We start from the raw sequence: 55,668 nt of genomic DNA, 5'->3' as shown, positions 1-55,668 counted from the left end.
GTTCGCCGGTGCCGATCACCGGGCAGACGTTCGCGGTGCTGCTCGCCGGCGCGGTGCTCGGTCCGGGCCGGGGCGCGGCCGGCATGTTCCTCTACGCGGTGGCCGGCATCCTCGGCGTTCCGTGGTTCGCCGGCGGCTCGGCCGGTTGGCCCGCCGCGACCGGCGGCTACCTGGTCGGCTTCGTGATCGCCGCGGCCCTGGTCGGCCAGCTCGCCGCGCTCGGCGCCGACCGCCGCCCGGGCTACACGATCGGCCTCATGGTGATCGGTAACCTGCTGATCTACCTGGTCGGTGTGCCCTGGCTGGCCCTGGCCACGACCATGGACCTGCCCACCGCGTTCCTCAAAGGCCTGGTTCCGTACCTGATGGGCGACATCCTGAAGATCGGCCTCGCGGGCGCCCTGCTGCCGGGCGCCTGGATGTTGCTCAATCGCAAGCATCCCGGTTGATCGGCGCCTGACGGGGTACCCGCCCACCTGCGAAAACTCACCATTTCTGCAGGGAGGCCGGACATGCGACTCGATTTGCTGCGCCCGTTGTACGAACGCCCCGGACCGTGGGCTTCGGTCTACATCGACACGTCCCGGGACGCCAGGGACACCTCTGTCGAGCCCCGCTGGGAGGCGGCCCGGGAGTCGCTGGCCAGGGCCGGCTGTGATCCGCACACGGTGCACGCCCTGCAGGACGCGGTCCTGGACCATCCGGGCCGGCCGGGGCGGCACGGGCTCGCGCTGTTCGCCACGTCCGGCGAGGTGATCATGCGGCAGCCGCTGACCGCGCCACCACGGGCCGCGATCGCGGTCTATGAGCCGCTGCCGCACGTGATGCCGATGATCAGCCAGCTCGGCGAGGAACTCGAGGAACACCGGCAGGACGTGCTCGACCAGTTCCAGTCCCAGATCGAACGCGACGACAGCGCCGGCAACGGGTTGTCCGAGGTGGTGAGCCACCTGTCGCGGGGTCAGGTGGACACGCTGCTGCTGATCGACGACCCGTCCTCGACCGAGCAGCTCTGGATCGGGCCGCAGCCGCACCAGGTGAGCGACGACCCGGAGCTGCTCCGCTCGTCCGGATTCAGCCATCCGCCACGGGTCCGCGCGGACGCCGCGATGCTCCGCGCCCTGGTCGGCACGGACGGCTCGATCGTCCTGGTCGACCCGGAGGAACACCACCTGCACGGCGGGGTGGCCGCCGTGCTGCGGCACGCGGGCGCGCGCTGATTCTTCGCCCACAGGCTGTGCGCACAGCCTGTGGATAACTCGAACGGGTGTGCGAATGGCGGCACGCGATGGCAGGATGATCGCGTGTCGCCTGACGAGTTGCGCCCGACGTATCCGATCACCACCGAGCGCCTGCTGCTGCGCCCGTTGACCGCCGCCGACACCGAGGCGCTGCTGGCCTACCGCAGCCGCCCCGACGTCTGCCGGTACGTGCCGTTCCTGCCGATGACCCCCGAGGTGATCGCCGATCGGCTCACGACGTACTGGTCCGCGACCGACCTCACCGATGAGGGCCAGTCACTGACGCTAGGCATCGAGGTCGCCGAGACCGGGCAACTGGTCGGCGACGTGATCCTGTTCTGGCACAGCCGCAAGCACCGCGGCGGCGAGATCGGGTACGTGGTGAACCCCGAGTTCACCGGCAAGGGTTACGCCACCGAGGCGGCCCTGGCCATGCTCAGACTCGGCTTCGAGGACCTGGGACTGCACCGGATCGTCGGGCGGATCGACGAGCGCAACGAGCCGTCCGCCCGGGTGCTGCGCCGGCTCGGCATGCGGCAGGAGGCCCGGCTGGTGCACAACGAGCTGTTCAAGGGCGAGTGGAGCACGGAGGTCGACTTCGCCATGCTCGCCGACGAGTTCTCCGCTAGATATCCAGACCCGTCTCGATCCGCTTGAGCTGGTGCCGGGCCAGCGCCAGGTTGGCCCGGTCCTTGTTCAACGCCAGGTAGAGGAAGAGTCCCTGCCCGGTGCGCCCGGTCAACGGCCGGATCAGGTGGTACTGCGATTCGAGCGTGATCAGCACGTCCTCGATGTTCTCCCGCAGGCCGAGCATCTCCATGGTGCGCAACTTCGCGCGGATCACCTCGGTGTTCGCGGCCGCGGCGACGGTCAGGTCGAAGTTCCGGTCACCGCCGGCGACGCCGAGGGCCATTCCGCTGCTGCGGTCGACCAGGGCGACGCCGATCGCGCCGTCGATCTGCATCGCGTCCTTCAGGGCTACGTCCATGTCCGGCATCTCGGGTCCTCCCGTGTCGCATCGCTCCGGTCGACATCGAGAGTCGCCGACATCGGCACGATCGCGTCGCACATGATGTCCGATCTGGAGGGTCGGATTCCTGGAACCCTGAGGTGACCAGCAATCGACTTGAAGATTTCTGCAAGTCCGAAACTGAACAAGAGGCGTAACCGGGCCGCCCGCACCGCGTTGGTCGGTGTGAATGACTGGAGGGGACCCGACGTGTCAGTGCCGCTGTACCAGGCGAAGGCCGAGATGTTCCGCACCCTCGGCCACCCGGTCCGGATCCGGGTCCTGGAACTGCTGCAGGACGGCCCGCGACCGGTCCGCGACCTGCTCGCCGAGATCGACGTCGAGGCGTCGAACCTGTCCCAGCAACTCGCCGTCCTGCGCCGGGCCGGCATCGTCGCGTCGTTCCGGGACGGCCCCCTGGTGATGTATGCCCTGAGCACCCCGGACGTCGCCGACCTGCTGGCTGCCGGCCGCCGCATCCTCGGCGCCGTCCTCACCGACCGGGACAGCCTGCTCGTCGAGCTCCGCCGCCAGAAATAGCCACAGGCGCCGGACCGATCAACCCCCATTTGGTACGAATACCGAGCGCCCGTCCGTAGGCTACGAGCCACGCTCACTGGTGGTCTCGCGCGAGACCGTGACCACTACCGGACCGCGGCGCGGCGCACGGCCCCGGCTGGGCCGCAGGGGTGTCTCCGCGGCGCGGAGACACCCCTGCGGCCCAGCCGGGGCCGTGGTCAGTGCGCGCTCGACCCGGCCCAGAGGTTGATCCCGGACTCGGTCGCGTACTTGTCGATCTCGGCCAGCTCGTCGGCGGTGAACGTGGTGTTGTCCAGCGCCGCCAGGTTGTTCTCCAGCTGGGACACGCTGCTCGCGCCGAGCACCACCGAGGTGACCCGCGGGTCGCGGACCGACCAGGCGATCGCCAGCTGGGCCAGGCTCTGGCCACGCCGTTCGGCGATGCCGTTCAGCGCCCGGATCTTGCCGAGGTTCTCCTCGTTCAGCCAGTCCGGGGTGAGCGACTTGTGGTCGCCGGCCCGCGACCCCTCCGGGATGCCGTTCAGGTAGCGGTCGGTGAGCATGCCCTGCGCCAACGGGGAGAAACCGATGCAGCCGGCGCCCTCCCGCTCCAGCACGTCGAGCAGATCCTCCTCGATCCAGCGGTTCAACATCGAGTACGACGGCTGGTGGATCAGCAGCGGGGTGCCCAGGTCACGCAGGATCGCGGCGGCCTCGGCAGTCTTGGCCGGCGAGTACGACGAGATGCCGGCGTACAGCGCCTTGCCGGAGCGCACCGCGGAGTCCAGCGCGCCCATCGTCTCCTCGAGCGGGGTGTCCGGGTCGAAGCGGTGCGAGTAGAAGATGTCCACATAGTCCAGCCCCATCCGCTTCAGGGACTGGTCCAGGGACGCGGTCAGGTATTTACGGGAGCCGTGGTCGCCGTACGGGCCGGGCCACATGTCGTACCCGGCCTTCGTCGAGATGATCAGCTCGTCCCGGTGCGGGGCGAAATCCTCGGCGAACAGGCGACCGAAATTGATCTCGGCCGAGCCGTACGGCGGGCCGTAGTTGTTGGCCAGGTCGAAGTGCGTCACACCGAGGTCGAAGGCGCGGCGCAGCACGGCCCGCTGCGTCTCGATCGGCTTGTCGTCGCCGAAGTTGTGCCACAACCCCAGCGAGATGGCGGGCAGTTTCAGGCCGCTGCGTCCGACACGGCGGTACGCCATGGCGTCGTACCGGCTCGGAGCGGCTGCGTAAGAGGTCACCGTTGATTCATATCCCACCCCGGGTGGTCCTACCCGCCGACCTCGGCGACTGCTCGCCTCGACGGCCCGGTCAGGGTGTAGGCGGCGAACCCGCCGAGCGCCAGCACCAGCGCCGTGACCAGTGCTGCGGTGTCCCCCGGCGCCTGGGACTGCCAGGTCAGTACCCGCCCGAGGGCACCCTCCCCCTGCGGGAACATCACGGCGAACAGCGTCCAGCCGAGTGGCAGGAACCAGGACCGGGCCGGGGTGAGCAGGGTGGCGCTCAGCGCGGTCAGGCCGAGCAGCCCGGCCGCGTCCCGGGCCACCATCCACGCCGGGCTGAACCGGGCCGGGGTGACCAGCGTGACCGCCAGCAGTCCCACCACGATCAGCAGCACGGTCAGCAGGTGCCCGGCCCGCCGAACCGGCCACCGCAGGGCGGCGGTCCGGTCCAGCGCGTAGTCCGGGCTGGTCAAGGTGGTGGTCAGCCCGGCCACCATCAGCAGGACGGTCAGCACGATCAGCTCCGGAGCCACCACGCCGTTCTGGGTGTTGCCCAGCGCCAGCAACCACATCAGCACCGCGCAGCCGGCCGCCACCGCCAGCGCCATCGGGGCCCGCCGCGAGCGCAGGTACAGCGTCAGTTCCCTCACGTCGTGCACTTCAGCGCGTCGGCGCGGATCGCGAGCACCTTGGCCGTCGCCTGCTCCGCGGGCAGGGCACGCAGCTGCGCCCAGAGTGCCCGGGCCTCGGCGGCGCGCTCGGGGTCGTCGAACTCCGAGACGGCGGTCGGCGGCTCCTGCCCGACCAACCAGTACCCGGCCGCGCGCGCCTGCGCCCAGGACGGCCCCTTCTCGCACTCGTACGGACCGGTGAACGCCGCGATCACCGTCTCCGGCAGGACCGTGGACGGCTCGTCCAGGTGGCCGCCGGCGCCGACCTCGATCCGCAGCAACGCGGTGTCGGCGGTCTGCGGCGCCGGCACGAACGGCAGGTACGTGGTGTTGTCCTCGTGGACCCGGGTCGGCCCGCCCGGCAGCTTCGCCAGGACGGTCAGCGCCTCCCGGGCCGGCCCGACCAGCTCGGGCAGCAGCCCGGCGTGCACCCGGCTGACGCACACCCGCGGTTCGTCCTTCGCGCAGACCAGCGCCTTCGCGACCGGGTCGACCGAGTCGGTGACGATCCGGTTCTGGTGCGGCATGACCAGGATGGCCAGCGCGGCGCCCACCGCGAGCGGCAGCAGCGCCGCCACCCGGGTCCGCCAGGTGCCGGACGCGAACAGCATCACCCCGGCGACCGCGAGCGCGGCCATCCAGATCGCCTGGGAGCCGCTGACCTGCCAGGGCACCGTCGCGTAGTCGTCCGGCATGTTCATCTCGTCGATCGGCGAGAAGACCATGGACAGCCAGCCCCGGGGCCGGGTGGCCCAGGGCAGGCCCAGCAGCAGGCCGAGACCCGCCACGGCCAGGACCGGCGGGGTCACCGGGTGCGGCAGCAGGCGGCCGACCGCCAGACCGAGCCAGACCCCGGCGATCAGCGTCAGGCCGCCGACCGCGGCGACACCCAGGACCGCGGACGGCAGGTAGTCGGCGGTCCTGACGATCGACACCCCGGCCGCGACGCTCACCAGCAGGTAGCCGACGATCATGGCGAGGGCCATCGCGGTGATCGTCGGCACGGCCCGCCGCACCCGGGACCGGGGCGTGCTGGCGAACAGCTCGCCGACGTTCGACTTCTTCTCCCGGCGGCCCTGCCAGGCGCCGGCGGCCAGGGCCAGCGGCCAGAGCAGCACCAGGTACAACCGCTGGGTCATGGCCAGCTGCATCCACCCGACCGACCACTCCGACCCGGTCATCGAGCCGCTCGCGAGATACATCAGCGCGGCGCCGACCACCAGCACGATCAGGGCCGATCCGAGGGCGGCCGACCGGCGCAGTTCGATACCCAGCACGCGGCTCATCGGGCGGCCTCCGCCCGGTGCCGACGTAGCAGCGCGGAGTAGCCCCGCTCGGCGGGACTGTCCCCGGCATCGCCCTCGCCACCCTGGGCGATCAGCTCGTCCGGGGTGCCCTGGAAGACCAGCCGGCCCGCGTTGATCATCACGACGTCGGAGCACGCCGCCACCACGTCCTCGACCAGGTGCGTGGAGACCAGGACGCAGCTGTCGACGCCCAGGTCACGCAGCAGCTCCCGGAAGTCGAGGCGCTGCTCCGGGTCGAGGCCGACGGTCGGTTCGTCGAGCAGCAGCACCGAGGGGTCGTTGACGATCGCCTGGGCGATGCCGGCCCGGCGCAGCATGCCGCCGGACAGCGTCTTCATCCGCGAGCCGGCCCGGTCGGCGAGACCGACCCGTTCGATCGCCCGCTGCACCGCGCCCGGCACCGACGGCTTCGGCATCTCCTTGAGCCAGGCCATGTACTCGACGAACTCCCGCACGGTGAACCGCGGGTAGAAGCCGAACTGCTGCGGCAGGTAGCCCAGCCCGCGGCGGACCCGGCGCAGGTCGGCGCGGCCGGCCACCGACTCGCCGAGCAGGGTCAGCGCCCCGCCGGCCGGTTCGATGACGGTGGCCAGCGCGCGCATCAGCGTGGTCTTGCCGGCGCCGTTCGGACCGAGCAGGCCGTGCACCCCCGTGCCCAGGGCCAGGTCGAGTCCGTCGACGGCCAGGTGCCGGCCGGCCCGCACGCGCAGGCCCTCGGCGTGTACCACCCACGGGTGGGTGGTGGGGGCCGTCTCGGCCGCGCTCACCGTACGCATAAATCGGTCTCCTTCGATTGATTGCGCCGACAGCTGTCGCCGGGAAGCGACAACCCGACGGCGCCGGGGAGGTTCAGGTGGCGCCGCCATCAGGCGGCGCGAGAGAGCTCAGTGGTGGCTGGACAGCCGCCGGAAACGGTCGGACCGGATCAGGGCGAACCCCGCGGACACCGCGATGACCAGCAGCCACAGGCCGGCGCTGCCCGCCTGGAGCACGCCCGGCAGGCGCAGATTGATCAGGGATGGCACTGCCACAGCGAGGCCCCATCCGGCCGCCAACCCGAGGGCCGCGCGGCGGACGCCGACGAAGACGCCGAGCGCGACGGTCACCGTGGTGAACGCCAGGCACGGCAGCAGTGCCAGGGCCAGCGACGCCCCGGTCCGGTCGCTGGCCAGCCCGAGCACCGGGATCACCACGGCCAGCACCGCAGCGGTACGCCGCAGCAGCAACGGCAGCCCGGCGGTCGGGGTGCCGGCGATCAGCTCCCAGGCCGGATCACTGCCCCGGCTCCACGCCACCGCCACACCGGGCAGCGGCGCGACCGGCGCCAGCAGCAGCACCAGCGACGGCAGGCTGGGCTGCAAGCCCTGGAGCAGCACCGCGCAGCCCAGTACCGCGATCGTCATGGTCAGCCACGGCACCAGCTGCCAGATCAGCCATCGGTGCCGGGCCGCCGACCAGGGCCGACGGCGGGCCGGAGCGGGTCCGGTCGTGACGCCCTCGTCCACACCGGCCGCCACCCGCTCGAGCAGCGCCCGCAGGTCGTCCGGCACGTCCGTGGTCAGCAGCGCTCGGCAGTCCGCGCAGTCCTCGAGGTGCACCTCGACCGACCAGACCGTGGCCTCGTCGAGAGCCGGGTCGCCGTCGGCGTACCGGGTGATCCAGGTGGGGTTCGGGTGTCCGGTCATGACAGCGCCTCCCGCAGAGCGAGCCGGGCCCGCCGCGCCCGGGTTTTCACGGTGCCCTCGGGCACTCCCAGCAGCAGCGACGTCTCCCGGACCGAGAGACCGTCGAGGACCATGGCGCGGAGCACCTGGCGCACGTCGTCGGGCAGCGTGAGCAGCGCCTGCTCCAGGTCGTGCCCGACCCGGCCGGCCATCACCTCGTCCTCGGCGGCCGGTGCGACAGTCGCGGCGAGTTGCACGGCCGGCAGGTCCTTCTGCCGGGCGCGCCGCCGGAACGCGTCGACGAGCCGGTTGGCCGCGATGGTCCACATCCAGCCGACCGCGCTGCCGGTGGTGGCCGACCCGGCGAAGTCGCCGGCCGCCCGCCACACCGCCAGATACGTCTCCTGCATCACGTCGGCGATCACGTCGTCGTCCGAGCAGCGCCGGCGCAGGCGGACGGCGAGCCACGGCGACGTGCGCCGATACAGCTCGTCGAACGCGTGCCGGTCACCGGCTGCGGTGCGGCGCACCAGCTCCGCCTCGTCCTGACTTGGTCTCACAACCAGCAAGACGACGGCAGATGACCTTCGGTTCTCCAGGAGGAGTGACGCGCATCACACGGTGGCTCTGCCGTACGTTGGCGGTATGGCCTTCGACGAGGGACTCGCGGAACGGATCCGGGACGCGTTCGCGGACGCGGACGGCGTGACCGACAAGCGGATGTTCGGCGGGATCACCTTCATGGTGCACGGCAACATGGCCGTCGGCGTGATGGGCGACGACCTGATCGTGCGGCTCGGCGCGGAGGCCGGCGAGGCCGCGCTCACCGAGCCGGGCACCCGGGTCTTCGACTTCACCGGCCGCCCGATGAAGAACTGGATCGTGGTCGACGGCGACCGCCTCGACGACGAGGAGCTGGCCCGGTGGCTGCGAGCCGGCGTCGACTTCGCCAGCTCGCTGCCACCAAAATAAAGACCCTTTTAAACCACTTTTCGGTACGAGGTGAGCGTCGCGTCCAGGATCTCCCGCCCGGGACGCTCCCACAGCTCGGCGTTCATCACCTCGACCTCGATCGGCCCCGTGTACCCGGCCTTCTCCACCGCGGCGTGGAACGCGGCCATGTCGATGCACCCGTCACCGGGCAGGCCACGGCCGGTCAGCACCCCCTGCGGCAGCGGGGTGACCCAGTCGGCCAGCTGGTAGATCGCGATCCGCTCGCCGGCCCGCGCGATCCGGTCCAGCACGGTGTCGTCCCACCACAGGTGGTACGTGTCGACGGTGACACCGACCTGCCCGACCGGGTGCTGCTCGGCGATCGCCATGGCCTGATCCCAGGTGCTGATCACGCAGCGGTCCGCGGCGTACATCGGGTGCAGCGGCTCGATCGCCAGGGTCACCCCGGCGGCGGCCGCGTGCGGCACCAGCTCGGCGATCGCGTCGGCGACGTGCTGCCGGGCGCCGGCCAGGTCCTTCGAGCCGGCCGGGAGCCCGCCGGAGACCAGCACCAGCACCTTGGTGTCCAGGGCGGCGGCCTCGTCGATGGCCCGGCGGTTGTCGTCGAACCAGTCCGGCGCCTGGAAGAAGCCGCTGCGGCAGAGCGTGGTCACCGACAGGCCGGCGTCCCGGACCAGGGCGGCGGAACGCTCCAGGCCGTACTCGGTGACCGGCTCACGCCAGAGCGCGACCTGGCCGACGCCGGCCTCGACACAGCCGGCGACCAGGTCCGGCAGGTCCCACAGCTTGGCGGTGATCTGATTGAAGGAGAAACGGCTCATCCGGCCATCACCTCGAAGAACCGGTTCGCCCGGTGGGCGGCCAGGTCCGGGTCAGTGAGCAGGCCGGCGGTGTCGGCGAGCTCGATCAGGGTGGCGAAGTGCGGCACCGAGCGACCCGACTGCAGGCCGCCGACCATGGTGAAGTGCCGCTGGTGACCGGCCAGCCAGGCGAGGAAGACGATGCCGGTCTTGTAGTAGAAGGTCGGCTTCTCGAAGATGTGCCGGGAGAGCGGGACGGTCGGCGCGAAGATCCGGTCGTACTCGGCCAGGTCACCGCGGTCCAGCGCGGCGAACGCGGCAGCGGCGGCCGGGGCGATCGCCGCGAAGATGCCGAGCAGCGCGTCCGAATAGCCCTGCTCGTCACCGCGGATCAGGTCGGGATAGTTGAAGTCGTCACCGGTGTAGAGCCGGACGCCGGCCGGGAGCCGGCGCCGCAGGCGGATCTCGTGGTCCGCGTCGAGCAGCGAGACCTTGACGCCGTCGACCTTGGCCGCGTTGCTGTTGATCAGCTCGAGCAGGGTCTCGGTCGCCTTGTCCACGTCGGACGAACCCCAGTAGCCCTCGAGCGCCGGGTCGAACGCGGTGCCGAGCCAGTGCAACACGACAGGTTTGTCGGACTTCTCCAGCAAGGGTCGGTAGATCGCCAGGTAGTCGTCGGCGTCGCGGGCGGTGGCGGCCAGGTGGCGGCTGCACATCAGCACCGGGACCGCACCCGCGGTGAGCACGTCGCTCAACTGCTCGGCGTAGGCCCGGCCGACCTGCTCGAGGGTGGCCGCGCCGGGCGCCAGCTGGTCGGTGGCGACCCCGGCCACGATGCGACCGCCCGCGGACCGGGCCTCGGCCGCGCTGCGCCGGATCAGTTCCCTGGTCGCGGCGTAGTCCAGGCCCATCCCGCGCTGCGCGGTGTCCATCGCCTCGGCGACACCGAGACCGTGCGACCACAGGTGATGGCGGAAGGCCAGCGTGGTCTCCCAGTCCAGGACAGCGGGCGCGCCCGGGGCGTTCTGCGCGCGCGGGTCGGCGACGACGTGCGCCGCCGCGTACGCAATCCGATTTTTGGGTGGATTTTTCGGTATTTCCCATGACTGCTGTCCGGAAAGGACCAGGTCACGGCCGTCGGGGAGGTGCACCGTGGCCATGTCAGGCGTTCCCCAGCTCGATGCGCCGGCCCTCGCGTGCCGACTGCAGACCGGCCTCGGCCAGCCGGACCCCGCGGGCACCGGACGCGAAGTCCCAGTGGAACGCCTCCCCGGCCACCACGTGCCGGAGGAACGCCTCCCACTGGACCTTGAAGCCGTTGTCGAACTCGTCGTTGTCCGGCACCTCGGCCCACTGGTCCCGGAACGACGCGCCGGTCAGCGGCAGATCCGGGTTCCAGACCGGCTTCGGCGTGGTGGCCCGGTGCTGGATCTTGCAGCCGCGCAGACCGGCCACGGCGCTGCCCAGCGTCCCGTCGACCTGGAACTCGACGAGCTCGTCCCGGTTCACCCGGACCGCCCACGACGAGTTGATCTGGGCGACGATGCCACCCTCGAGTTCGAAGATCGCGTACGCGGCGTCGTCGGCGTCCGCGGTGTACTCCTCGCCGCGCTCGTCCACCCGGCGCTCCACGTGCGTGGCGATCGTGGTCTGCACCCCGCGGACCGCGCCGAACAGCTCCTCCAGCACGTAGTTCCAGTGCGGGAACATGTCCATCACGATGCCGCCGCCGTCGGCCAGCCGGTAGTTCCAGCTCGGCCGCTGGGCGACCTGCCAGTCCCCCTCGAAGACCCAGTAGCCGAACTCGCCGCGCACCGACAGGATCCGGCCGAAGAACCCGCCGTCGATCAGCCGCTTCAGCTTGCGGAGTCCGGGCAGGAAGAGCTTGTCCTGTACGACGCCGCTGCGGATCCCGGCCGCGCCGGCCAGCTCGGCCAGCTCCTCGGCGGCCGCCGAACTCTCCGCGAGCGGCTTCTCCGTGTAGACGTGCTTGCCGGCGCCGATCGCCTGCCGGATCGCCTTCTCCCGCTGCTGGGTCACCTGCGCGTCGAAATAGATCTCCACGTCCGGCCGGGCCAGTGCGGCGTCCAGGTCGGTGGTCCACTCGGTGAGGCCGTGCCGCGCGGCGATTGCGGCGAGCTTGTCCGGGTCGCGGCCGACCAGGATCGGCTCGGGCCAGATGTGGCCGCCACCGGGCAGGGCCACGCCGCCCTGCTCACGGATGGCCAGCAGGGAACGGACCAGGTGCTGCCGATACCCCATCCGGCCGGTCACTCCGTTGAGCACAATGCCGATCGATCTGCGCGCTGCCATGTGCGGTTACCTCCGGGTGCTTTGGGAAAGCGCTTTCCTGCTGCTGGCAGCGTAGGACGCTGATCGGCCCGGAACAAGAGTCAATTCACACACCGCCGAACCACCCCCGCGAGCCGCCGCACAAACCCCCTGCGTGGAGCTTTCAACCGCAACTCCCCACGCAGGCAGCGCCCGACGACTGCGTGGGGACTTTCGGTGCGGAGCGAACCGCAACTCCCCACACAAGCAGCGCCCGACGCTTGCGTGGGGACTTTCGGCGCGGAGCGAACCGCAACTCCCCACACAAGCAGCGCCCGACGACTGCGTGGGGACTTTCGGTGCGGAGCGGACCGGAACTCCCCACGCAAGTGGCGGCTGGCGGGGTGGGAAGGGTGAATCCCGCGCTCGGTGGGAGCGCGGGATTCGTTGGGCGGTACTAAGGGGTCAGCGTTCGCAGTTGACGGCCACGTCCGGGGCGTAGGGGTGGCACTCGTCGCCGGCCACGCCGTTCGCGCCGCCGTCGAGGTGGTCCGCGGCGGCCCGGTCCTCGTAGCCGAAGAGCTGGTCGTCGCCGGCGTCGCCGTACAGGTAGTCGCGGCCCTCGCCGCCCTCCACCAGGTCGTTGCCGCCGCCGCCGCGCAGGATGTCGTCGCCGGGGCCGCCCTGGAGCTGGCCGGCGCTGTTGTTGCCGGTCAGGCGGTCGTTGCCGGTGCCACCGATCAGGGTCTCGACGTCGGTGCCCACGTTGTCGTGCTCACCGGACTGGCCGTCGTCGCCAACGCCGTCGGCGTCCGCCCAGACCGCCCGGGTCCGGCCGTAGTACGACACCGCGTCGGTACCGGCGCCGCCGAGCAGGACGTCGGCGTAGACCGCCGTGGAGGCGTCGTCGCCGTCCAGCCCGTCGTTGCCGGGGCCACCGTCGAGCCGGTCCTTGCCCCGGCCACCGGAGAGGCCGTCCTGGCCGTAACCGCCGTACAGCTTGTCGTTGCCGTCGACGCCCTCGAGCGAGTCGTTGCCGTTGCCGCCGTAGAGGGTGTCGTTGCCGGCCCAGCCGACCAGGGTGTCGTTGCCGTCACCGCCGGAAAGCGCGTCGTTGCCGGTGTCGGCGTCGAGGTGGTCGTTGCCGCCCATGCCGTAGAGCCGGTCGGCGCCGGACATCCCCCGCAGGGTGTCGCCGCGCGAGCCGCCGACGAGCTTGTCGTTGCCCGAGCCGCCCTCGGCGGTCATCGGCAGACCGGAGTTGTTCACCACCGAGTCGTTGCCGTCGTAGAGCCAGACGTTGACCCGGGTGAGGCCCTTGAGCGTGCAGCGGACCTTGGTCTTGTCACCCTTGACCGCCTTGCAGCCCTTGCCGGCCTTGACCGCGACCCGATCGTCGACGGTCACGGTGTTGCCGCTGCGGGTGATCACCACGCGGTTGGTCTGGCTGCCGCCGGCCACGTAGCGGACCTTGGTGCCGGAAATCGAGGCGACGCCGGCGGTGGCGGCCTGCGCGGGCGCGGCGAACGCGCCGATCGAAACAGTTGCGAGAAGGGCCGCGCCGAGACGGGCGGGCAGAAGAGAGTGAAGCACGTGGATCCTCCCCAAGGATCCGGGCGGCATCCATGCCGCACGGCGGCGTGATCATATCTTGGGTACGCCGTCCGTCAGCACCCTGAAAAAATCAACGCGGAGGCCAAAGGACCCCCGCGTTGAGTCAGCGTTCGCAGTTGACCACGATGTCCCCGGAGGCGCCGTTCGCGCCGCCGTCGAGGTGGTCCGCGGGCGGCAAGATCATATAGCCCGTGCCTGGCCCCCGGCGTTCCCGCGCGCCTCGACCGCGTCCAGGACCAGTTCGAGGGCCAGCTCGAACTGGTCCTCCCGGTCGACCTCGCTCAGGTGCTCGGCAACCCCGCGGATGTGCGGGTACCTGTCGGCGGGCAGCACCACGTACTCCCGGTCCCAGGCCAGGCCGTCCTGGCGCATCACGTCCAGCCCGACCGCGTGCACGTTCGCCTCGAAGGCCGTCCAGGCCAGCACGGTGTCGGCGACCACCCGGTACATGCTGGCCGCCGCCCGCCCGTTCAGCCCGGCCTGCTCCATCGCCCCGATGATCAGCTCCACGGTGCGGAACTCGGCCTCCTGGCGCAGCGTCCGGGTGGCCACCAGGGCCGCGACCCGGGGATGCGCAACGAACGCCCGGCGGGTGGCCCGGGACAGCGACATGATCCGCTCGCGCCAGCTCGGCTCGTCGTGGTCGACCTCAGCGAGGGCGTTCTCCAGCAGTTGCGCGCCGATCGCCAGCAGCAGCTCGTCCTTGTCCCGGAAGTGCCGCAGCACCGCGGTCGGCGCCACCCCGAGCGCCGGCCCGAGCCGCCGGAACGTCAGCGCGTCGGAACCCTCCGCCTCGGCCACCTCCATCGCCACCCGCACGATCTCGGCCCGGCTCAGCGTGCCCCGCTCCCTCTTCGCCATGGCCACATCCTAATGAAACAACGTTGTGAACACCGTTGACATCAGTGTTCAAATGTCGTTGCATCTGTGGCCAGGGCCACTCTGAGGAGCGCACGGATGAACACAGCCATGCCGAAGTCGCTCGGCGTCGTGGACGGCGTTGTCATCGCCGCGTCCAGCACCGCCGCCACCACCAGCATCGCGATCGGCACCGGGGTGCTGGCCGCGACCGTCGGTCACCAGGTGCCGATCCTGCTGATCCTGGCGTTCCTGCCGATGCTCGGCATCGCCGGCGCCTACGCCCGCCTGAACCGCTCCGAACCGAACTGCGGCACCGGATACACCTGGGTGGGCAGCACGCTCGGCCCGTGGCTGGGCTTCCTGGCCGGCTGGATCCCGATCGCCGGCACGGTGATCTTCCTGGCCTACACGACGGCGATCTGCGGCTCGCTGCTCATCCAGACCGCCGACAAGCTCGGCCTGCACGGCCTCGACCCGAACTCGACCGCCCAGTGCACCCTGGTCGGCCTGGTCATCCTGGTCGCGGTGACCTGGACCGCGATCCGCGGGGTCAGCCACGCCGCGAACTTCCAGAAGTACCTGCTGATCTTCGAGTACGCGGTCCTGATCGTCTTCTGCGGCTGGGGCATGATCGTCGGCGACCAGCCGTTCTCGTTCTCCTGGCTGAACCCGTTCGCCTTCGACTCGGTCACCTCGCTGGCGCAGGGCCTGGTCCTGGCGGTCTTCTTCTACTGGGGCTGGGACGCCGCGTTCAGCGTCACCGAGGAGACCCGCGACCCGGAGGACGCGGCCCGCGGCGGCTACATCGCGCTCTTCACCATGCTCGGCCTCTTCGTGCTCGGCTCGATCGCGTTCCAGCGGGTGCTGCCGGTCGGCGAGCTGGCCGAGAACGGCGCGCAGGGGCTCAGCTACTACGCCGCGAAGCTGGTCGGCGAGCCGTGGGCGTCGCTGCCGCTGCTGGCCCTGATGTTCTCGGCGATCGCGTCGGTGCAGTCCGGGGTGATCCCGACCGCCCGGCTGACCCTGGCGATGAGCCGGGACCGGACGCTCGGCCCGGCCTGGGCACGGCTCAACCCGCGCGGCGCCCCGGCCGCCGGCACCGTCGCGATCGCGGTGATCGCCGGGTTCGTCGCCCTGCTGGAGTTCGCCATTCCCACCCTCAACCAGGCGATCCTCGCCGCGGTCAACACCATCGGCCTGCTCGTGGCGATCTATTACGGACTGACCGCTGTCGCCTCCGCGGTCCGCTTCCGCGGACTCCTGCGGACAAACCCCGCCGAAGGCTTGCGGGCCGTCGTGGTCCCACTCCTTTCCGGTACGACGTTGCTCGCCCTCGGCGTCTACCTCGCCGGGTACTACGCGACACTCAGCGACGGGTTCGCCATCAGCGTCGACAACGGCTGGTTCAACCTGGCCGCGCCGGCACTCATCGTGCTGCTCGGCCTGGCCGCCGCCGCGGTCGCCAAGTGGCGCCGCCGTTCCCCCTATTTCGTCACCGCCGTCGCTGCCACTGCCGAGGAGACCGTATGACCACCGCTGACCTGCTCTTCACCGGTGGACCCGCGTTCACCGTCGACGCGGCCCGCACCCGGGCGACCGCGGTGGCCGTCAAGGACGGACGGATCCTGGCGGTCGGTCACGACCTGGACGAGCTGCGCGGCCCGGGCACCGAGGTCGTCGACCTGGCCGGCCGGCTGCTGATCCCCGGCTTCCAGGACGCGCACGTGCACGCGGTCTTCGGCGGCGTCGAGATGGGCGAGTGCGACCTGACCGGCACCACCGACCTGGACGAATACCTGTCCCGGGTGGCCGCCTACGCCGCCGCGCACCCGGACCAGGAGTGGATCACCGGCAGCGGCTGGTCGATGGAGAGCTTCCCGGGCGGCGTGCCGACCAAGGAGCTGCTCGACCGGGTCGTCCCGGACCGGCCGGTCTACCTGACCAACCGCGACCACCACGGCGCCTGGGTCAACTCGTTCGCCCTGGCGCGGGCCGGCCTCACCCGGGACACCCCGGACCCGGCCGACGGGGTGATCAACCGGGACGCCGGCGGGCACCCGGCCGGCGCCCTGCAGGAGGGCGCGGTCACCCTGGTCAACCACCTGATCCCGAAGACCACCCCGGCCGAGCTGGTGGCCGGGCTGCGCCGGTCGCAGGACCTGCTGCACTCGCTGGGCATCACCGGCTGGCAGGACGCCATGCTGCGCGGCTCGAACGGCTACCCGGACCCGGCCGACGCCTACCTGACCGCGGCCCGCGAGGGCTGGCTCACCGCGTCGGTGACCGGGGCGCTCTGGTGGGACCGGGACCGCGGCGGCGAGCAGATCCCGGAGCTGGTCGCACATCGTGCGCAGCTCACCCACGGCCGGCTGCGCTGCTCGACCGTGAAGATCATGCAGGACGGGGTGGCGGAGAACTTCACCGCCGCGATGACCGCGCCCTACCTGGACGCGTGCGGCTGCCCGACGCCGAACAGCGGGCTGAGCTTCGTCGAGCCGACCGCGCTGAACGGGTACGTCACCGAACTCGACGCGCTCGGCTTCCAGGTGCACTTCCACGCGCTCGGCGACCGGGCGGTCCGCGAGGCGCTGGACGCGATCGAGGCGGCCCGCGGCAAGAACGGGTTCCGGGACACCCGGCCGCACCTGGCCCACCTCCAGGTGGTGCACCCCGCCGACATCAACCGGTTCCGGCGGCTCGGCGCGACCGCGAACCTGCAGCCGCTGTGGGCCGCGCACGAGCCGCAGATGGACGAGCTGACCATTCCGTTCCTCGGGGTTGAGCGGGCCGGGTGGCAGTACCCGTTCGGTGACCTGCTGCGGGCCGGCGCGACCCTGGCGGCCGGCTCGGACTGGCCGGTGAGCAGCCCGAACCCGATCGAGGGCATCCACGTGGCGGTGAACCGGTCGGCGCCCGGCGAGGACGACGGGCGGGTGTTCCTGCCGGCGCAGCGACTGGACCTCGGAACGGCGCTGGCGGCCTACACGGCGGGTAGCGCGTACGTGAATCACCGGGACGACAGCGGCAGTATCCGTACCGGAAATGTCGCGGACCTGGTGGTGCTGGACCGCGACCCGTTCGACGGCCCGGCCGCGGAGATTTCCGCGACGAAGGTCGCGATGACCTTCGTCGGCGGCACGGCGGTCTATCGGTCCTGAGCGGCCACGACGGCCAGGCACTCGCGGCAGATGTCCGGACTGTTCCAGGTGGCGAAGATGTCCACCTCGGGCGGCTGGTCCGCCTCGTCCCCGTCCGCGAAGCCCATGACGGCGTAACGGCGGTACGGCAGCGGGGTGCCCGACACGGGCGCCCCGCACCGGGCCCGATCCGCCAGTTGCGATAAATGCCGCAATTCGTCGGCCACGCCACGGATCATCTCGTGGCTCTCCTGGACGCGCCACATCCAGTACGGCGAGAGCGGGCCGAGCACCATCGCCCGTCGCGGACAGTAAACGGCCGCCCAGTGACAGTCGTCCGGCGCGTGGCTGATCTCGACCGGGATCAGCTGATCGATCGGGGCACGCGGCGCCTCGGGAAATCTCGGCAGCGGGTCACCACAGATTGACTCTCGGTAGTGTTCCACGTGAAACATCGCATACAGCTCGGTCGACATCGCCCCAGAGACAGTGCTGTATGCGGCATATCTCGCGGTGCCGTCCGGGAAGCGGACAGTGGCCAACCAAGTACCCACAGCGACCCCCTCGGTCCCGTCACCCGAGACGCAGGCTAAACCGGCGAGGCAAAACCGGCAGGATCAGGGTCATGCCTCTGCTCTTCTCGTACGGCACCCTGCAGGAGTCCGCGGTTCAGCGGGCCAACTTCGGACGGGAGCTGGAGGGCCGGGCCGACACGTTGCCCGGTTACGCGGTGCGACTCCTGGAGATCACCGACCCGGAGGTCATCGCGATCAGCGGCGAGACCCGTCACCCGATCGTCGTGGAGACCGGCAGCGAGCACGACCGGATCCCCGGTGCGGTCTACGAGGTCTCCGAGGACGAGCTGCTCGCCGCGGACAAGTACGAGGTGGCCGACTACCACCGGGTACTGCTCTCGCTCAGCTCCGGCGTCCGCGCCTGGGTCTACGTGAGCGCCGCCGCCTACTGACCGCCCCGGCTGGCCCCCAGGGGTGCCTCCGGGCCGGCGAGACACCCCTGAGGACCAGCCGGGGGACCGCGACTGGACCGCGGGCGTTGCGCGGAGCGGTCAGGCGGGTCACAAGCGGTCGGCAGCCGTGGTGAGGTTCGGGTAACTCGTTGACGTAGGTGGGGGTGACCGGGCGGTAATCCCCGCTTCCTACCGTGGCCATGCGAGGACGACCCCGGACGGAAGGACTCCCCCTGTGGCCGCCGATGTCACCCAGGTGCGCACCGTCTGCGGCTACTGCGGCGTCGGCTGCGGCATCGTGCTCGACGTGGCCCGCGACCCGGACGGGCGCCGCCGCGTCCTCAAGGCGACCGGCGACAAGGCGCATCCGGCCAACCGCGGCCGGCTCTGCACCAAGGGCGCCACCAGCGCCGAGCTGTTGCAGGCCGAGGGGCGGCTGGGCTACGCCCTGGTCCGGCCGGAGCGCGGCGCCGAGCCGCAGAAGCAGAACCTGGACGAGGCGATCGCGGAGACCGGGCGCCGGCTGCGGGCGATCGTCGACGAGCACGGGCCGGACGCGTTCGCCATGTACGTCTCCGGCCAGATGACCCTGGAAGCCCAGTACCTGGCGAACAAGCTGGTCAAGGGCTACATCGGCACCAACAACATCGAGTCGAACTCGCGGCTCTGCATGGCCAGCGCGGGCACCGGCTACAAGCTGTCGCTGGGCGCCGACGGGCCGCCCGGGTCGTACGACGACCTGGACCACGCGGACGTCTTCTTCGTGATCGGCGCGAACATGGCGGACTGCCACCCGATCCTGTTCCTGCGGATGATGGAGCGGGTCAAGGCCGGCGCCAAGCTGATCGTGGTGGATCCGCGGCGCAGCGCCACCGCCGACAAGGCCGACCTGTTCCTGCAGATCCGGCCGGGCACCGATCTGGCCCTGCTCAACGGCCTGCTGCACCTCGTCGAGAAGGACGAGGAGTTCATCACGGCGTTCACCGAGGGCTGGGCCGCGATGCCGGAGCTGCTCGCGGACTACCCGCCGGACCGGGTGGCCGAGCTGACCGGGCTGGCAGAAGCGGACATCCGCACCGCCGCCGAGTGGATCAGCGACGCCCCGAACTGGGTCTCGCTGTGGACCATGGGGCTGAACCAGAGCACGCACGGCACCTGGAACACCAACGCGATCTGCAATCTGCACCTGGCGACCGGCGCGATCTGCCGTACCGGAAGTGGCCCGTTCTCGCTCACCGGGCAGCCGAACGCGATGGGCGGCCGGGAGATGGGCTACATGGGTCCGGGTCTGCCCGGCCAGCGATCGGTGCTGGTCCCGGCGGACCGCGAGTTCACTGAGCGGGTCTGGGACCTGCCCGGCGGCACCCTGCGCACCGACGTCGGCAAGGGCACCGTCGAGATGTTCGAGCAGATGGCCGCCGGGCGGATCAAGGCCTGCTGGATCGTCTGCACCAACCCGGTCGCCTCGGTCGGCAACCGGAAGACCGTGATCGCCGGGCTGGAGGCCGCCGAGCTGGTGATCACCCAGGACGCGTTCGCGGAGACCGAGACGAACGCGTACGCCGACATCGCGCTGCCGGCCGCGATGTGGTCCGAAACGGACGGCATCATGATCAACTCAGAGCGCAGTCTGACCCTGGTCCACCCGGTGGTGGACGCGCCGGACGAGGCGTTGCCGGACTGGTTGCTGATCGCCCGGGTCGCGGCCGCGATGGGCCACGCACAGGCCTTTTCGTACGGCAGCGCGTCCGAGATCCTCGACGAGATCAAGCAGTTCGCGAACCCGCAGACCGGTTATGACCTGCGCGGAGTGTCGTACGAAAGGCTCGAAGCGGGCCCGGTGCAGTGGCCGGCCGTGCCCGGTGGGCCGGACCGCAACCCGATTCGCTATCGCGCCGAAGGCGGTGGTTTCCGGTTCGCCACCGCGAGCGGCAAAGCGGTCTTCCACCCCCGCCCGCACCTGGACCCGGCCGAACTGCCGGACGACGACTTCCCGTTTGTGCTGAACACCGGCCGGCTGCAGCACCAGTGGCACACGATGACCAAGACCGGCAAGGTCGCCAAGCTCAACAAGCTGAACCCCGGCCCGTTCGTGGAGATCAACCCGGCGGACGCGGCGGCGCTCGGGGTGGCCGAGGGCGATCAGGTGGAGATCGCGTCGCGGCGGGGCCGGGCGGTGCTGCCCGCGGTGCTCACCGACCGGGTGCTGCCCGGGTCGTGCTTCGCGCCGTTCCACTGGAACGACCTGTTCGGCGAGTACGTCAGCGTCAACGCGGTGACCAGCGACGCGGTCGACCCGCTGAGCTTCCAGCCGGAGTTGAAGATCTGCGCCGTCAATCTCTCCAAGGTCGCCGTCCCGGCGCCGGTCGCCACCTCGGGCACCACGATCCACGACCTGCTCGGCCTGGACCCGGTGCCGCCCGCACTGACCGACCCGCAGCGCCGCTACCTGGCCGGATTCATCGCCGGGCTGCCACCGGGCCTGGCCGGCGCGCCCACCCTGCCGGGGAACGCCCCGTTCGACCCGGACACCGCGATGTGGGTGAACGGCCTGCTCGCCGGGGTCTTCACCACCGCGCCCGAGAAGGCCGTGGCCAGACCGCAGCCGGCCGGGCCACGGCTGCAGATCCTCTGGGCCTCACAGACCGGCAACGCGGAGGATTTCGCGCGCGGACTACAGAACCGCCTGGCCAAGACCGGTCACCAGATCTCGGTACGCGGCATGGACGGCGCCGCACCCGACCTGCTCGACCCGGACGCCGACCTGCTCGTGGTGACCAGCACGTTCGGTGACGGCGACGCCCCGGACAACGGCACCGCGTTCTGGCAGTCGCTGACCGGCGACGGCGCGCCCCGGCTGGACGGCCGCCGGTTCGCGGTGCTGGCCTTCGGCGACTCCAGTTACGACGACTTCTGCGGGCACGGCCGCCGCCTCGACGAACGGCTCGCCGAGCTGGGCGGCACCCGGCTCGCCCCGCGCGCCGACTGCGAGCCGGACTTCGAGGACACCGCCACCGACTGGCTGGAATCGGTCGTCTCGGCGCTGACCGCCCCGCCTCCGGTCGCACCGACCCGGGCCGCGCCGATGACCGCCCACCTGGTCGGCAACCAGCTGCTCAGCGAGCCCGGCTCGGCCAAGGAGGTCCGCCGGTTCACGTTCCACACCGGCGGGCGGCTGGACTACCGGGCCGGTGACGCGCTCGGCGTGTGGCCGGTCAACTGCCCGGACCTGGTCAGCGAGTGGCTGACCGTCACCGGCCTGGCCGCGGACGACGCCGTCGAGCTCGACCGGGTCGGCATGCTCCCGCTCGGCGAGGCGCTGGCCAAGCACCTGGACATCACCCGGATCACCAGCGACCTGCTCCGGTTCACCGCCGACCGCGGTGGGGACGCGCAGCTGCGCACGCTGTTGCGCCCGGACAACAAGGGTGAGCTGGCGAAGTGGTCCTGGGGGCGCCAAGCCGTCGACCTGATCGCCGAGCAGGGAGTGCGCGCGTCGGCGCAGGAGTGGGTCGGCGTGCTGAAGCGGTTGCAGCCCCGGCTGTATTCGATCAGCTCGACACCGCTCGTCGACCCGGATCAGGTGAGCCTGACCGTGTCGGTGGTGCGGTTCGACAGCCTGCTCGGGCGTACCCGGAAGGGTGTCTGCTCGACGCACCTGGCGGACGCCGGACCGGATCTCGAGGTGTCGTTGTTCGTGCAAAAGGCGCCGCACTTCCGGCCGCCGGCCGACCCGGCCACCGCGATGATCATGGTGGGGCCGGGCACCGGAGTGGCGCCGTTCCTCGGGTTCCTGCAGGAGCGGCAGGCGAGCGGCGCGTCCGGGGCGAACTGGCTGTTCTTCGGAGAGCAGCGCCAGGCGACCGATTTCTACTATGCCGAGGAGCTGGCGGCGCTGTCCGCGGCGGGCACGCTGACCCGCCTGGACCTGGCGTTCTCCCGGGATCAACGGGCCAAGGTCTATGTCCAGGACCGGATGCGGGAGCACGGCGCTCAGGTGTGGGCCTGGCTGACCGGCGGCGCGCACTTCTACGTCTGCGGCGACGCCAGCCGGATGGCGAAGGACGTCGACAGCGCCCTGCACGAGATCGCGGTCAACCACGGCCGGCTGAGCCCGGAGGCGGCCACCGCGTACCTGAAGCAGCTCGCCGCGGAGAAGCGTTACGTGCGGGACGTGTACTGAGCGCGGTTCAGCGCCATCCCGGCCAGCCCGCAGCAAGCGGTCAGCCAGCTGAGCGGCAGCAGCAGGTAGACCGCGTCGCCGACGATTCCGGAGAGCAGACCGCTCAGGATCAGCAGGGCCGCGCCGATGAAGACGAGAGCGGCGACTGCCACCGTCCGATGCAGGGCGTGCGTAGGCATGGGAACTCCTGGGCTCGGCAGCGGGATGGGCTGGAAGCGTCCCCTATCCCCGCGAATCAGGACAACCGCCATCCGGGCTGAGTGAGCGCCCGTTACGACGTGACGGCGATCACAGTCATGTCAGGCAACGGATCTTGGCGGTCGGCGCCACCTCCCCCATGAGGCGACCTTCCCCCACCCCGCCTCGCTCCGAAGCGGAAGGAACACCCATGAACAGCGCCGAAGACAGCGCGAACAAGCCGAGTCGCCGGAAGCGGAAAGTCGTGCTGGCGACCGGCATGGCCGTGGTCGTCGCCGGGCTCGGCACGGTGGCCGGTGTGTCGTTCGCCGACGCCGACACCGCGACCGCCGCCGGGTTCTCCGACAACTTCGAGGACGGTGACACCGCCGGCTGGACCAAGTCGGGTGGTGACTGGTCGGTCGTCAGCGACGGCAGCAAGGTGCTCAAGCAGGGCAAGTCCGGTGCGACGCTGGCCCGGCAGTTCGCCGGCGACACCAGCTGGACCGACTACACCGTGCAGGCCCGGGTCGAGCCGCTCGCCGTCGCCACCGGCGGGTACGCCGCGCTCGTGGCCCGCTCGACCAGCTCGACGAGCTTCTACCGGCTCGCGCTGACCGGCACGAACAAGGTGCGCCTGGAGTCGGTGAAGTCCGGCTCGGCCACCGTCCTCGGCGAGGCGGCGCTGACCGTCAAGGCCGGCGAGTCGTACACGCTGGCACTGAAGGTCAGCGGGAGCACGCTGAGCGGTTCGGTGAACGGGGCCTCGATCCTGTCCGCGACCGCTACCGCGTTCGGCAAGGGCCGGGTCGGCGTGCAGACCTACGACGCCACCGCCGAGTTCGACGACGTGCTGGTGAGCACCGGCGGGGCCGCCGCGACCAGCGCACCGACCACCGCGCCGACGACCACGGCTCCGACCGCCTCGGCGACCGCGACCGCCGCACCCACGAAGACCGCGACCACGAGTCCGACCGCGACCACGTCGGCATCCGCGTCGGCGACGAGTGGAGGCAGCGGCACCAGCACCACGTTCGAGACCAGCCCGATCGGCTTCGGCGAGGGCACCACCGGTGGCGCCGGCGGCGCCACCGTGAAGATCACCTCGCTGTCCCAGCTGGTCACCGAGGCCGCCTCGGACGGCGCGAAGATCCTGCAGCTCTCCAGCGTCCTGCAGGGCAGCGGTGCCGACGAGGTGGTGGTCTCCTCGAACAAGACCATCGTGGGTGTCGGTGCGAACGCCGGCCTGACCGGTGCGGGCTTCTTCATCAAAAAGGCCAGCAACGTCATCATCCGCAACCTGAAGATCTCGTTCGCGCAGGCGCCGACCGACCTGATCGCGGCGCAGAAGTCGGACCACATCTGGATCGACCACAACGAGCTCTTCAACGACACCAGCCACGACAAGGACTTCTACGACGGCATGGTGGACCTGACCCATGCCACCGACTTCGTCACGGTCTCCTGGAACTACCTGCACGACCACTTCAAGGGCTCGCTCGTCGGCCACTCGGACAGCAACGCCGCCGAGGACACCGGCCACCTGCGGATCACCTACAGCCACAACTGGTTCGACAACGTGGCGTCCCGGCTGCCGCGCCTGCGCTTCGGCACCGTGCACCTCTACAACAACCTGTTCACCAACGCCAAGACCAGCGGCATCCACTGCCTGATGGACGCGCAGTGCCTGGTGCAGAACAACGTCTTCGTCGACGTCAAGCTGCCGGTCTGGACCACCGAGGACTCCGACAAGGACGGCTTCGCGGTCATCTCCGGCAACGACTTCGGCGGTGAGGCCCCGGTGATCACGCAGACCGGCACGTTCACCAAGGCGCCGTACTCGGTCACGCTGGACCAGACGTCCGCGGTCTCCGCACTGGTCAAGGCCGGTATCGGCACCGGCAAGATCTGACACTCGCCGCACTCCAGGCGCCCGGTCCGCTCACGGCGGCCGGGCGCCTTCGGCGTTTTTTCGTACGTACGAAAAGCGCCCTGACGACGCCGCAGCCCGCTCCGGTTACGACCAGATCTGCTGGTGTTCGCAGCTGACCAGGGTGTCGGTGGAGGTGTAGAGGCAGGAGTCGCCGGCGGTGGTGGCGTTGGCGCCGCCGTCGAGCAGGTCGGCGGCGAACGGGCCGGACACCTCGAAGCCGTTCAGCGAGTCGTCGCCGGCCTCGCCGTAGAGCTTGTCGCGGCCGTCGGAGCCGTCCAGCTCGTCGTTGCCGCCGCCACCGAAGATGACGTCGTCACCCTCCATGCCGTTGATGAAGTTGGCCGCGCCGTTGCCGGTGAGCCGGTCGTTGCCCTGGCCGCCGTAGATGCGCTCGACGTCGGCGCCGACCGTGTCCCGCTCACCGGCCTGCCCGTCGTCACCGGTGACGCCGTCCAGGTCGACGGTGACCGCCCTGGTGTGGTGGTTGTACTCGACCGTGTCGACGCCCGGGCCACCGAGCAGCACGTCCGCGCCGATCAGGCCCTGCCGCTGGTCGTCGCCGGTCAGGTCGTCGTTGCCGGCGCCACCCTCGAGGCGGTCGCTGCCCGACTCACCGAGCAGCCAGTCGCTGCCGTTGCCGCCGTACGCCCGGTCGTTGCCGGAGCCGCCGAGGAAACCGTCGTCGCCGTTGCCGCCGGAGAACACGTCGGCGCCGTCCCCGCCGTCGGCCCAGTCGGTGCCGTCCTCGCCGGAGAACCGGTCGTTGCCCCGGTCGCCGTAGAACCGGTCGTTGCCGGCGCCGCCGTACGCGGTGTCGTTGCCCCAGTCGCCGAGGATCGTGTCGTTCCCCGCGCCGCCGTAGAGCAGGTCGTTCTCGAACGAGCCGTTGAGCCGGTCGTTGCCGCCGCCGCCGTAGAGCTTGTCGGCGCCGTGGCCGCCGTCGATCGAGTCGCCCTTGGTGCCGCCGTAGATCCGGTCGTTGCCGTCGTCACCGTAGGCGACCATCGGCACGTCGGAACGGTTGGACAGCACGTCGTTGCCGGCGTACAGGTTCACCGACACCCGGGTCGGCGTCGCTGCCGTGCTGCACCGGACCTTGGTCTTGTCGCCCTTGACCTGCTTGCAGCCCTTGCCCGGCTTGATCAGCTTCTTGTCGTCAATCGTGATCGTCCGGCCACTGCGCGTTATGATGACGCTGTTCGCGCCGGTGTAGGCCGCCTTGTATCGCACCTTGGAGCCACTCACCGTGGCGATGCCGACGCTGCCTTCCGCGGCCTCAGCGGGCCCGGCGAAAACAGCGGCAGCAGCAGTGGTGACACCCAGGGCCAGTAAGAGCCTCGGAACGCGTCGCAAGTGGATCCTCCCCCGTCGAGTCCGAGGATCATAAATGGTCGGCGGCCCGGTTGGGCACCGGTCGTTATGGTGACGGCCGGATCTCCGGGAAGGCGGGCAGGACGTGCGGATTCTGATGGCCGATGACGAGCGGACGCTCGCCGACACGGTCGCCGACGGGCTGCGGCAGTTCGCGATGGCGGTGGATGTCGTCTACGACGGCACGAACGCACTGGAGCGGATCAGCACGCACCGCTACGACGTGGCGATCCTGGACCGGGACATGCCCGGCCTGACCGGTGACGAGGTCTGTGTCCGGGCCGTCGACCAGGGCATCGACACCCGGTTGCTGCTGCTGACCGCGGCCGCCGGGATCCGCGACCGGGTCGAGGGGCTCGGGCTGGGCGCCGACGACTACCTGACCAAGCCGTTCGCGTTCGCCGAGCTGGTGGCCCGGGTGCAGGCGCTGGCCCGGCGCTCCGCGGCGCCGCTGAAGCCGGTGCTGGAGCAGGACGGCGTGGTGCTGGACACGGTCCGGCACTTCGCCGCGCGGGACGGCCTGACGCTGGCCCTGACGCCGAAGGAGTTCGCCGTGCTGCGGGTGCTGCTGCGCGCCGGCGGGCAGGTGGTCAGCGCCGAGGAGCTGTTGGAACAGGCCTGGGACGAGAACGCCGACCCGTTCACCAACTCGGTCCGCGTCACGATCATGACGTTGCGCAAGAAGCTCGGCGAGCCGGCGGTCATCCACACCGTGCCGCGCGTGGGCTATCGGCTGGGCCAGTGAAGTCCCAGTCGCCGGCCCGGCGGATCATGGTGGTCTGCACCGCGGCGTTCCTGTTCGGGGTGGTCGTCGTCTGGCTGAGCGACGTCCTGCTGTTCTGGCTGAGCCTGGTCGGCGAACAGATCTGCGGGCCGGCCGGCGCCCGTGGTGAGCTCTGCCAGGTCATGGCCATCCGCACCGATCTGCAGTTCGTGGTACTCGTCGGCTTGATCGCGGTGGTCCTGCCGTTCGGCGCCCGGTGGGCGGTCCGGTGGTGCCTGCGGCCGATCCGCGAGCTGGAGCCGGTGATCGCCAGCGTCGGCCCGCAGAACCTGGGCTACCGGATCAACGCCGGGACCGGCAACACCGAGATCACCGTGCTGGCCCGGGCCATCGACGAGATGATGGACCGGATCGCGATGGGTTACGAGGCGCAGCGGCACTTCGCCGCGAACGCCTCGCACGAGCTGCGCACCCCGCTCGCCGTGCAGCGCACCCTGATCGAGGTGGGCCTGGCCCGGGCCACCACCCCGGAGAAGCTCGACCTGGTCACCGCGCAGCTGCTGGAGAGCAACGAGCGCAACGAGCGGCTGATCGAGGGTCTGCTGGTGCTCAGCGAGAGCGACCGCGGGCTGGTCACCAAGATCCCGCTACGGCTCGACGAGATCACCGAGACCGTCCTGGCCGACCACGAGGTACGGGCCGCCGAGGCCGGCCTGACCATCAACCGGAAACTCACGCCCCGGGTGGTGCTCGGTGAACGGGTGCTGCTCGAGCGGCTGATCATCAACCTGGTGCAGAACGCCATCAAGTACAACCGGCCGGGCGGCTCGATCGACGTCGAGATCGGCGACCAGCCCGCGCTGACCGTCACCAACACCGGCGACGACGTGCCGCCCGAGGCGGTCTCCGGACTGTTCGAGCCGTTCCGCCGGCTGGGCGGCACCCGGATCGACCACAGTGGCGGGTCCGGCCTGGGCCTGACCATCGCCCGGTCGATCTGCCGGGCTCACGACGGTGCCATCAGCGCGCACTCCTCCGGGCGGGACGGGCTCCGGGTGGAGATCGTCTTCCCGGCCGAACGGCCGCGGTAGCAGCGCGGCACCCGGCCGCCGATCCCGGTGAGGATCTCGTGCGGGTTGGTGTCCGCCCAGGCCGCCCACTCGTCCACCGACGGGCCGCCGGCGCCGAAGAGCACCACCCGGTCGCCGGCGCTGACCGGCAGGTCACCCACGTCCACCACGACCTGGTCCATGGCGACCCGGCCGACGATCGGGCGGCGGACGCCGTGCACGGTGACCTCGGCCCGGCCGGTGACCCGCCGGGGCACGCCGTCCGCGTAACCGGCCGGGACCAGGGCGAGCGTGGTCTCCCGCTCGACCACGTGGTCGTGGCCGTAGGAGACCCCGGTGCCCGGCGCGACCCGCTTGGTCAGGATCACTGTGGACTCCAGGGTCATCGCGGGGCGCAGGCCGAAGGAGCGACCGGGGACCGGCTCGATGCCGTACAGGGCGATTCCTGGCCGTACCAAATCGAACCTCGCCTGCGGCAGTTGCAGGGCCGCCGCGGAGTTCGCGAGATGGATCAGCGGTCCGGTGAAACCGGCCGCGGCGGCCTCGGCCCGCGCGTGACCGAAATCGAGCAGCTGCCGGTGCAGTCCGGGGTCCGCCGGGTCCTCCGCGGTGGCCAGGTGCGACCACAGGCCGCGCACCGTGATCAGGCCCGCGGCCTGCATTTTCCCGGCGATGGTGAGCAGGTGCGGCCAGTCCCCGGCGGTCGCGCCGGCCCGGGACAGCCCGGTGTCCGCCTTGAGATGCACCGCCGCGGCACGGCCCAGCCGGCCCGCGGTCCGGCCCAGCGCCTCGAGCGCCCGGGCCGAGCTCACCGAGATGTCGACGCCGGCGAGCAGGGCCTCGTCCAGCACGTCGTCCGGGGTGTAGAGCCACATCAGGATCGGCGCACCGATCCCCGCCTCGCGCAGCTCCATCGCCTCGCGCAGCGAGGTCACGCCGAGCCAGGACGCGCCGTGTGCGAGCGCGGCGCGGGCCACCGGCACACTGCCGTGACCGAATCCGTTCGCCTTGACCACGGCCATGACCTGTGCCCGGCCGGCCGCTCCGGCCAGCACCCTGGTGTTGTGCCCGATCGCGTCCAGGTCGACGATCGCCCGGGTCATCGTTCGGTCGACGCGGCGGTGCTCACCAGCTGATCGAGCAGGTCGGGGTAGGAGAGCCCGGCGGACCGCCAGATCTGCGGGAACTGCGACAGCTCGGTCAGGCCCGGCAGCGTGTTGACCTCGTTCATCACCACCACGGCGGCCCCGTCGACCTCGGTCAGGAAGAAGTCCACCCGCAGCAGGCCGGCGCAGCCGAGCGCCTCGAACACCCGGCGGGCGGTGTCCTCGAGCAGGTCCCGGTGCTCCGGCTTGAGGTCGGCCGGGATGGTGAACGCGGCCGCGCCGGGCGTGTACTTCGCGTCGAAGTCGAAGAAGGACGCCGAGTGGTTGATCTCCAGGGCCGGGCCGACCTCGATCGTCCGGTCCGGGCGCTGCAACACCGCCATGTCCACCTCGCGGCCCAGCACCGCCGCCTCCACCAGGACTTTGGTGTCGTGCTTGCGGGCCAGCGCGATCGCCTCGGCCAGGTCGTCCCAGTCGTCGACGCGGGAGACGCCGACGCTGGAGCCGCTGCGGGCCGGCTTGACGAAGACCGGCAGGCCGAGCCGGTCCCGGTCGGCGGGCGTGACCTGCTCCTCGCCGCGCAGCACCACACCGTCGGCCACCGGGATGCCCTCGGCCGCCACGATCGTCTTGGTGAACGCCTTGTCCATCGCGGTGGCGCTGGCCAGGACGCCGCTGCCGACGTACGGAATCCGGGCCATCTCGAGGACCGCCTGCAGGGTGCCGTCCTCGCCGAACGGGCCGTGCAGCACCGGAAAGACGACGTCAACGCCGCGCAGCGCGGCGAGCGCGTCGAGGATGCTCACCAGCGAGGTCTGGCCGGTGGGCTCGGCCGGGAAGACCGGCTCCGCGCCGTCCGTGCCGACCTGCCAGCGGCCGGCGCGTGAGATCCGGATCGGCACCACCTGGTAGCGGTCCCGGTCGAGGAAGCGGAAGACCGAGGACGCCGAGCGGCAGGACACGTCGTGCTCCGCGCTACGTCCGCCGAAGATCACCGCGACCCGGATCTTGTCTGCGGAATTGTGCATGGCGGACATCCTGGGGAGAACACCGTGCGGCGAGCGTCAGTGATCTCCTTATCGGATCTTTAAACTTCACCAATCGGGCGGTACGCAACCGGAACGTCGCAACGGGATCGATATCTCGTCCGGTCTATGTCATGATCCGGGGCGATGTCCATTCGCGCGCTTCCCGCCACCGCGGCCGTGCTCTCCACGGCCCTGCTGCTGACCACCGGCAGCGCCGCCCTCGCGGCCTCGAACACGCTCACCCTCACCGCGGTGAACCGGTCCGGCGCCAAGGTCGCGATCAGCGCGACCGCGGTCAACCTGTCGACCAGCTCGTCGTACACCCTCCGGGCCGGCAAGGCGCGGAAGCTGCCCAAGGGCAACTACGCCGTCGTGGTCTCGATCCCGACCGGCAGCACGACCACCCTCGGCGGGCGGACCGTGAAGGTCTCCGGCAACAGCAAGCTGACCCTGGACGCCCGCTCCGGCCGCCGGATCAGCCTGGGGCTGAACCCCGCCCCGTCCGGTCTCGCGGCCCGGCTCGACGTGCAGATCTGCACCAAGACCGACGCGCCCGCCCGGATCGACGCGAGCACCTGGGACCGGACCGCGCTCTACGTGATCCCGAGCAAGTCGACCAAGCTGGCCTACGGCGCGCTGGGATCGTGGACCGACGGCTCCGCCGAGACCGCCAGCTACGCGGTGATGCACCGGACCACCGGGCTGCCGAGCGCACCGGCCAAGACGTTCCGGCGCACCGGGCTGGCCACCGTGCAGGTCACCTCGCGCCGCGGGCCGAACTCGGCGAACTACCTCAACCAGGCGGTGCAGCCGGTCAAGGGTGGCTGCGGCGACGACCTGTGGGCGCCGCTGGGCTCCACCGACCGACCGGCCAGCAACAAGCTCTACCTGTCCGCCGGCACCTGGGACCTGCAGGCCGAAGGCACCCCGACCGTGACGCGCAAGGTAGCCGCCGGCAAGGCGTACAGCGTCCGGCTCAACAGCGCCGGCTGGGGGCCGGGCACCGAGCTGCCGTACACGTATCAGGGTCGCCTCGAGTTCCCGCTCGACGACATGTTCGCCGACCCGTCGCTCTCGGCCACGTCCGGCAGCATCAGCGATGGCCGCGGGACCGCGACCCTCACCTACCGCGGCAAGGTCGTCAAGACCCGGTCGAACCCCGGCGGGTCGCGGCCCAGCCTGTACTACCGACCGGCCAAGGCCGGCTGGTACACGCTGACCAACACCGCGACCAGGTACGAGGCCGGCGTCACCTTCCCGGCCGGGATGCTCTCCACCAGCAGCCGGGTCACCTACCGGTTCCCGCTGAACCCGAAGGCGAAGAAGAACACGCTGGCCCCGAACTACTCGGTGCAGATCATCCCGGCCGGCCTGGACCTGTACAACAAGGCCAAGCCGGGCAGCACCACCACCGTGACGCTCCGGCTGAACCGCGTCGTGCACTACGAGGACCTGACCCGCGGGGCGAACCCGAAGCTGAAGTCGCTGACCGCGAAGATCTCCGCGGACGGCGGCAAGACCTGGCGCGCGGTACCGGTCCGCAAGATCGGCGGCAACTGGACCGCCGTGGTGAAGAACCCGGCGGCCGGCTACGTCGCGGTGAGCGTCCGGGCCACGTACACCAGCGGTGGCTACAGCGAGTCGACGATCTACCGGACCTACCGCATCGGCTGACCGCGATCCGCTGACGGGGTGCGTGCCATCGGGTGATCCACCTGGTGGCACGCTCTGCGTCATGGACCTGACCGTGATCCTCGGCCCGATGAAGGGCGGCAAGTCGCTCGAGATGATCAGCTTGCTGTCCCCGCTGCAGCACACTGGCATCCCGCACCGCATCTTCCAGTCCGCCCGGCACGGCCGGGACACCGCGGTGATGTCCCGCTCCGGCGGCACCCTGGAGACCGTGAAGGTGCACTCGCTGGCCGGCGCCGCCGACGGTGACGTCGAGGTGATCGGGGTCGACGAGATCCACATGTTCACCGTCGACGACATCGCGGTGCTCGGCGTCGCGGTCCGGCAGGGTGTCAAGGTGGTCGTGGCCGGCATCGACCTGGATCACCGGGGGCAGCTGTTCGCGCCGGTCCGGGCGCTGTTCGAGCTGGCGCCGGAGAAGGTGATCTATCGGCGCGCGGTGTGCGACGTGTGCCGGTCGCTGGACGCGACGCACACCCAGGTGCTGGAGCACGGCAAGCCGTTCATCCGGGAACTCGCGCCGTCGACGGCGCTGCCGGACGACGGGACCTACACGTACGAGGCGCGGTGCCGTCGCTGCGTGGTCCTGCCCTAGCTCTTGCGGAACGCCATCCGGTAGCTCTGTGGGCTGGTGCTCTAGCTCTTGCGGAACGCGACCCGGTAGCTCTGCGGGCTGGTGCCGACGATCAGTTTGAAACGGTCGCGGAACGCCGTGGGTGAGCCGAACCCGACCTGGCCGGCGATCTGCTCGACCGGCTGGTCGGTGGCCTCCAGCAGGTGCTGCGCGCGACGGATCCGGGCCCGGAGCAGCCACTGCAGCGGGGTCGTCCCGGTCTGCTCACGGAACCGGCGATTGAGCGTACGGATGCTCATCCCACCCCGCGCCGCGAGGTCGCCGAGCGTGACATCGGCGTCGGTGTTCTCCTGCATCCAGCTCAGCAGCGGTTCCAGGACCGAGCCGCGCGGCGTCGGCGGCTGCTCCGGCACGATGAACTGGGCCTGACCGCCCTCCCGCTCCAGCGGCATCACCGACAGCCGGGCCGCGTCGGCGGCGACCGCCGAGCCGTGATCGCGCCGGATCAGGTGCAGGCACAGGTCGAGGCCGGCGGCGGCGCCGGCCGACGTGAGGAACTGGCCGTTGTCCACATAGAGCACCCCCGGATCCACCTCGATCTGCGGATGACGGGCGGCGAGGTCCGGCGCGGCGAGCCAGTGTGTGGTCGCGCGCAGACCGTCCAGCAGGCCGGTCGCGGCCAGGATGAAGGCGCCGGCACAGATCGAGGCCACTCTCGCGCCGCCTGCGGCGGCTTTCCGCAGATGATCCAAAACCTTTTCCGGTACGACCATGGCCGCGTCCGCGCAGCCCGGCAGGATGATCGTGTCGGCGGCCAGCAGGGTGTCCAGGCCGTACCGGGCTCGCAGCGTGAACGCCCCGGCCTCGACGGTGTCGCCGACCGCGCAGACCCGCACCTCGTACGGCGTGCTGCCGTCGGCGAGCCGCACCCGGCCGAACACTTCGAGCGGCGTGGCCAGGTCGAACGGGATCACCTGGTCGAGCGCCAGAACCGCGACGATGTGCATGGCACCTTTATAGCTGGCCGGAATCCGTTGACAGCGGGCAATCCAGCCAGTTCCGGTGCCCGATAAGGATCACTAGCGTCCTCGGCGTGACAAAGCTCCTACTCAGCCTGCACGTCCTGGCGGCGATCATCGCGATCGGCCCGGTGACCGTGGTGGCCAGCATGTTCCCGGCAGCGGCCCGCCGCGGTCAGCGCGACGCCCTCCCCCTGCTGCACCGGATCTGCCGGGTCTACGCCCTGTTCGGCGTGGCCGTGCCGGTCTTCGGGCTGGCCACCGCGAGCAGCCTCGGCGTCCTCGGCGACACCTGGCTGATCACCTCGATCGTGCTCACCGGGCTGGCCGCCGCACTGCTCGGCCTGGCCGTCCTGCCCGGCCAGGCGCGGGTGATCGCGGGCGAGGACGTTCCGCCGAGCCGGCTCGGGATGCTGACCGGCGTCTTCAACCTGCTCTGGGCCGTGGTCGTGGTGCTGATGATCATTCGCCCCGGCTCGACGACGGGAGCCTGACCGTGCGCGTCCTGCGGATCGCGGCGCTGGTGGAGCTGCTCTCACTGGTGATCCTGCTGAGCAACCTGGCCACCGTGCACCTGAAGCCGATCACTTCGCTGTGCGGGCCGATCCACGGCTGCGCCTACCTGATCGTGGTGATCCTGGCCTTCCCGCACCGGCCGGCCCGGTTCTGGGCCTGGATTCCCGGCGTCGGCGGGTGGCTGGCCGTGACCCGGATTCAGCGGGTCACGGCCGGCCGGTAGCCCCTGATAGGGCAGGGCGTTCTCTCCCCGCCGTCAGGGCAGGGCGTTCAGGAACGGCTCGTGACTGTTCTTGAACTCCCAGCTGTAGAACCGGTCCCAGTTGATCGACCAGGTCATCAGGCCGCGGAAGTTCGGGTTGAGGCTGCTCCGCGGGGTGTATCCGCCGCAGCCGGTGCCCTTGACCAGGCAGGTGACCGCCGACTGGACGACGGCCGGCGCGACGTATCCGTTGCCGGCGCTGACCGAGCTCGGCGCGCCGAACGCGACCTGGTCCTCGCGCAGTGCGGGGAACATGTTCGCGGTGTTACCGGCCACCGGGAAGCCGGCCAGCATCATGTCGGTCATCGCGACGTGGAAGTCGGCGCCGCCCATCGAGTGGTACTGGTTGTCCAGCCCCATGATCGAGCCCGAGTTGTAGTCCTGCACGTGCAGCACGGTCAGGTCGTTGCGCAGTGCGTAGATCACCGGCAGGTACGACCCGGCCCGCGGGTCCTGGCCACCCCACGGCCCGGAGCCGTAGTACTGGTAGCCGAGCTGCACGAAGAACGTCTCCGGCGCCATGGTCAGCACGAAGCCGGTGCCGTACCGGGCCTTGAGCGACTTGACCGCGCTGATCAGGTTGACGATCACCGGGGTGGTCGGGTTCTTGAAGTCGGTGTCACCGGTGTTCAGCGACAGCGAGTGTCCCTCGAAGTCGATGTCCACGCCGTCCAGGCCGTACTTGTCGATGATCGCGCTGACCGAGCTGACGAACTTGTCCCGCGCCGCGGTCGTGGTGAGCTGCACCTGACCGTTGGCGCCGCCGATCGAGAGCAGCACCTTCTTACCGGCCGCCCGCTTCGCCTTGATCGCCGCGATGAAGTCGGTCTCGCTCTCCACCCCGGGGCACTCGGTGGCCGGGCAGAGGGTGAACCGGATGTCGCCGGAGGTCGCGTTCGTCGGCTCGCCGAAGGACAGGTTGATGATGTCCCAGTCGGCGGGCACGTCGGCCATCTTCAGGTAGCCGGCGCCGTTGGCGAAGCTGGCGTGCAGGTAGCCGATCAGCGCGTGCTTGGGCAGGCCGCCGACCGGGATCGGGGTGCTCGGGCTGGTGCTGGGGCTGGGGCTGGTGCTCGGGGACGTGCTCGGGCTCGGCGACGCGCTCGGGCTGGTGCTCGGCGATGTGCTCGGGCTGGCACTCGTCGTGCTCGGCGACGGGTTCGTGGTGCCGCCGCACGCGCCGCTGTTGATCCAGACGTCCCACTGGCCGCTCTTCAGGACCGGGTCCTCACCCTGGGTCCACCACTTCGCGGTGTAGTTGTTGCCACCCTTGGAGGCGACGTTGTCCTTGACGTAGGTGGCGGACGTGCTCCAGGCCGGGGCACACGCTGCCGCCGCGTTCGCGGTGCTGGCCACATAGACGCTGGAACACGCGGCGGCCACGACAGCCGCAGTGGCGAGGGTCACTGATCGACGCATGGCTAATTATTAGGACTGTTAACTGAAGTTGTAAAGAGATGGGCGCCCAGGAGAAATCCCGGCCGCGCCCAGATACGGCCCCCGGCCCGGGGAGACCTTGACCTCGCCCCGGCCGGCAACGGCATGGGGGCAGCGCGGCCACCGGATACCACCTGTCGTACTACGGCTCGTACGGCTACACCGGCGGCTTCGACATGCCGACCCCGCAGACCCTGCGCTGATCCCGCGACGAGGGCCCGGCTCCGATCGGAGCCGGGCCCTCCTGCGTTCCGGGCCGATCCGGCCGGCGCCGGCGCCCTTTCGTCCGTACAAAAAAGTCTCTCGGACAGGCCGGTAAACCTTCGCCCGGTGGCCGGCGTGTAAGCCATGTGACTCCCCGAAGCGAACCGACGGATACCAGCGACGCCGGGTACGTGGCCTTCGTCGCGGCCGGCTGGAACCGCTACCTGTGGATGGCCAGCGTGATCACCGGCGACCGGCATCACGGTGAGGAACTCCTGCAGGAGTGCCTGGTCAGCCTGTTCACCCGGTGGCGGAAGGTGGCCGGCAAGGGCGACCCGCACGCCTACCTGCGTCGCATGCTGGTCAACGGCAACGTGAGCCGGTGGCGGCGGTGGCGCCGGGAGGAGCCGGTGGCCGAGACGCCGGACCGGCAGGACGGCCGGTACGCGCCGGTCGAGCCGCACGACGCGTTGCAGCGTGCCGTGCTGCGCCTGCCCCGGCAGCAGCGCGCGGTGATCGTGCTGCGCTATTTCGAGGACCTCTCCGAGAAGGACGCGGCCGCTGCGATGGGCTGCTCGATCGGTGCCCTCAAGTCCACCCACTCCCGGGCCCTGGCCAAGTTGCGCGCCGAGTCGGCGCTCCTCGAAACCCGTGGCTGAACCCCTCTTTTCCATGGAAGGAACCTCATGAGCGACCTGCAGAAGGCCATGCACGACTGGGCCGACCGGATGCCCGCTGGTGAGCCCCCGATCGCCGAGCTGGTCGGCGCCGGCACGCGCAGCCGGATCCGCCGCCGGGTCGGTGCGGCCGGCACCGCGACCCTGGCCCTCGCGGCAGTGGTCGGTGTCGCGCTCTCCACCGGCGGCACCACGCCGTCCGGTTCGACCGAGGCGGCCGGCCCGGTGGCGACACCGGTGTCGCCGGCGTTGGAGCTGGCGGCCGCGGCCACCTCGACCGCGGAGTCCAGCTTCGCGTTCAAGATCGCCTCGACGCTGACCCTGGCCGAGTGGCAGATCGACCACGTCACGACCACGTGCACCGGTGCGCTCGACCCGGCGAACAACACCGGGTACGTCAGCGGCGGCCTCTTCGAGACCCGGCTCGTGGACGGGCACAGCTACGTCCGCAAGGACACGCTCTGGGTCGACCGCGGCAAGGGCACCCTGGCCGGCTCGATGCTCTGCGGTGACAGCAAGGCGCCGGCCGCGATCAGCGCCAACCCGGCCACCGCGCTGAAGAGCCTGCAGAAGGCCGGTGACGTCACCAAGACCGCCGGCGGTTACACGTTCACCGCCGACGAGGTGCGGGGCAAGGTCAAGGTGGCCGGCGGCAAGATCACCGAGTTCACGTACACGATCAACAGCAAGGTCACCAAGGACTACCCGGCGTACACCCGGGAGACCACGATGACGTTCGGCAGCTACGGCAAGGCGGTCTCGGTCAAGAAGCCGCTCTGATCATCAGCTGAGCGCCTGACCTGGGCGAGGGGCCTCATGGCCGCTCGCCCAGCAGCGTGAACCAGCTCTCCGCCAGCACGGTGACCACCTGCTCGCGGCTCGCCTCCGACCGCCCCTCGGTCCAGTGCCGGCCGAGATGGTCCAGTTGCACGAAGGCCAGCACGGCCCGGGAGTGGCGGACCTCCGGCACGAACCGCCCGGCCCGGTCGAGCCCGTGCTTGATCTCCGCGATCACTTCCTCGAACCAGCCCACGACCAGGCCGCGCAGCTCCGGCTCGACCGTGGCGGCCTCGCTTATCGCGCTGAGATGCGGGCGGAACAGCTCCCAGCTGCTCGAGCGGTGGTGCAGCCAGCCGGCCATGGCCTGGTAGGTGCCGGCCGCGACGACATCGACGAGGACCGGCGCCGACACGGAGCGTCCGAGGAGATCGTTCAACTCGTCGATGAGGGCCCGCACCAGATCGCTGCGGGATTTGAAGTACGCGTAGAAGGTCACCCGGGTGGTCCCGGCGGTCGACGCGATGTCGTCGACGGTGGTCGAGGCGTAACCCTTGCTCTGGAACAGCTGCAGCGCCGCGGACAGCAGGAGTTTGCGGGTCATCTCCTTCTGTGCCGCCCGAAGGTTCGCCACGCGGTCACTTCCCCCAGGTCAGCCCGCTGATCGTCGAATTAGCTTACGGCGCGGCCGGTACCGCGGTTCACCAGCCAATCCATGATCGCCAACTGGTGGGACGCCCGTCGTTGGTGGACTCGACCACTTTCGCGGCTTTGCCGCTTCAGGGGAGACAGCGAAGGGCCCGGACCGCTGCCGGTCCGGGCCCTGACTTTCCGGTACGAAGGTCAGCCGCTTCGCCGGTTGCCGTACTGGCGCGGGCTCTGCACGGTCCCGGAACGGACCTGACGCTGCCCGGCCTCGCCGTGCACGTGGTTGCCGGCCGACTTGCCCTTGGCCCGGCGTGCTGCCCGGTTCTCGAAGGGCTCGGGCGTCTCCTCGGTCTCCGGTTCCGAGCCGGCGTCCGCGGTGGGGTCAGTCATCGATGTCTCCTTGTGCTGTTCGAGACCGGAAAAACTCGCAAACGGCCCCGAAGCGCGACTTCCGCGATACGCAGACCGTAGCGCAAACACCACCGCGTTCAGGCCCACAACCGACGCCAGCCGGTGTCGGCGAGGCGTCACCGGCTCGGCGTCAGAGCCAGCCGCGCTTGGCGGCGCGGAGACCGGCCTCGAACCGGCTGCGCGCGCCGAGCCGGTCCATCAGGTCGGCCACCATCCGGCGGGCCGTCCTGGTCGACACGCTGAGGCGCTTGGCCGTCACCTCGTCGGTCATCCCCTGGGCCAGCAGCAGCAACAACTCGCGGTGCTGCGGGGTCAGCCCCTCCTCGTCCGGTTCCGGCTCGGCACCCAGCGGCGCGGCGGCCGTCCACACCTGCTCGAACAGGGTCAGCAACGAGGCGATCATGCCGCGGCCGGTGATCTGCACGGCGCCGGCCCGGCTGTTCTGCGGGTCGGCCGGCAGCAGCGCCACCTCCTGGTCGACGATCACCATGCGCGGCGGCAGGACCGGCACCGTACCGACCTCGCCGCCGGCCTGCACGAGCCACTGCGCGTACGCCACGGTGGCCTGATCGTTGCGGACGCTCTCCTGGTAGACGGTGCGCAGGCTGACACCCCGCAGCAGCGAGGCCTCGTCCAGCGGGCGGCTGGCCGCCAGGCTGGCCGGCGACTGACCACCACCGGGCATGAACGACAGACACTCGAAGGTCGCCCGCAGGGCCAGTTGCTCCAGCCGGGACTGGATGGCGTCCATCCCGGTCAGCAGCTCGTAGTCGGGTTGGGTGGTCTCCGGTCGCAGCACCGCACACTCGGCGACCATCTCGGCGATCGCGGCGTGGCTGGCCGCGATCTCGTGCTGCTGGCGGGCGAGATCCGCCTGCCTGCGGGCCAGCAGCGCGCTGAGCCCGACGTCCGGCCGGACCGGGCGCATCGCACCCGGCGCCTCCATCGAAGGGCTCAACAGCGCGAGTTCGAAGAGTTTGTCGAGTGCGGTCCGCACCTCGTTCTCGGTGAGCACCAGGTGCTCACCGATCTCGCCGACTCCCCAGCCGGGATTCGCCAGCATCGCCCGGTAGACCTTCTCCGCGCGCCCGTCGATTCCCAGCAATCCGAGTCCTGGCGACCCCAGCATGTGTCGCCCCCGTCATGCCGTGCCTGCATCAGTAGATCGCCCGACATTAATGCATCAGAGCAACCAGCGGCGGCCCCGTTCGAACAAATCACCGCACCGAACGGCCGAGCATTGTGGACGGTGCCGACCCTCCGGAAAAACCTCGCGCAACGCCGTAATTGGACAATTCATGCCCGGGGCCGCATCCCTGGTGACAAAAACCGGTCATGGCCGGTTGTGTCCAGCCTTCGGGGCCATGAACACCCCTGGCGCGCTGGTAGAAAGTTCTCAGGCCGATCGCCAAACGCGATTGCGGCACCGCAAAAGTCACCGGACCGGCGATTTTGGACATTCACGGGGGTAAAACCAATGAAGCTTCCTAAGCGTTTCTTCGTAGCTCTGCTGGCCGTCGGTTTCGCTTTCTCGGCGGCGCCGGCAGCGGTGGGCTCCCACACTTCGACTCCAGGCGGTGGCAACGTACTTGCTGGATTCGGCTGGGACTAAAAAGGAAGCGGAGTGATGGTACTTGTTTCCATCACTCTCGCGGCCGACGGTGAGCCGATCAGCACGGTCCTGCTCATCGACACGGTCTGGTCGGCCACCAGACCCGAGGACCGCCTCGAACATCTCAGCGCCCGAACCGGCGCCGGCTGCGTTCACCTAGGCATGTTCATCCGAACAGCGTCGGCCGACGAGGCGCTCGTCACCGCACACGAAATCTGGCTCAGAGCCGCCACGATGTCAACGACGCTCCAGTGCCTGAGGAATGTCTCCGCGGCGAGTCTGCGCACCATCGACATCGCCGATAGATCTTTCGCCAAGCGGCAGGACATATGATCTCGGAAGCAGGTCAGAAATGATCAGGGTTGGTATTGTTGATGACCATCCCATCGCCCTGTGGGGGTTGCGCGGCGCGCTGGAGTCAGTGCCTGACATCAGCGTGGTGGCGACCGCCGCGACGGCAGAATCGTTCGATCCCGCAAATCTCGATGTTCTGGTTCTCGATATCCATCTCGCCAGCGATCTACCCTGCGTTCCGGTTGTCACCGCAATGGCCGCACACACTCGAGTGATCATGACATCGGCAACCGAGCGGACGGCCGACATCGAGCAGTGCATGGCCGCCGGGGCCCGGGCGTTCGTTCCGAAGAGCAGCCCGCTCGAGCAGTTCGCCGACACGGTACGAATGGTGGTCGCGGACGGCTCGGCGCCGCTGGCCGCTCCCGCGGTCACCCATCCGGTCCTGTCACCCCGCGAGCGGGCGGTCCTGGACCACATCGCCGGCGGGCTCACCCACGAGCAGATCGCCCGCCGGCTGGGGATCAGCAAACACACCGTCGACACCTATCTCAAACGGGTCCGCGCCAAGCTGAACCTCGGCAACAAGGCCGAGCTGACCCGGGCCGCGCTCGCCACCTCCGGCCAACCAGCGGGGTACTGAGATGCGCCTGAGCACCGAACACTGGGCCCACCGGGTCAACCAGGTCATCCGGGTCGTGGTCGTCGCCACCGACCCGGCCCGCCGGGAAGAACTCTGCGAGCTGCTGGCGGCCGTGCCCGGCCTGCGGGTGACCGCCGCCGGGGCGGAGCTGCCGCGACGGCGTGGCCACCGCGGTGAGGTGCTGCTCGTCCAGCACGACTTCGGCAGCGACGACACCCGGCTGATCGAGCTGGGGCGGCTCAGCCGCCGTCGCCGTGTCGTCGTCACCTCGATGTCGCAGCTGCGCAGCGACATCTGGATGGCGGTGTCCTGCGGCGCGCTGGGGTACGCGACGTCCGACGCGGAGCTCGTGCCGGCGCTGCGCTCGGCCGCCGAGGGCCGCCCGCACCGGCCGTACTTCCTCGGCGACCCGCCGGCCTGGCTCGACCTGCCGCACCTGACCGATCGGGTCTTCGCCTACGTGCGGGAACGCGAGCGCGCCCAGTACCACCGCCTGATCCACGACCACGTGCTGCAGACCCTGGAGGGGTTGGCGCTCTCCCCGTCGATCACCGACGTGGAGGTCAAGGCGCTGCTCTCCCGGGAGGCGGGTGCGCTGCGCCGGTTCATCCGGGCCGGTGTCGGCGAGGACGTCCGGCCGCTGCTCACCGAGCTCCGGTCGATCATCGCCCGGCACGACCGCAAGCCGCTCGACGTGGTGCTGCGGACCGACGGGCACACCACGCCACCGCTCGCCGACCAGACGCTGCGGGCGCTGGCCGACGCGGCGAACGAGGCGCTCTGCAACGTCAGCAAACACGCGGCCGCGCCGTCGGCGGCGGTGACGGTCACCGCCGCGCCGGACGCGGTGAGCATCCGGATCGTCGACTCGGGTGTCGGGTTCAACCGGCGTACCACCCGGCCCGGCTTCGGCCTCAACGAGTCGATCGTCGCCCGGATGCAGTCGGTGGGCGGCAACGCGACGATCGAGAGCATTCCCGGCCGTGGCACGGTGGTCGAGCTGACCGGACCGGCCATCCGGGTGCCGAGCCGGCCCGAGCACCGCGCCGCGTGAGGCGCCGCTCAGTTCCGGTTGCGGGGGTGCTGCCGGGCGGTGCGTTCGTTGCCGTGCCGGTAGTTCCCCGTCCAGCGGGCCATCGCCAGCTGCGGATCGTCCTCGACCTCGGCGAGGAACTCGGCGGCGCGAGCGCCCCGCAGCTTCGCCGCCACCCGGCCGTGATGCGTGACGATCACGGTGCCGTCGGCGCGACGAACGTACTCGAATCCACTCGCCGATCCACCCATTCGTCGGACTGTACGCGACTCCACCGGGTCCACACCGGCCCGTCGCGCGCCGGAGGCACGAGGAAATCTAGTGACTGTGATCAATAACGTACGGGGCTGGACGCGCCGCCGCGGTCCGGGCGCGCGCCCGGACCGGGCCGGGTACGCGCGCCTGTTCGCACAGGACCGGGCCGCCCCGCACTGGGCCTACGACTACGCCGACCGGCTCGCCCGGCGCCATCCCGCGGACCACCGCATCCTGATCCAGACGAGCATGTCGCCGAGCGGGACGTTCCACATCGGCAACCTGCGGGACACCATCTGCGCGCACCTGGTGCACCGGGCGCTGGTGCGGACCGGCCGGCGATCCGCCGTGCTGCTCAGCTTCGACGACTTCGACCCGTTCCGGCAGAGCCAGGCGGTGGCCGGCACCGAGCTGGCCCCGTACGGCGGACGGCCCCTGGCCCTGGCCCGCGAGCGCTCCACCGCGATCTGCCGCACCTACCTGCGTGCCCTCAAGGACCTGGGCATCTGCCCGCCCGACGCGGACCCGGACGGGCGGATGCCGGTCGGCGCCGCCTGGGAGACCCACTACCAGTGGGAGCGGTACACCAGCGGCACGTACCGGGGGATCCAGCGCCGGTACGTACGGCACGCGGACCGGCTCGCCGCGCTGCTCGGTGTCGAGGACCCGCGGCGGCTGTTCGCCGTCTACTGCCAGCAGTGCGGGCGCAACACCACCACGATCCACGAGTTGCGCCCGGACCAGGTGCGCTACGACTGCCGGTCGTGCGGCGCGTTCGTCACGACCGAGGTGATGGAGTGCGTCAAACCGTCCTGGGCACTCGACTGGACGCTGCGGGTCGCGTACGAGCACATCGACTGTGAACCAGCCGGCCAGGATCACTGCAGCTCGGGCAGCACGATGGACCGCACCCAGCCGATCTACGACCGGTTCCTCGGCTCCGACCAGCCGGTGATCGTGCCGTACGGTCTGATCCGCCAACCCGGGCAGCGGCAGAAGATCTCCGGCTCACGGGCCGGCGGCCTGGCACCGGACGACCTGCTCCGGGTCATGCCGCCCACCATGATCCTGTGGCTGTACGCCCGGCCCAACTGCCTCTCGGACATGCGCCTCGGCCTGGACCGCGGCTCGGTGCTCGCCGCCTACGCCGGCTACGACCGGTTCCTCAGCCGGGTGCCGGTCGCGCCGCGGGCCCGGAAACTGTACGAGCTGCTCACCGACACGCCGGTGCCGGACGGCCCGCCGCTGCCGTCGATCCGCCGGGTGCTCGGCCTCCTGCACGCCACCCTGTACGACGCCGGTCGCGTCCTCGACGAGCTGGCTGCCGCGGCACCGGCCGCCGACCGCGCGGCGCTCGCCGAGCGGGTCCGGCACGCGCTGGCCTGGGTGTCCGGCCCCGGCCGCGGCACGTCCTGGCTGCACGGCCCGGCACCCGCCGGCCCCGGTACCGCGCTGCTCGCCGGCGGTCTGGCCGGACGGTGGGACCGGGCCCGGCACGCCGCCCTGCTCGGCGCCCTGTTCGGGGTGGCCTCCGGACCACCGCTGCGCCGGCTGCTCGACGCGTTCACCGAGGCCGAGGTGGTCGACGCGGTGACCGCGTTCGACAGCACCGGCGCCCGGCCGCTGCTGCGGCGAGTGACCGACCGGCTCGACGCCGTGTCCGTGACCGGAGGTTCCCGTGCACGCTGAGATCTTCGATCCGCGCTTCGAGCCGGTGCCGGCCGAGTGGGAGAAGTTCGTCCAGGACGAGGGGGTCTCGGCGGCGTGGAGCGCCGACGCGCTCGCCGCGGTCGCGTGGACCTCGCAGCGCACCGTACACCTGGGTCTGGTCTTCGACGGCAAGCATGTGGTGGCGCTGTTCTGCGGTGATTTCGGCGCGCTGCGCCGCCGCCGGGCCCGGTTCAGCGCGACCGCGAGGCTCCCGCTCGCCGGGGTCTTCTTCGCCCGCATCCTGATGGGCTTCGACGAGGGGTTCGTGTTCGCCGAGTCCCTCGACCTGCCCGGCCGGACCGCGGCGCGGGCGGCGTTCGAGCGCGGGTTGCGCGCCCGGCTGGGCCGGCGCTGCCTCGGCATCGTCTACCAGAACGTGGCGACGGCCAGCCTTCCGGCGTTCCGCAGCCGCACCCGGCTGTGCCGGCCGGTCTCGCCCAACTCCGTGCTGGTCAACCGGTGGGGCTCGATGGACGAGTACTTCGCCGGGCTGCCCCGTCGCCGGCGCCGCCGCTTCGAGCAGATCTACCGCGACGTGGACCGGGATCCGGGCCTGCGGGTGCTCCGGGCGGTGCCGGCGATCGACCCGCACGAGGCGAGCCGGCTGGAGCAGCTGACCCGGCTCAAACACCTCGGTCCGGGTGAGGTCCTGGTGCCGCTGCCCAGCCTGTACTTCGAGCGCCTCAACCACCGCGACGGGGTGCGCTACTTCGCGCACACCCAGCCGGACGACGGCGCCCTGGTCTCCTTCGACCTGTCCTTCGAGCACCGGGGCGGGCTGGTCACCACGGTGACCGGGTCCGCGTCCGGTGCCCGTAAAGGTCAGGGTCTCTACTGGGACCTCTACCTTCGCGAGATCGAGTACGTCATCGACCGCGGTCTGCCCCGGCTGGAGTTCGGCAAAGGGCTCGTCGACCTGAAGAAGCAGTTCGGCTGCGTCACCGAGACGCAGTACGCCGTCGCCGCACCGTGGTGACACCGACCCGAGGGGAACCCCGCATGATCAAGTTCGACGCCGCCGTGACGGCGCACCTCGACGCCGTGACCCGGCGCGACCTGCCCGCCTACCTGGACACCGTTCACGACGACGTCACCGTGGTGCTGCCGAACGGCAAGGTGGTCAGCGGCCGCGACGAGGTGGCCACGTTCCACAAGGGCTGGTTCGACGACCCGGACTGGCGGATGGAGCTGACCCCGGTCCGGTCGTACACCGCCGGGGACACCGGGGTCGCGCTCTACTCGGTCGAGTACCACGACGTCGACGGGTCGGGCACGCCGTACCAGAAGACCTACGTGCTGAGCCTGCTGTTCACCCGGCACGACGACCGGTGGCTGCTGGTACACGACCAGAACACGTTCTGCTGAGATGGCGGCCCTCCTGGCGTACCGCGTCCCGCGGTCCTTCTCCACGGGCGCGCACGAGCGGGACCACGCCGCGGTGGTCCGGCTCGCCCACGACGAGGTGCCCTTCTACCGGGAGCGGCTCGCCAGGGCGGGCGCCACGTCGGACGTACCGGTGCCGCTGCCGACCGCGGACCTGGACCGCCTCTACCACCAGCTCTTCCCGCTGGGTTCGCCCTGGCTCGGTCAGGCGGACCCGCCGGCCTGGGTCCCGGACCCGGCAGAGCTGCCCTCGGCGCTCCGGCTGACCGAGCGGCACCGCACCGACGCGACGGTGTTCGAGCTGCGGGCCGCGCTGCTCGGCGGCGGGCGGGGCCGGTACCGGGTGCTGCTGAACCGGGACGCGGTGATCGACCCGTTCGCGCCGGACCCGCGCGAGGCTCAGGCCGTGGCGTTCGCCGCGACGCGGCTCGCGACCCTGGTCGGCACGCCAGGCGATCTCGCAGCGTTCCGGTCCGCTGCCGGTCCGACCGATGCGACGATCCTTCCGGTACGACAATGTGCCGACATCGTCGCGGTCACCGGTGAGCCAGGGCTCCTGCACGACCCGTACCTGGGTCACCTCGGTGCCTGGGCCGCCTCGTGCGGGCACGCCCACCTGGACTGGCGGCGGTTCCACGCCACCGCGGTCCCGGCCGGTGTGCTCGTCACCAAGCTGCGGCAACGTCGGCCGACCCTGGTGCACATGCTGCCGGCCGGTGCCGATGGGCTGACCGTGACGAGCTGTCCCGCCCACCGGACCCCGGTGCTCGTACCCCGTTCCTGACCTATCGCGGCGCCGCCGCCTTGACCAGCTTGATCTTGCCGTTCGCCTCCGGCTCGATCTGGTCGACGGCGTGCACCTCGACGGAATATCCCGGCAGTGCCGCCAGCACCGCTGTCCGGATCGCCTCCACCCCGGAGAGCTCGTCCCCACCGGTCATCACCAGCCGGAGGTCGAGCGACCCGGGGTGGTGCTGCACCAGTTGCATCCGGTGCACCGCGGGGAACCGCTCGATCACCTTGGTCAGGAAGTCGGCGTGCATACTGCGCCCGTCCAGGGCGGTGATCCGGTCCTCGCTACGTCCCTGGATCTTGTCGACGATCGGGGTGTGCGCCACCCCGCACGGGCAGTCGTTCGGCCGGATCCGCACCCGGTCGCCGACCCGGTACCGGATCAGCGGCATGGCCTCGCTGCGCAACCGGGTGACCAGCACCTCGCCCTCGCCGTCCTCCACCGAGACGCTGCCGTCGTCGTGCTCGACCTCGACCACCACGTTCCCGGTACGCAGGTGCAGCGCCCCGAGCGGGCAGGTCCGCGCCGCCGTGAACATCTCCACCGACGCGTAGACCTCGTGCCCGGCCGCACCGAAGTAGCCCAGCACGTTGGCGCGGGCGGCCGGGGTGAGCCGCTCGCCACCGAACACCACGGTGTGCACGTCGCGGTACTCGATGCCGCGCCGCTGCAACTCCTCCACCAGCGTGGCGATCACGTTGGGGAAGCCGAACAGGAACGTCGGCCGGGCCGCCAGGAACGTCGCGACCTGGGTGTCCAGGCCCTCGGCGGTGTTGATGTGCAGGTTGCGCACGACCCCGAACCGCTCCAGCGGGTGCCGCAGGAAAGCCCCGGTCCGGAAATACCCGACCCGGTCGAACGGCCGCAGCCCGGACGCGAGCATGTCCTGCAGGTAGGTGGCGCGCAGGTACCCCAGGTCGCGCTCCGAGTTGCGGAACGTCACCGGGATGCCGGACGAGCCGCTGGTCCGCGCCGCCCGGGTGTTCTCCGCGGTGTAGCCGGCCGCGAGCAGCTCGGTCTCCGGCAGCTCGTGCACCAGCGACCGGTCGAGCACCGGCAGCCGGGCCAGGTCGGCCGCCGACCGCACCGCCTCGGCCTGCTCGGCGGTGAGCACCCGGCGGTAGTACGGCACGGTGCGCTGGGCGTGACGCAGCAGCGTCCGCAGTTGCCTGCTCTGCACCTCACGCAGGGCCTCGGCGCGCTGGCGCTCGCGGCGCCGGGCGACGAACAGGTTCGCCACCACCGGCGCGAGCGCGATCGAGGAACGAAGTGTCGACGGCATCGGAAACCTCAGTTCTTCAGTACGGCGAGCCACGAGGGCGGCAGGTTCCGGCGTACCTCCACGGCCTCGAACACCGACGGCTCCTGCGGCCCGTGCTGCTTGGCCCAGGCGGCCATCCGGGCGAGTCCGTCGGCGAGCGGCACCGGCGGGTCGACCAGGTCGAACACCTTGCGGGCCTTGTCGTGGCTGGCGTACGCGCTGTGCACCTCCTGCCGGGCCGGCAGGTAGTTCACCGACAGCGGCACACCCATCGCGGCCGCGGTGTCCGCCGCGAGCACGTTCACCGAGTACACCGAGTCGCCGCCGATGTTGAACGTCTCGTTGTAGGCGGCCGGGGTCTCCACCGAGCGCGCGATGACCGGGGCCACGTCGCCGATGTAGCTGAACGCCCGGGTCTGCTCCCCGTCACCGAAGATGGTGAACGGTTCACCGCGCAGCGCCTGGTTCATGAAGATGCCGATGACGTTGCGGTAGCGGTCGCCGATGTTCTGGAACTCGCCGTAGACGTTGTGCGGGCGGAACACGATGTACGGCAGCCCGAACATCGCGTGCGACACCTTGAGCTCCTGCTCGATCGAGAACTTCGCGATGCCGTACGGGTCCTCCGGCTCCGGCACCAGGTCCTCGGTCATCGGGGGCTGGTTGCTGCCGTACACCGCGATCGACGAGGTGAACACGAAGCAGCGCACCGTGCCGGTGTTCACCGCCGCGTTGATCAGGTTGATGCTGCCGATGACGTTGTTGTGGTAGTTGAACCGCTTGATGAAGTGGCTCAGGCCCTCCGCGGCGTACGCGGCCAGGTGGAAGACGTAGTCGAAGCGGAACTCGGCGAACAGCTCGTCGACCAGCACGTGGTCGCCGATGCTGCCCTGGCGGAACTCCGCGCCGTCCGGGACGTTCTCCACCACGCCACCGCTGAGGTCGTCGAGGACGACCACCCGGTAGTTCCGGTCGAGCAGTTCCCGGGCGACGTTCGCGCCGATGAAGCCGGCGCCGCCGGTGACGAGAGCGGTCGGTTGTGCCATTACAGGGACACCTTTTCCTTGATGGTGGCCGGGGAGTCGTCGCCGCCGTCCGGCTCGATGGCTTCGGATGGGCCGGCCGGCCGGCTGACCCGCAGCAGGCGCAGCAGCGGCGCGGCCATGATGGTGGTGGTCAGCGCCATCACGACCATCACGGTGAACGCCTTGGTGTTGATGACGCCGATGTCCATCCCGGTGCGCAGGACCACGATCTCGGTGATCCCCCGGGCGTTGAGCAGGACGCCGAGCCCGAGCGACTCCCGCCAGGGCATGCCGCCGGCCCGGGCGCAGAACGCCGCGCTCAGCAGCTTCCCGCCGACCGCGACGACCAGGATCAGCAGGCCGGCCAGCAGGACCGAGGTGTGGCCGATCGCGCTGACCACGTCCACCTGCAGGCCGATGGAGGCGAAGAAGACCGGCAGCAGCAGCGCCCGGTTGAGCGTGCTGAGCCGCTCCGGCACGGCGGCCAGGAAGCGGGACTTGCGGGGCAGGATCAGACCGGCCAGGAACGCGCCGAAGATGGCGTGCACGCCGATCTGGTCGGTGAGGCCCGCGAGTGCGAAGACCAGGCACAGCACCGCGACGATGCGGACGGCGAGCGACGCCTGCACCGCATCCAGCCGGTCCGCGGCCCGTTGCAGCAGCGGCTTGAGCACGAGCAGCGCGAACGCCGAGACCGCGATGGCCAGCGGCAGCGCCACCAGGGCGCCGAGCGCGCTGCCGGCCTGGATGACCGCGATCACGACGGCGAGCGCGCACCACGCCATGACGTCGTTGATCCCGGCGCAGATCATCGCGAGGTTGCCGAGCCGGGTGCCGGACAGTCCGGAGTCCTGCACGATCCGGGCCAGCACCGGGAACGCGGTGATGCTGATCGCGGTGCCCATGAAGATGGCGAACGGCACCATACCGACGCCCTCACCGGCGAAGTCCGGGTACAGCGTCGGGACCAGGAGCAGGCCCAGCAGGAACGGGGCGATCATCGTGGCTTGACTGATCATGCCGATCGCGGCGCCCTGCCGGCGCATCATCCGCAGGTCCATCTCGGCGCCGACCGAGAACATGAACAGGATCAGCGCGATCTGGGCCAACACGTTCAGGTCGGCGCGGATGTCCGCCGGGAACAGCGCCGTGCTGACCTCGGGCAGGAACCGGCCGAGCACCGACGGGCCGAGCAGCAGCCCGGCGACGATCTCACCGACCACCCTCGGCTGGCGCAGGCGCGCGGCGAGCCAGCCACCGGCGTGCGCGAGCCCGCCGATCAGCAGGACGGCCAGGAAGAGGCGCAGGTAGATCGGGATCGCGGCGTGGGTCGCAGCGGCCGGCGCCCGGCCACCCGCGGTGTCGGAGATGCCGCCGCGCCACACCAGCAGGCCGACGATCACGGCGGGTACCACGGACACCAGGATGGACACGAGCAGGATGCGCTTGGGCGAGGTGACGAGCCGGGCCGGCTCCGCGGCCGGTTCGCCGGCCTCCCTGGTCGGCGGCAAGGTCTGTGTCATGTGGATTCCTTCGAGGAGGTCAGCGCCGGCAGGACGGTGATCGCGTGGACCACGTCACCGACGGCGATAGCCGCTAGTGCACCCGGCGCGCCCAGCAGCGGCACCAGGACGAACGCCGACAGGGCCGCACCGGCGAGGCCCGTGACGGAACCGGAGGCGGTACGCCGCAACGTCCGGCGATCACCGTTCTCCAGCACGAAGTTGATGCTGCCCAGGCCGAAGAAGAGCGGGATGCAGGCGAGGTAGAGCAGCGCCAGCGCGGCGGTCTGCCCGGTGGCGCCGGTGTGCTGCCGCCAGAGGATCGTCAGCGCCGTCACCGCGGCCAGGTACGGGGCGCCACCGATCGCGATGATCCGTGCCCAGCGCACCGTCCGGCGGCGTACTGCCTCACTCGCCGCACCGCGGTGCAGGGTCCGGGACACCTGCGGCTGCATGATCCGCAGCAGGAATCCGAACGCGTTGACCAGCAGCGCGGACGCGCTGACGATCACGTACAGGGCGGCGCCCTGGTCCCGGAACCCGCTGCGGGCCAGCAGCAGGAAGACCAGGCTGACGATGCCGGCCGCGGCGAGCTCGCTCGCCGACATCAGCGCCGAGGTACCGATCGCCTGCCGCACCAGGGCGCGGCGGCGCAGACCGGACGGCCGCAGGACGAGACCCGACACCAGCGCCACGTTGAGCACGGCGACCGCCGTCACCATGACGGTCAGCGCCCACAGCGGGCCCTGATCCGCCAGCAGCGCACCGGCCACGCCCAGCCCGATCGCGAGGACCAGCACCGCGTGGTTCGCCACGTCCCGCCAGGGCCGGTCGAGCACCCGGTGCAGGCCGACGAGCACCTGGTTGAGGCCCAGGCCGACGGCCAGCACCCCGGCCAGGATCCAGAGCGACGAACGGCCGCCGCCCAGACCGGTCGCCAGGATCCAGATCAGGCACACCGACCCGGAGATCGCCGGCAGCACCACGAACACCGCGATCAGCTCGGACCGGGCCCGGGTCACCCGGGGCACCAGCTTGAGCGCGCCCTTCTCCACACCGCACGAGGTGAGGAACATGACCGCGGTGAAACTGCCCATCACCAGCGCGTACGTGGCGAACGTCGACTCACCCCAGGCGGCCAGGAACAGCAGGTTCGACACCACGATGGCCAACCGGTAGACGCCCCGGCCGGCCAGCAACGGAAGGAGCAGCCGGCCCCGCAGCAGTATCGACAACGGCCGCGGAGCCGACACGGCGCCTTCAGGCGTCAACGGAGTACTCCGAGGTGATGAACTTGCCCTTGCCACCGACCGTCAGCGGCAGCCGGTCGGCCCGTACCACCTCGAGGTCGAACGGCCCGGCGGCCAGGCGGAACATCTCTTCCCGTACGCCGGCGAAGACACTGTCGAGGTCGGTGACCCCGTCCATCGGCACGATGTTCAACCGCACCCGGCCCTGCTTGTCCTGCTCGACGAAGCACTCGGCGATGTCCGCGTGCACGGCGGCGAACCAGACGAAGGTGTCCGGGTACAACCGCCGGCCGTCGGGCAGGATCACGTAGTCGTTGGCCCGGCCCTTGGTCAGCCGCAGCGTGCCGAACGCGCGGCCGCACCGGCACGGCTCGGTACCCAGCACACCGATGTCGCCGAGCTCGTACCGCAGCAGCGGCATGGCCCGCTCCATGTACGGCGTGATGATCAGCCGCCCCTCCTGGCCGGCCGGCAGCGGGTGACCGTCGTCGTCCACCACCTCGACGTGGATCCGGTCCTCGGCGATGTGCCGGCCACCGGCCGGGCACTCGAAGTAGATGTTGAGGATCTCGAACGCCGAGTACTCGTCGAAGACCGGAACGCCGTAGCCCTCGACCAGCCGGGCCCGGTGCTCGTCGGTCAGCAGCTCCGACTCGGTGAGCACCATGCGCAGGGTCTTGCGCAACTGCGCCATCTCCGGCGGAGTGAGCGCCCGCAGCACCTCACGCATGTGCACGGGCTGCCCGGCCAGCACGTGCGGCCGGTTGCCCAGCAGCTCCGCCTTGATCTCCGCCATCGGCCGGTGCGACAGGATCGTGTGCCGCCGGAAGAGTCCCAGCTTCTCGAAGCTGCGCGTCGGCGCGACGTACGGCCGCACGTGCGTCAACCGGTCCGTCGGCCGGTACCGCCCGGTCGCCGCGAACCGCCGGAAGCAGGCCGCCATGTGGTAGTCGTGGCTGCGCTGATCGTGACGGATCGTGACGCGCTGCCCGGTGCTGCCGCTCGTCTGGAACTGCCGGCACCGCTCGGCCGGCACCCCCTCGGCGATCATGTCGTCCAGCGGGCGTTCACGCAGCGTGGCCTTGCGCAGGATCGGCAGGTCCGCCAGCTCGGCGAGATCCCGCAGCGGCCCGTGCTGGTAGAGCGGGTCCTCCCGGTAGTAAGGGACACGCTCCCGGCTGTAGACCAGCATCTCGTTGATCCAGTGCAGCTTGCGTCGGGTGATCGCTTGCCGGCTCGCGTACTGGCGAACCATCGTCACCGGGATGTCGAGGGCCTCACGCAGGAACATGGCGCACCGCCCTCAGACCTTGGCCGCGACGGAGGAGGAGTCCGCCGGGGCCGGCGTCACCGGCTGCGCGCCGCGGCCACGCCACGGGTTCAGCCGCTCGAACCACCGGGTCGGCGCGGCCAGCACGAACAGGGCGAGCACGACGTGCACCGCGATGAAGACATAGGCCTCCATCTTGGACGGGTAGTGACCGAGGAAGACCTTGATGTGCGAGGCCCAGGTCCAGGTCTCCGGGATCGTCGCCCACTCCGGGTCGGTGTGGTTGTTGACCGTCAGATAGGCCAGGTCCTCGGCGCCGGAGACCATGATGAGCAACATCGCCGCGGCGATCCGCCGGGTGTTGCCCGGCGTGCCACCGCCGAGCCGGTACGCCATGGTCAGCGACAGGATGATCAGCGGCGTCAGGACCAGGACGTGGTAGTACAGCGTCGGGTGGTCCTCGGCATAGAAGAAGATCTTCGGTACGAAGTACAGGAAGAACACCACGAACGACGCCGGGACGAGCACCCGGACCAGCTGGTACTTGCGGAAGAACGCCACGTCCAGCCGGGCCAGCGCCTCGGTGGCGAAGACGAACGGCAGCAGCTTGAACAGGAAGATGCCGAGTGACTTGACCTCCCGGTCATGGGGCATCACGAACCAGATGATCGCGGCGCACCCGGCGGCGAGGGCCGCCAGCACGAGGACGGCAGCGTTGCGACGCAGCGCGGAAGTCATTCAGTTCTCCTGTGTTTCGTCGTCCGGTTCGATCTCGAAGTGCAGCGTCGCCAGGGACGTGTCCAGCGCCTGCGAGAGCGCCTCGCGGGAGTCCGCGGCGAGGATCAGGTAGCCGAGCTTGTGTGCCGCCTGGGTGTACCGGTTGACCCGGCTGCCCGGCGCCTTGAACAGGCGCAGTTCGGTCACCTCGGTGAGCGCGCGGACCGTGCTCACCCCGGCGACCGAGACCAGCGTCCCGTCGGTCTCGGCGGTGAGGATGCGGAGCATGACGAACCGCGGCCGGGGGTGCGTGCCGAGATCCAGCGCCTCGCCGGCGGCCAACCGGATCGCCGCCTCCACGGTGTTCACGCCGAAGGCGTGCGAGGCGAGCAGCGGCATGCCGTTGCCGCCGAGGCGGGCGCCCATCTCGATGAAGTGCACGTCGCCGGCGGGCGTGAGCACGAAGTCGAAGTTCACCGGCCCGCTGCGGTGCCCCAGCTCACCGAAGATCGCCGTGATCATGTCGAGCAGCCGGCCCTGGATGGAGCACCCGAGCGCGGCCGGCGTGACGTGCGAAACGCTGATCATGTGCGGCAGCGGGGTGATGATCCGCTCGGTCACCACCGTGAAGGCGGGCCGCCCGTTCTGCGCGAAGCACTCCAGCGAGTAGTGCCGGCCGTCGACGAGCTCCTCGATGAGCACCTCGCTCGCGAAGGAGTTCTTGCGCGCGGTGCCGATCGCGGCGCGCAGCTGCGCCGGTTCCGGCACGCAGCTGAGCCCCTTGCTGCCCGAGGAGTCGGTCGGCTTGACCACCAGCGGGTAGGTCATCCCGGCGGCGGCCGCGATCAGCGCGTCCGGGTCGTCGCCCTTGAGCGAGCGGTACCGGGGGAAGCTGAGCTTCTCCACCACCGAGTGGAAGTAGTTCTTGTCCTCCGACGCGCGCACCGCGGCCGGCGAGGGCTGGAACGCGGTGCCGTAGTGCTTGCTCAGCGCAGCCACCGACGCCTGCGCGGCGTCGCTGGCCGGTGAGATCACCGCGGCCACGTCGATGTCACCGAGCCGCTTCGCGATCGCCTCCGGCTCACGCGTGGTCAGGCAGAGGAACTCGTCGGCGAGTTCCGCGCCGAGCGCGTCCGGCTTCTGGTCGATTCCGATGACCCGGTACCCGAGCCGGCGCCCTTCGAGGTACGCCGGGACCTGGTCCTCACTGCCACCGAGAATGATGAGATTACGTCTGGTCATGACATCGGCCTCCCCTGCGCCGTTCCGACCCAGGGCTGTTCGCTGCCGTACAGGTCGTCTGCCTGGTCGATCGGGATGTTGGTCTCGCGGATGTAGAAGCGCGGTAGTTCGCTGCGGACCCGCAGTGCCGGGATCATGTAGCGGCTCAGTACGCCCAGGCCCAGGAACGCGGCCGAGCCCAGCAGGAGCGTGGCCACCGCGATCGCGGTCGGGCCGATCCAGCCGAGCGCCAGCAGGGCCAGCAGCACCGTGGAGGCGGTCGCCGCGACCACCGCGGTGAGGTGGACCAGCGCCAGCGGGCGGATCGAGAACCCGATCCACAGGTCCATCGCGTGCGAGATCAGCCGAGCCGCGTTCCACTTCGCCACGCCGGCGACCCGGGCCTGGTGTTTCGTCGGCACCGCGATGTAGCGGGCGCCCACCAGCGGTGCGGTCGCGATGAAGTACGGCGAGCGCAGATTCGTCTCGACGATCCGGCGGGCCACCGACGTGCGCACCAGCCGGAACACCGAGGCGCGCAGCGGCAGCTTGATCCCCAGCAGCTTCTGCGCGACAAGCTGGTGACCGATCGAGCCCATCCGGCGCAGCCACGGGTCCCGCCGGTTGAGCCGGATGCCGAAGACGATGTCGTAGCCCTCCAGCGCCTTGTCCAACAGCGTGTGGATCTCGGCGGGTGGCGACTGCAGGTCGGCGTCGAGCTGGACCGTCCATTTCGTGCGGGCGTACTTGAATCCCGCCGAGAATGCCGCTTCCAGACCGAAGTTCCGGGCGAACGAGATGAATTTGACCCGTTCGTCCGCGGCGGCGAAGGCCTTGATCTTTTCCAGTGTCGTATCGGTGCTGCCGTCGTCGACGAAGAGGATCTCGCATTCCGTGAAATGCTCGAGCTCTGCCGCGATCTCCCGATAGGCCCGCTCGATACACGCTTCTTCGTTGTAGCAGGGAATCAGCGCGGTGACCGCACAATCGGCACCGCGCCGTACGTTGTCGATCGGATTGGTGGCGACGGTCGATGTGCCGGTCGACATCTCCAGCCTTTCATTGCTGGGAATAGCGAGCGGGGCGGTGTCGTAGCCGCATTACGCGGCAACGACACCGACCCCGGCGGCTCAGTCGAACATCGCTTCCATGGTCTCGTGGCTCTGCGGGCGGCCGGCGGTCGCGGCGTTGCCCCAGCAGGTGTTGAGGATGATCCGGGTGCGGTCCGCGTTCAGCGGGATCGTGCGGTGCAGCGTGGTGTCCGACCGCAGGAAGTACAGCTCGCCGGTGGAGTGCGGCCAGGTCTTGATCACGTTGTTGATCAGGTACTCGCTGACCTGCGGGTCTTCCTTGTTCCAGTCGGTGTGCGGCACGGTCTGGAGCATGCCGCCGAACTCGGTGGCCGGCGCCTCGATGATCCAGATGACGGTGAAGGGGAAGTCGCCCCAGTGCCAGCCGTGGGTGTCACCGACCCGCTCCTGGCGGATGATGATGTACTTCTCGCCCTCCCACGGGCAGTCCATGACCTCCTCGGCGGCGATGCGGGACAGGAAGCCCTTCAGCGCCGGCGACTCGTACACGGCGGGGATCAGCTTCGCGTCGGCGGCGATCGCGGCCTGGCTGACGGTGCTCATGAAGCGCGGCGT

The 55,668-nt window shown here is 70.5% G+C and carries 57 protein-coding genes (2 of these 57 cut by a window edge); 25 read left to right on the top strand and 32 right to left on the bottom strand.

Annotated elements, in window-relative coordinates; genetic code table 11:
- The 3 genes from ADL15_RS15970 to ADL15_RS15960 all read left to right on the top strand — a co-directional run.
- Positions 1-449, top strand: partial view of a biotin transporter BioY gene (locus tag ADL15_RS15970; protein WP_067690716.1) — the 3' portion only. The gene continues 154 nt to the left of window position 1, outside the view; 449 of the gene's 603 nt are visible here — the last part of the coding sequence; the start codon falls outside the window, past its left edge; its stop codon occupies positions 447-449.
- 63 nt (positions 450-512) lie between these two features.
- Positions 513-1,220, top strand: coding sequence for a hypothetical protein (locus ADL15_RS15965; protein ID WP_067690713.1), 708 nt, complete (start codon positions 513-515; stop codon positions 1,218-1,220).
- A gap of 84 nt (positions 1,221-1,304) precedes the next feature.
- On the top strand, positions 1,305-1,898 hold the full coding sequence (locus ADL15_RS15960) for a GNAT family N-acetyltransferase (protein WP_067690710.1): 594 nt from the start codon (positions 1,305-1,307) through the stop codon (positions 1,896-1,898).
- On the opposite strand, the gene ADL15_RS15955 is transcribed toward ADL15_RS15960, so the two are convergent.
- A complete protein-coding gene (locus ADL15_RS15955; RefSeq protein ID WP_067690707.1) occupies positions 1,867-2,238 on the bottom strand; it encodes a hypothetical protein in 372 nt (123 codons plus the stop codon). The two genes, ADL15_RS15960 and ADL15_RS15955, sit on opposite strands and share 32 nt — an antisense overlap.
- A gap of 222 nt (positions 2,239-2,460) precedes the next feature.
- Here ADL15_RS15955 and ADL15_RS15950 point away from each other — a divergent pair, with 222 nt between their 5' ends.
- Complete coding sequence (locus ADL15_RS15950; protein WP_067690704.1) at positions 2,461-2,790, top strand: ArsR/SmtB family transcription factor; 330 nt, start codon at positions 2,461-2,463, stop codon at positions 2,788-2,790.
- A 197-nt stretch (positions 2,791-2,987) separates the two neighbouring features.
- On the opposite strand, the gene mgrA is transcribed toward ADL15_RS15950, so the two are convergent.
- The 6 genes from mgrA to ADL15_RS15920 all read right to left on the bottom strand — a co-directional run bounded on the left by mgrA (position 2,988) and on the right by ADL15_RS15920 (position 8,200).
- Positions 2,988-4,016 carry an L-glyceraldehyde 3-phosphate reductase gene (gene mgrA, locus ADL15_RS15945; RefSeq protein ID WP_067690700.1) on the bottom strand — a complete coding sequence of 343 codons (1,029 nt, stop codon included), beginning with the start codon at positions 4,014-4,016 and terminating at the stop codon, positions 2,988-2,990.
- A 29-nt stretch (positions 4,017-4,045) separates the two neighbouring features.
- Positions 4,046-4,648 (bottom strand): hypothetical protein, encoded by a 603-nt coding sequence (locus ADL15_RS15940; protein WP_067690992.1) that lies wholly within the window; start codon positions 4,646-4,648, stop codon positions 4,046-4,048.
- Positions 4,645-5,955, bottom strand: coding sequence for a hypothetical protein (locus ADL15_RS15935; RefSeq protein WP_067690697.1), 1,311 nt, complete (start codon positions 5,953-5,955; stop codon positions 4,645-4,647). The genes ADL15_RS15940 and ADL15_RS15935 overlap by 4 nt, the downstream gene beginning before the upstream one ends.
- Positions 5,952-6,752, bottom strand: a complete 801-nt coding sequence (locus ADL15_RS15930; RefSeq protein WP_067690694.1) for an ABC transporter ATP-binding protein — start codon at positions 6,750-6,752, stop codon at positions 5,952-5,954. The genes ADL15_RS15935 and ADL15_RS15930 overlap by 4 nt, the downstream gene beginning before the upstream one ends.
- A 108-nt stretch (positions 6,753-6,860) precedes the next feature.
- On the bottom strand, positions 6,861-7,661 hold the full coding sequence (locus ADL15_RS15925; RefSeq protein WP_067690691.1) for an anti-sigma factor family protein: 801 nt from the start codon (positions 7,659-7,661) through the stop codon (positions 6,861-6,863).
- On the bottom strand, positions 7,658-8,200 hold the full coding sequence (locus ADL15_RS15920; RefSeq protein ID WP_067690688.1) for an RNA polymerase sigma factor: 543 nt from the start codon (positions 8,198-8,200) through the stop codon (positions 7,658-7,660). Before ADL15_RS15920 ends, ADL15_RS15925 begins: the two co-directional genes overlap by 4 nt.
- 85 nt (positions 8,201-8,285) lie before the next feature.
- Between ADL15_RS15920 and ADL15_RS15915 the strand changes: the two genes are divergently transcribed.
- The gene (locus ADL15_RS15915; RefSeq protein ID WP_067690685.1) at positions 8,286-8,612 is read left to right on the top strand and encodes a TfoX/Sxy family protein; all 327 of its coding nucleotides are present in this window, start codon (positions 8,286-8,288) and stop codon (positions 8,610-8,612) included.
- 8 nt (positions 8,613-8,620) lie between these two features.
- Here the strand turns inward: ADL15_RS15915 and ADL15_RS15910 are convergent, their stop codons facing one another.
- The 5 genes from ADL15_RS15910 to ADL15_RS15890 form a co-directional block, all read right to left on the bottom strand.
- The gene (locus tag ADL15_RS15910) at positions 8,621-9,415 is read right to left on the bottom strand and encodes a sugar phosphate isomerase/epimerase family protein (RefSeq protein ID WP_067690682.1); all 795 of its coding nucleotides are present in this window, start codon (positions 9,413-9,415) and stop codon (positions 8,621-8,623) included.
- Complete coding sequence (locus ADL15_RS15905; protein ID WP_067690679.1) at positions 9,412-10,554, bottom strand: dihydrodipicolinate synthase family protein; 1,143 nt, start codon at positions 10,552-10,554, stop codon at positions 9,412-9,414. The genes ADL15_RS15910 and ADL15_RS15905 overlap by 4 nt, the downstream gene beginning before the upstream one ends.
- Position 10,555: 1 nt before the next feature.
- Positions 10,556-11,707 (bottom strand): Gfo/Idh/MocA family protein, encoded by a 1,152-nt coding sequence (locus ADL15_RS15900; protein WP_067690677.1) that lies wholly within the window; start codon positions 11,705-11,707, stop codon positions 10,556-10,558.
- A 423-nt stretch (positions 11,708-12,130) separates the two neighbouring features.
- Positions 12,131-13,258 carry a calcium-binding protein gene (locus ADL15_RS15895; RefSeq protein ID WP_067690675.1) on the bottom strand — a complete coding sequence of 376 codons (1,128 nt, stop codon included), beginning with the start codon at positions 13,256-13,258 and terminating at the stop codon, positions 12,131-12,133.
- A gap of 201 nt (positions 13,259-13,459) precedes the next feature.
- Complete coding sequence (locus ADL15_RS15890; protein WP_067690672.1) at positions 13,460-14,140, bottom strand: TetR/AcrR family transcriptional regulator; 681 nt, start codon at positions 14,138-14,140, stop codon at positions 13,460-13,462.
- Positions 14,141-14,236: 96 nt separating this feature from the next.
- Here ADL15_RS15890 and ADL15_RS15885 point away from each other — a divergent pair, with 96 nt between their 5' ends.
- Positions 14,237-15,670, top strand: coding sequence for an APC family permease (locus ADL15_RS15885; RefSeq protein ID WP_067690669.1), 1,434 nt, complete (start codon positions 14,237-14,239; stop codon positions 15,668-15,670).
- Positions 15,667-17,298 carry an amidohydrolase gene (locus ADL15_RS15880; protein ID WP_067690666.1) on the top strand — a complete coding sequence of 544 codons (1,632 nt, stop codon included), beginning with the start codon at positions 15,667-15,669 and terminating at the stop codon, positions 17,296-17,298. Before ADL15_RS15885 ends, ADL15_RS15880 begins: the two co-directional genes overlap by 4 nt.
- Here ADL15_RS15880 and ADL15_RS15875 read toward each other — a convergent pair.
- A complete protein-coding gene (locus tag ADL15_RS15875) occupies positions 17,286-17,753 on the bottom strand; it encodes a hypothetical protein (RefSeq protein WP_157441385.1) in 468 nt (155 codons plus the stop codon). The two genes, ADL15_RS15880 and ADL15_RS15875, sit on opposite strands and share 13 nt — an antisense overlap.
- A 149-nt stretch (positions 17,754-17,902) precedes the next feature.
- Between ADL15_RS15875 and ADL15_RS15870 the strand changes: the two genes are divergently transcribed.
- Both ADL15_RS15870 and ADL15_RS15865 read left to right on the top strand, forming a co-directional pair.
- On the top strand, positions 17,903-18,244 hold the full coding sequence (locus ADL15_RS15870; protein WP_067690660.1) for a gamma-glutamylcyclotransferase family protein: 342 nt from the start codon (positions 17,903-17,905) through the stop codon (positions 18,242-18,244).
- Between the two features lie 235 nt (positions 18,245-18,479).
- A complete protein-coding gene (locus ADL15_RS15865; RefSeq protein WP_067690657.1) occupies positions 18,480-22,427 on the top strand; it encodes a bifunctional nitrate reductase/sulfite reductase flavoprotein subunit alpha in 3,948 nt (1,315 codons plus the stop codon).
- Here ADL15_RS15865 and ADL15_RS15860 read toward each other — a convergent pair.
- Positions 22,406-22,606, bottom strand: a complete 201-nt coding sequence (locus ADL15_RS15860; RefSeq protein ID WP_067690654.1) for a hypothetical protein — start codon at positions 22,604-22,606, stop codon at positions 22,406-22,408. The genes ADL15_RS15865 and ADL15_RS15860 overlap by 22 nt on opposite strands.
- A gap of 209 nt (positions 22,607-22,815) precedes the next feature.
- Between ADL15_RS15860 and ADL15_RS52940 the strand changes: the two genes are divergently transcribed.
- Positions 22,816-24,516, top strand: coding sequence for a pectate lyase family protein (locus ADL15_RS52940; protein WP_198170797.1), 1,701 nt, complete (start codon positions 22,816-22,818; stop codon positions 24,514-24,516).
- Between the two features lie 105 nt (positions 24,517-24,621).
- Here ADL15_RS52940 and ADL15_RS15850 read toward each other — a convergent pair whose 3' ends face one another.
- Positions 24,622-25,890, bottom strand: a complete 1,269-nt coding sequence (locus ADL15_RS15850) for a calcium-binding protein (RefSeq protein ID WP_157441384.1) — start codon at positions 25,888-25,890, stop codon at positions 24,622-24,624.
- A 103-nt stretch (positions 25,891-25,993) separates the two neighbouring features.
- Here ADL15_RS15850 and ADL15_RS15845 point away from each other — a divergent pair, with 103 nt between their 5' ends.
- Complete coding sequence (locus ADL15_RS15845; RefSeq protein WP_067690648.1) at positions 25,994-26,653, top strand: response regulator transcription factor; 660 nt, start codon at positions 25,994-25,996, stop codon at positions 26,651-26,653.
- The gene (locus ADL15_RS15840; protein ID WP_232344132.1) at positions 26,650-27,723 is read left to right on the top strand and encodes a sensor histidine kinase; all 1,074 of its coding nucleotides are present in this window, start codon (positions 26,650-26,652) and stop codon (positions 27,721-27,723) included. Before ADL15_RS15845 ends, ADL15_RS15840 begins: the two co-directional genes overlap by 4 nt.
- On the opposite strand, the gene alr is transcribed toward ADL15_RS15840, so the two are convergent.
- A complete protein-coding gene (gene alr / locus ADL15_RS15835; protein ID WP_067690645.1) occupies positions 27,639-28,805 on the bottom strand; it encodes an alanine racemase in 1,167 nt (388 codons plus the stop codon). The genes ADL15_RS15840 and alr overlap by 85 nt on opposite strands.
- Positions 28,802-29,836 (bottom strand): D-alanine--D-alanine ligase family protein, encoded by a 1,035-nt coding sequence (locus tag ADL15_RS15830; RefSeq protein ID WP_067690642.1) that lies wholly within the window; start codon positions 29,834-29,836, stop codon positions 28,802-28,804. Before ADL15_RS15830 ends, alr begins: the two co-directional genes overlap by 4 nt.
- A 144-nt stretch (positions 29,837-29,980) precedes the next feature.
- Here ADL15_RS15830 and ADL15_RS15825 point away from each other — a divergent pair, with 144 nt between their 5' ends.
- Entirely contained in the window at positions 29,981-31,510 is a 1,530-nt protein-coding gene (locus ADL15_RS15825) for a hypothetical protein (protein WP_067690639.1), read from the top strand.
- Positions 31,511-31,571: 61 nt separating this feature from the next.
- Complete coding sequence (locus ADL15_RS15820) at positions 31,572-32,123, top strand: thymidine kinase (protein ID WP_067690637.1); 552 nt, start codon at positions 31,572-31,574, stop codon at positions 32,121-32,123.
- A gap of 41 nt (positions 32,124-32,164) precedes the next feature.
- On the opposite strand, the gene ADL15_RS15815 is transcribed toward ADL15_RS15820, so the two are convergent.
- Positions 32,165-33,109 (bottom strand): GlxA family transcriptional regulator, encoded by a 945-nt coding sequence (locus tag ADL15_RS15815; protein ID WP_067690634.1) that lies wholly within the window; start codon positions 33,107-33,109, stop codon positions 32,165-32,167.
- Between the two features lie 86 nt (positions 33,110-33,195).
- Between ADL15_RS15815 and ADL15_RS15810 the strand changes: the two genes are divergently transcribed.
- Positions 33,196-33,615: a hypothetical protein gene (locus ADL15_RS15810; protein WP_067690628.1), complete on the top strand. Its 420-nt coding sequence runs from the start codon at positions 33,196-33,198 to the stop codon at positions 33,613-33,615.
- 2 nt (positions 33,616-33,617) lie between these two features.
- On the top strand, positions 33,618-33,860 hold the full coding sequence (locus ADL15_RS15805; protein WP_232344129.1) for a DUF3817 domain-containing protein: 243 nt from the start codon (positions 33,618-33,620) through the stop codon (positions 33,858-33,860).
- A gap of 33 nt (positions 33,861-33,893) precedes the next feature.
- Here ADL15_RS15805 and ADL15_RS15800 read toward each other — a convergent pair whose 3' ends face one another.
- The gene (locus tag ADL15_RS15800; protein WP_067690623.1) at positions 33,894-35,318 is read right to left on the bottom strand and encodes a chitinase; all 1,425 of its coding nucleotides are present in this window, start codon (positions 35,316-35,318) and stop codon (positions 33,894-33,896) included.
- Between the two features lie 368 nt (positions 35,319-35,686).
- Here ADL15_RS15800 and ADL15_RS15795 point away from each other — a divergent pair, with 368 nt between their 5' ends.
- Positions 35,687-36,199 carry a SigE family RNA polymerase sigma factor gene (locus ADL15_RS15795; RefSeq protein ID WP_083971290.1) on the top strand — a complete coding sequence of 171 codons (513 nt, stop codon included), beginning with the start codon at positions 35,687-35,689 and terminating at the stop codon, positions 36,197-36,199.
- 27 nt (positions 36,200-36,226) lie between these two features.
- Positions 36,227-36,997 carry a hypothetical protein gene (locus tag ADL15_RS15790; RefSeq protein ID WP_067690620.1) on the top strand — a complete coding sequence of 257 codons (771 nt, stop codon included), beginning with the start codon at positions 36,227-36,229 and terminating at the stop codon, positions 36,995-36,997.
- A 34-nt stretch (positions 36,998-37,031) separates the two neighbouring features.
- On the opposite strand, the gene ADL15_RS15785 is transcribed toward ADL15_RS15790, so the two are convergent.
- From ADL15_RS15785 to ADL15_RS15775, 3 genes are all read right to left on the bottom strand, one after another.
- Positions 37,032-37,628 carry a TetR/AcrR family transcriptional regulator gene (locus ADL15_RS15785; RefSeq protein WP_067690617.1) on the bottom strand — a complete coding sequence of 199 codons (597 nt, stop codon included), beginning with the start codon at positions 37,626-37,628 and terminating at the stop codon, positions 37,032-37,034.
- Positions 37,629-37,837: 209 nt separating this feature from the next.
- Positions 37,838-38,032, bottom strand: coding sequence for a hypothetical protein (locus tag ADL15_RS15780; RefSeq protein ID WP_067690614.1), 195 nt, complete (start codon positions 38,030-38,032; stop codon positions 37,838-37,840).
- A 151-nt stretch (positions 38,033-38,183) separates the two neighbouring features.
- Positions 38,184-39,158: a helix-turn-helix domain-containing protein gene (locus ADL15_RS15775; RefSeq protein ID WP_232344128.1), complete on the bottom strand. Its 975-nt coding sequence runs from the start codon at positions 39,156-39,158 to the stop codon at positions 38,184-38,186.
- 519 nt (positions 39,159-39,677) lie between these two features.
- On the opposite strand from ADL15_RS15775, the gene ADL15_RS54170 reads away from it, so the two are divergent.
- The 3 genes from ADL15_RS54170 to ADL15_RS15760 are packed head-to-tail and all read left to right on the top strand — an operon-like array spanning position 39,678 to position 41,656.
- Positions 39,678-39,998 carry a hypothetical protein gene (locus tag ADL15_RS54170; protein ID WP_067690608.1) on the top strand — a complete coding sequence of 107 codons (321 nt, stop codon included), beginning with the start codon at positions 39,678-39,680 and terminating at the stop codon, positions 39,996-39,998.
- Complete coding sequence (locus tag ADL15_RS54165; protein WP_083971289.1) at positions 39,928-40,602, top strand: LuxR C-terminal-related transcriptional regulator; 675 nt, start codon at positions 39,928-39,930, stop codon at positions 40,600-40,602. The genes ADL15_RS54170 and ADL15_RS54165 overlap by 71 nt, the downstream gene beginning before the upstream one ends.
- Position 40,603: 1 nt before the next feature.
- Positions 40,604-41,656 (top strand): sensor histidine kinase, encoded by a 1,053-nt coding sequence (locus tag ADL15_RS15760; RefSeq protein ID WP_067690605.1) that lies wholly within the window; start codon positions 40,604-40,606, stop codon positions 41,654-41,656.
- Between the two features lie 8 nt (positions 41,657-41,664).
- Here ADL15_RS15760 and ADL15_RS15755 read toward each other — a convergent pair whose 3' ends face one another.
- Positions 41,665-41,886 (bottom strand): hypothetical protein, encoded by a 222-nt coding sequence (locus tag ADL15_RS15755; RefSeq protein ID WP_067690602.1) that lies wholly within the window; start codon positions 41,884-41,886, stop codon positions 41,665-41,667.
- Positions 41,887-41,956: 70 nt separating this feature from the next.
- Between ADL15_RS15755 and ADL15_RS15750 the strand changes: the two genes are divergently transcribed.
- The 4 genes from ADL15_RS15750 to ADL15_RS15735 are packed head-to-tail and all read left to right on the top strand — an operon-like array spanning position 41,957 to position 45,767.
- The gene (locus ADL15_RS15750; protein WP_198170794.1) at positions 41,957-43,579 is read left to right on the top strand and encodes a nucleotidyl transferase family protein; all 1,623 of its coding nucleotides are present in this window, start codon (positions 41,957-41,959) and stop codon (positions 43,577-43,579) included.
- Positions 43,569-44,576 (top strand): hypothetical protein, encoded by a 1,008-nt coding sequence (locus ADL15_RS15745; RefSeq protein WP_067690599.1) that lies wholly within the window; start codon positions 43,569-43,571, stop codon positions 44,574-44,576. Before ADL15_RS15750 ends, ADL15_RS15745 begins: the two co-directional genes overlap by 11 nt.
- A gap of 23 nt (positions 44,577-44,599) precedes the next feature.
- Complete coding sequence (locus ADL15_RS15740) at positions 44,600-44,965, top strand: YybH family protein (protein WP_232344126.1); 366 nt, start codon at positions 44,600-44,602, stop codon at positions 44,963-44,965.
- 1 nt (position 44,966) lies between these two features.
- Complete coding sequence (locus ADL15_RS15735) at positions 44,967-45,767, top strand: hypothetical protein (RefSeq protein ID WP_067690595.1); 801 nt, start codon at positions 44,967-44,969, stop codon at positions 45,765-45,767.
- A gap of 1 nt (position 45,768) precedes the next feature.
- Here the strand turns inward: ADL15_RS15735 and ADL15_RS15730 are convergent, their stop codons facing one another.
- The 9 genes from ADL15_RS15730 to ADL15_RS15690 form a co-directional block, all read right to left on the bottom strand.
- Entirely contained in the window at positions 45,769-47,058 is a 1,290-nt protein-coding gene (locus tag ADL15_RS15730; RefSeq protein ID WP_067690592.1) for a phenylacetate--CoA ligase family protein, read from the bottom strand.
- 8 nt (positions 47,059-47,066) lie between these two features.
- On the bottom strand, positions 47,067-48,083 hold the full coding sequence (locus ADL15_RS15725) for an NAD-dependent epimerase/dehydratase family protein (protein WP_067690589.1): 1,017 nt from the start codon (positions 48,081-48,083) through the stop codon (positions 47,067-47,069).
- Positions 48,083-49,585, bottom strand: a complete 1,503-nt coding sequence (locus ADL15_RS15720; RefSeq protein ID WP_067690586.1) for a cation:proton antiporter — start codon at positions 49,583-49,585, stop codon at positions 48,083-48,085. Before ADL15_RS15720 ends, ADL15_RS15725 begins: the two co-directional genes overlap by 1 nt.
- Positions 49,582-50,817 carry a hypothetical protein gene (locus ADL15_RS15715; RefSeq protein ID WP_157441383.1) on the bottom strand — a complete coding sequence of 412 codons (1,236 nt, stop codon included), beginning with the start codon at positions 50,815-50,817 and terminating at the stop codon, positions 49,582-49,584. The genes ADL15_RS15720 and ADL15_RS15715 overlap by 4 nt, the downstream gene beginning before the upstream one ends.
- 7 nt (positions 50,818-50,824) lie before the next feature.
- Positions 50,825-52,105, bottom strand: a complete 1,281-nt coding sequence (locus ADL15_RS15710; RefSeq protein WP_067690580.1) for a phenylacetate--CoA ligase family protein — start codon at positions 52,103-52,105, stop codon at positions 50,825-50,827.
- Between the two features lie 12 nt (positions 52,106-52,117).
- Positions 52,118-52,822 carry a hypothetical protein gene (locus ADL15_RS15705; protein ID WP_067690577.1) on the bottom strand — a complete coding sequence of 235 codons (705 nt, stop codon included), beginning with the start codon at positions 52,820-52,822 and terminating at the stop codon, positions 52,118-52,120.
- On the bottom strand, positions 52,823-54,043 hold the full coding sequence (locus ADL15_RS15700) for an ATP-grasp domain-containing protein (RefSeq protein ID WP_067690574.1): 1,221 nt from the start codon (positions 54,041-54,043) through the stop codon (positions 52,823-52,825).
- The gene (locus ADL15_RS15695) at positions 54,040-55,071 is read right to left on the bottom strand and encodes a glycosyltransferase family 2 protein (RefSeq protein ID WP_083971287.1); all 1,032 of its coding nucleotides are present in this window, start codon (positions 55,069-55,071) and stop codon (positions 54,040-54,042) included. Before ADL15_RS15695 ends, ADL15_RS15700 begins: the two co-directional genes overlap by 4 nt.
- An 81-nt stretch (positions 55,072-55,152) precedes the next feature.
- Positions 55,153-55,668, bottom strand: partial view of a HalD/BesD family halogenase gene (locus tag ADL15_RS15690; RefSeq protein ID WP_067690966.1) — the 3' portion only. It continues 237 nt past the right edge of the window; only the last 516 of its 753 coding nucleotides appear in the window; its start codon lies off the right edge, out of view; its stop codon occupies positions 55,153-55,155.

This window comes from Actinoplanes awajinensis subsp. mycoplanecinus (genome assembly GCF_001509495.1).
Taxonomy (GTDB): domain Bacteria; phylum Actinomycetota; class Actinomycetes; order Mycobacteriales; family Micromonosporaceae; genus Actinoplanes; species Actinoplanes palleronii.
Note: the sequence above shows the minus strand (reverse complement) of the source record. Positions and strands in the feature narration are given on the sequence as shown.

Bases quoted from the DNA above. Each gene is read 5' to 3' on its own strand.
- ADL15_RS15965 (WP_067690713.1), top strand. From the start codon at position 513: ATGCGACTCGATTTGCTGCGCCCGTTGTACGAACGCCCCGGACCGTGG.
- ADL15_RS15955 (WP_067690707.1), bottom strand. From the start codon at position 2,238: ATGCCGGACATGGACGTAGCCCTGAAGGACGCGATGCAGATCGACGGC.
- ADL15_RS15935 (WP_067690697.1), bottom strand. From the start codon at position 5,955: ATGAGCCGCGTGCTGGGTATCGAACTGCGCCGGTCGGCCGCCCTCGGA.
- ADL15_RS15930 (WP_067690694.1), bottom strand. From the start codon at position 6,752: ATGCGTACGGTGAGCGCGGCCGAGACGGCCCCCACCACCCACCCGTGG.
- ADL15_RS15925 (WP_067690691.1), bottom strand. From the start codon at position 7,661: ATGACCGGACACCCGAACCCCACCTGGATCACCCGGTACGCCGACGGC.
- ADL15_RS15915 (WP_067690685.1), top strand. From the start codon at position 8,286: ATGGCCTTCGACGAGGGACTCGCGGAACGGATCCGGGACGCGTTCGCG.
- ADL15_RS15910 (WP_067690682.1), bottom strand. From the start codon at position 9,415: ATGAGCCGTTTCTCCTTCAATCAGATCACCGCCAAGCTGTGGGACCTG.
- ADL15_RS15905 (WP_067690679.1), bottom strand. From the start codon at position 10,554: ATGGCCACGGTGCACCTCCCCGACGGCCGTGACCTGGTCCTTTCCGGA.
- ADL15_RS15900 (WP_067690677.1), bottom strand. From the start codon at position 11,707: ATGGCAGCGCGCAGATCGATCGGCATTGTGCTCAACGGAGTGACCGGC.
- ADL15_RS15890 (WP_067690672.1), bottom strand. From the start codon at position 14,140: ATGGCGAAGAGGGAGCGGGGCACGCTGAGCCGGGCCGAGATCGTGCGG.
- ADL15_RS15885 (WP_067690669.1), top strand. From the start codon at position 14,237: ATGAACACAGCCATGCCGAAGTCGCTCGGCGTCGTGGACGGCGTTGTC.
- ADL15_RS15880 (WP_067690666.1), top strand. From the start codon at position 15,667: ATGACCACCGCTGACCTGCTCTTCACCGGTGGACCCGCGTTCACCGTC.
- ADL15_RS15875 (WP_157441385.1), bottom strand. From the start codon at position 17,753: ATGTCGACCGAGCTGTATGCGATGTTTCACGTGGAACACTACCGAGAG.
- ADL15_RS15870 (WP_067690660.1), top strand. From the start codon at position 17,903: ATGCCTCTGCTCTTCTCGTACGGCACCCTGCAGGAGTCCGCGGTTCAG.
- ADL15_RS15860 (WP_067690654.1), bottom strand. From the start codon at position 22,606: ATGCCTACGCACGCCCTGCATCGGACGGTGGCAGTCGCCGCTCTCGTC.
- ADL15_RS52940 (WP_198170797.1), top strand. From the start codon at position 22,816: ATGAACAGCGCCGAAGACAGCGCGAACAAGCCGAGTCGCCGGAAGCGG.
- alr (WP_067690645.1), bottom strand. From the start codon at position 28,805: ATGACCCGGGCGATCGTCGACCTGGACGCGATCGGGCACAACACCAGG.
- ADL15_RS15830 (WP_067690642.1), bottom strand. From the start codon at position 29,836: ATGCACAATTCCGCAGACAAGATCCGGGTCGCGGTGATCTTCGGCGGA.
- ADL15_RS15825 (WP_067690639.1), top strand. From the start codon at position 29,981: ATGTCCATTCGCGCGCTTCCCGCCACCGCGGCCGTGCTCTCCACGGCC.
- ADL15_RS15820 (WP_067690637.1), top strand. From the start codon at position 31,572: ATGGACCTGACCGTGATCCTCGGCCCGATGAAGGGCGGCAAGTCGCTC.
- ADL15_RS15815 (WP_067690634.1), bottom strand. From the start codon at position 33,109: ATGCACATCGTCGCGGTTCTGGCGCTCGACCAGGTGATCCCGTTCGAC.
- ADL15_RS15800 (WP_067690623.1), bottom strand. From the start codon at position 35,318: ATGCGTCGATCAGTGACCCTCGCCACTGCGGCTGTCGTGGCCGCCGCG.
- ADL15_RS15790 (WP_067690620.1), top strand. From the start codon at position 36,227: ATGAGCGACCTGCAGAAGGCCATGCACGACTGGGCCGACCGGATGCCC.
- ADL15_RS15780 (WP_067690614.1), bottom strand. From the start codon at position 38,032: ATGACTGACCCCACCGCGGACGCCGGCTCGGAACCGGAGACCGAGGAG.
- ADL15_RS54165 (WP_083971289.1), top strand. From the start codon at position 39,928: ATGTCTCCGCGGCGAGTCTGCGCACCATCGACATCGCCGATAGATCTT.
- ADL15_RS15760 (WP_067690605.1), top strand. From the start codon at position 40,604: ATGCGCCTGAGCACCGAACACTGGGCCCACCGGGTCAACCAGGTCATC.
- ADL15_RS15755 (WP_067690602.1), bottom strand. From the start codon at position 41,886: ATGGGTGGATCGGCGAGTGGATTCGAGTACGTTCGTCGCGCCGACGGC.
- ADL15_RS15740 (WP_232344126.1), top strand. From the start codon at position 44,600: ATGATCAAGTTCGACGCCGCCGTGACGGCGCACCTCGACGCCGTGACC.
- ADL15_RS15735 (WP_067690595.1), top strand. From the start codon at position 44,967: ATGGCGGCCCTCCTGGCGTACCGCGTCCCGCGGTCCTTCTCCACGGGC.
- ADL15_RS15730 (WP_067690592.1), bottom strand. From the start codon at position 47,058: ATGCCGTCGACACTTCGTTCCTCGATCGCGCTCGCGCCGGTGGTGGCG.
- ADL15_RS15725 (WP_067690589.1), bottom strand. From the start codon at position 48,083: ATGGCACAACCGACCGCTCTCGTCACCGGCGGCGCCGGCTTCATCGGC.
- ADL15_RS15720 (WP_067690586.1), bottom strand. From the start codon at position 49,585: ATGACACAGACCTTGCCGCCGACCAGGGAGGCCGGCGAACCGGCCGCG.
- ADL15_RS15710 (WP_067690580.1), bottom strand. From the start codon at position 52,105: ATGTTCCTGCGTGAGGCCCTCGACATCCCGGTGACGATGGTTCGCCAG.
- ADL15_RS15705 (WP_067690577.1), bottom strand. From the start codon at position 52,822: ATGACTTCCGCGCTGCGTCGCAACGCTGCCGTCCTCGTGCTGGCGGCC.
- ADL15_RS15700 (WP_067690574.1), bottom strand. From the start codon at position 54,043: ATGACCAGACGTAATCTCATCATTCTCGGTGGCAGTGAGGACCAGGTC.
- ADL15_RS15695 (WP_083971287.1), bottom strand. From the start codon at position 55,071: ATGTCGACCGGCACATCGACCGTCGCCACCAATCCGATCGACAACGTA.